This window comes from Gloeotrichia echinulata CP02, from assembly GCA_038087035.1.
GTDB lineage: Bacteria > Cyanobacteriota > Cyanobacteriia > Cyanobacteriales > Nostocaceae > Gloeotrichia > Gloeotrichia echinulata.
This window is the reverse complement of record CP051187.1, coordinates 2,636,113-2,693,783: the sequence shown is the minus strand read 5'-3', so window position 1 is coordinate 2,693,783 and position 57,671 is coordinate 2,636,113. Positions and strand designations below refer to the sequence as shown.

Sequence of the window (57,671 nt, the reverse complement as noted above, 5' to 3'; positions counted from 1 at the left end):
ACCCAGTGTCTAAAATTACTCTTGACTTTTGACTCCTATGTCTTCTTTGAGTTCTAGATCTAGTTCTAGTTGTTGTTCTTTATCGCTGGTAGATAATATTTGGGGGAGTTGCTCGATTTGAAAATACTGATGAAATTTTGGGGTGACTTGTAGGGAGTAGGAGCGAGAATCACTATCTCGGCGTTTGCGGACAAAACCGAGTTCTACCAGTTCGGGAACATGTTGATATACTCCTGAACCCCGTAGGTTAATCAAGTCACTTTGGAGTATGGGGTTATGGAGGGCGATCGCTGCTAAAGTCCGCAATGCACCTAACCCCAATTCTACGGGAATTATTGTCTGCACTAAGTCATGAAAGTCAGGCCGCAATTGCAAACTATAACCATTTGGGGTTTCTACTACTTCTAGGGCGCTATCTCGCCGCGCATAGTCGTCAATTAGCTCAATTATGCCTTCTTCCACAGTGGCGCGATCGCACGCTGCATATTCGGCGATTTCGCCGAGCGACAAGGGTTTACCCTTTAAATACAGAATCGCTTCTATCTTCGTCGTTGTGGCTGTAGTCATTAGTCATTAGTCATTGGTCATTAGTCATTGGTCATTAGTCATTGGTCATTAGTAACTGACAACTGACAACTGACGCCTGACGCCGGACAAGTTCCAAGTGTATGGTTTATATCATAAATGCCTACGCCTGTCAAGGATTATGGGCAATTGGTGCAGTGTGGCTTTGGTACCCACGAAAAAAGCTTGGGATTAAATCGTGAACTAACCTTATTTTAGACTTAATTTAGCCAGGTAATAAAAGATACTTAATAAATATAAGTAGTATGTTCTCTGTTGGAAAAGCAGCTTGGCGTTATCACTTTTCTCATGGAGATCATCTTGATAAGCAAGAATCAAGGAGTAATCCAGATGTCTAAGAGTTTCATTTGTAACTTGACTCGCTGTGCTGCTTTAGTATTGCCAGTATTTTTATTGTCTGCACAACCAATACTGGCTTTTGAAGGTGAAAGTGTCAATAGTCCAGTAAGAACAAAACAACAGTCAATATTTGAGAGTTCACTTGGCGTAACCGTATCCAAACCTAGCAAGGAGCAGGGTGCTAGACTCTGTGTACAGACAAAGAAAACCAACCCTCAATCCTCTCAAAGCGGGGTACAGGGTGAGCAAGCATGTCAAACGATACTCAAAACCAAACCTCAAGGCTCTCAACCCACGACCGAGAATAATAACCTTGTACAGCCACAATCAGGTAGACGAGGTTTTGTCTATTTTAATTTGATCAATCGTACTAGTGTCAGCTTGGTACGGTTGTTCGTTGAAGGTAGCGGTAGTGAACAACCGATTGAAGTTAACCTGCTTGGTGGATACCTCGTACCTGGTGAAATTCAAAGAATTACAGTGACAGGTTACAACACTTGTTACTATAACCTTGGCCTAATTTACGCTGATGAGGATAGCTACATTCGTACTAATGTAAATCTGTGTAGCATACAAAACTATATTTTATATGAGGAATAAAGATTTTTAATTCCACACTAGTACTATGGCAACTTAACTTTAGATCCCACATTCCGCACTTCAATTTGTATTACGGATACAAGTGTCATAAGTAGCAAAAATATTTTAAGTAAAAACACATACTTAAAGAAGTAAAAATATAGACAATATTATCAAAATATTTAACAAATAGAAATTCAAAAGGCATGGATAATAAATTCAGGAACCAAAATGAGAGAATGAATCTGAATTAGATAAAAATGCCTTCATAATATGAATTACCAAAAAGAAGAAATTGAGAGTAAAAACATAGATCACTTAGGAATAATAGCAGGAATAATAGATGAGATAGGAATAGCAGAAAAAATCAATGAGATATTTTCGATAGATAGTAGAGAGAAAGTAAACACAGGAGAAGTAGTCAAAGCAATCATTCTCAATGGACTAGGTTTTGTATCAAGACCATTATATTTATTCCCAGATTTTTTTAAAGATAAAGCCATAGAACATTTAATAGGAGATGGAATAAAAGCAGAAGATTTAAATGACGACAAACTAGGCAGAGTCATGGATAAGCTCTATAAATATGGATTAACAAAATTGTTCCTCATCATTGCCTTAGATGTAGTAAAGAAATATGGAATAGTCACGAAATATTCCCATTTAGACTCTACCTCATTACATTTACATGGAGAATATAAAAATAGCCCGAATAATCTAGACAAAGAACTAAGAATAAGCGGAGAAAATCCAATTATAATTACACAGGGATATTCTCGTGACCATAGACCGGACTTAAAACAATGTATATTAGATTTAATAGTAAGTAGTGATGGAGATATACCCTTATTCTTCAGAGGAGCATCAGGAAACGAATCAGATAAAGCAGTATTCGCTCACATCTTAGTAGAATATGACAAGCAAATAGATTTTGAAAGTATCATGGTGGCTGACAGTGCATTATATAGCGAAAGTAATTTAAAATTAATGTCAAATATTAGATGGATAAGTCGAGTACCTTTATCTATTAAAAGAGCCAAGAATCTGGTAAAAGCATTCATAACTAAAGAACTGAAATCAAGTGATATTAAAGGATATAGCTATCAAGAAGAAAAAGTATCTTACGCTGGAATAGAGCAAAGATGGTTATTAATTGAAAGCGCCGAAAGAAAAAAAGCAGATACCAAGAAATTAACCCAAAAAATATCAGAGGAGTTTCTGAAAATTAATAAACAATTAGTCAAGTTAGAAAAAGAAGAATTTGAACAAAAATCTTTGGCAGAATTAAAAATTAAAGAACTGGGAGCAAAATTAAAATATCATCAAATATCGGACAGAGAAATTAGCGAGAGATTAAAGAAAGGACAAATAGTAGTTGATCAAGTCAAAGGTAAATTAATAGAAAATCAGGAGTTAATCACAAAACATCAAAATTCTTGTGGTCGATTTATTTTAGCAACGAATATTTTAGATCCAACCAAATTAGAACCTACCGAAATATTGAAAATATATAAAGAACAGCAATCAACAGAGCGAGGATTTAGATTTATCAAAGACCCGTTATTTTTCGCCGATAGTCTTTTTGTGAAAAATCCAGAAAGAGTGGAGACAATGATGATGTTAATGGCATTGTGTCTTTTGGTTTATAATCTGGGGCAACGACAATTAAGAATGGCGTTAAAGACACAAAAGGCGACAGTTAAAAATCAACTGAATAAACCCACAGAATCTCCCACATTAAGGTGGATGTTTCAATGCTTTCAGGGCATTCATCTTCTTATTAGACAAGGAGTTCTTATGGTTCTTAACCTAACGGAGTCACATTGTAGAATACTGCAATTTCTACCTAATACTTGTCAAAAATATTATTTATTATGTTAGTTTTAAAATCTCTAATTTCCTATTACATTGTCTTGTGTTTTTATCACTAGGTTAAAAATTCTTTCTTGAATTATCTCACTAGCTTTTTATACACAATAAAAAAGCTAGAATTTTGGTGTGCATAATTTATTTTTGGATGGTTATTTGATTTTTGAAAACTCTAGTTTTGAATTGCTCGCCAATGTAGTTTATTTATGCTACTTGTTGAAGTGCGGAATGTGGGATACATTATCAACAGGGAGATAAATACAAAGCAATTGCTGATTACAATCGGGTGATGCGCTTTGAACCCAAAAATCCGATAATCTACTACAACCGAGGTCTTGTATATTTTTCTCTTAAAAATATGCAAAATGCCGAGAATGACTTCAAAAAAGCCGCAGAACTTTTTCAACAACAGGGTAATGACAGTTATTACCAAAATATTCTCAATGAAATTAGAACTATGCAACGTTAGTTCAGCAAGGGGATTGGGGGAGCAGGGGGAGATGAGTTCGTACTGAAAAATTATTATTCCCCCTCATCCCCTCATCTTCCTCATCTCCCAATCCCCTTGCTCCTTCACTCTCCTCGACTTGTGAGGATAAATTTGGCCAGGGCTAAATCTTGTGGAGTGGTGACTTTTAAGTTTGTCTCTTCTCCGGGGACGATTTGCACTGGGATACCGCACTTTTCAAACAAAGCCGCATCATCTGTGACTTCCCACCCTTGACGAACGCCTTCGGCATGGCATTGTTTCAATAACTTAACATCAAATCCTTGAGGGGTTTGTGCTGCCCACAATTGGCGTCGGTCGGGTGTACTTTGAATTATGCCATTGCTATCGACAACTTTAATCGTGTCTTTGACAGGGACTGCGGCGATTAATCCAGGACAATGACGAATCGCTTCGGCGCATGAGTTAAATAAATCGGGTGTAGCTAGACATCTAGCCCCATCGTGAATTAATACTTGCTCTGCCTCTGTGGGCAAGGCCTGCAAGCCATTGTAAACTGATTCTTGTCGGGTAGCGCCGCCAAGAATAAACTCTACTGGTTTAGTGAGGTTTAAATCAGCGATAATGAGCTTGAAGTCCTCCCAGTCGGTAGGTTGGGAAATAATCCCAATCCAACTGATGCTATTTGCCGCTGCTGCGGCTTTAAGAGTCCAAGCAATAATTGGTTGCGATCGCACGCTTAGTAAGAGTTTATTGCGATCACTGCCCATTCTCCGTCCTATCCCGGCCGCTGGAATTAGTAAATACACAGAATTCCTCAATCTTCAGGCTATATATTTTCCCCTAAAATAAGGAGCGAGTAAGCGTCAATAAATATTATGCGAGTAGTAGCTCTTGTACCTGGCGGAATTGGCGACCAAATTCTTTTGTTTCCGACTCTAGATGACCTGAAGCGCTATTACCCAAACGCTCAGATAGATGTCGTCGTCGCACCCCGATCAAAATCTGCTTATCGGGTGAGTAAGTCTGTTCATGATGTTTTGAGCTTTGATTTCGGTGATCGTAATAGTCTGGCAGATTGGGGTAATCTGGTGGGGATAATTCGCGATCGCGAGTATGATGTCGCCATTACTACTGACCAAAGTTGGTGGGTGGGTCTTTTGCTCTGGTTAACGGGAATTCCCACACGCATTGGCTACAAAGGTAAAGGATCTGTTTTTCTGACGAATCCTATCCCTTTGAACCCATCCCAGTATCGGGCGGCTTTGTACCACGACCTCCTGCAGCCATTAGATATTAACTCTCCTACCCCAGAGTTAACTGTAAATATACCAAAAACAGATATTGAGTGGGCACAAAAGCAACAAAAACGCCTAGAACTGCATGAAACAGGTTACATCTTGATTTCTGATGGTGCTAGCGATTTATCCCATGCTCAAGGTTGGGATACAATTTACCCTGTCGAAAATTGGCAGCAAATTATTCAAGATATCCAAGTCAAACAACCAGATTTACCTGTAGTCCTTCTCAAGCAAGGCGATAATGATGAGTTTGTGCGATCGCTTTTAGAGTCTGGTTTGGATATCAAGGTGATTTCACCAGATGATATCGGCAAATTGGCGGCGATTATTGGCGGGGCAAGTTTAATGTTGTCTACCGACAGTGCTACACTCCAGTTGAGCGTAGCAGTTCAAACCTACACCATTGCCCTATTTGGTCTGACAAATCCAGCGCAGTTGCTGCCAAAAAGTGATAAATTCTTGGCGATTAAATCCCCTAATGGCAAAATGGCAGACATTACACCTAAAGCCGTTTTAGAAAAAATCTGGGGTGGCTAAACCAGCAGTTTTCTGAAACGGGATCAATAATGAAAGTCTGTAACATACAACACCTATAATATTTTTCTATAGCTGTTTTTACTTGGATGAAAAAAATGCCACTTGTATGGACACAACATTGTTGTGTCCCTTGTCCTTTTTCCATCCAAAAGAGAACTGCTATATTTTTTTAACCCTAGAGTCGAAAGCAACAGGTTACTACCAGTTTTATTTTTCTTAATCAACAACCTGTTCAGTGCTAACATCCGCTGTCTATCAATGGATTTTGGCTTATTTGCCAATCAAAATTCCCAAAATTCCTATTGAGTAACGGTTTTCGGTCAAATAAAAAATTTTTTCCAAAACATGTTACTTTGAATAAACTTTTGGGAAACATATAGCCTGGACTACTCAGATGATGTCAGTAAATGGGTGGGAATAAACCAAACTATATTACAAAACGTAAATCAGCCTCAAATCCTTACCAATGACCAATGACCAATGACGACCCCAAGAGTGGCGTTTTTGCCAATTCCCCTTGCTCTTAGCGTCTTACCCAATTCTCAGTCTGGATATAATGAACAGCCGATCTAGCATTTTGCATCCTACAGCGAATTTTCTCCTCTTGTTACCAAATCAATTAACCACAATGAGAAATTTACGATAAAACAAAGATTAGCAACTTCAATCTTGTGAATTGAGGATACTGGGTTTTTTAGGTCACTAAGTGACAGAAAAATTTCTGGTAGTTTAGCTTACGGGTGGATCTAACGCGCCATGTTAGTGTTCCTTATTTTCCCTATTGCCGTTAGTCAGGTGCATCCCCCTCGACGTGTTGATACATCAAAAGGAAGAACAAATGGCGATTCGTTTACACAACTTTATTATTAGTCAAACTCGTTACATTCAGGTTGAAAGCCAACCCCACCATATTGCTGGCATTTTTCAAGCCATCACCCGTTCCCTCAGCCTACGCCACTGTGAATTTACTGAAATTCATAGTGCTTATTATGAATGCGAAGAAGATGGAACTATGACTTTCTACCAAGCTAAAAAAACTGATACTGGTAATCCAGGTATTTGGACTTATCTTGTGTATGAATGTCCTGAAGGTCAAGAAAAAGTATTTCGGGATGCGTTTATTGAGACAAGCTCTAGCCGGTTGCAAGAACTATTAACTGGAAAAAAACTGCCTCAAATAACTGGAGATATTCATGAATATCTTAAATGTAAAGATAATGAATCTGAATATCTTGATGTTCAACTTCCTGATGATTGGAATAGTCAAGAAGGAAGAGTGATCGCTCATCTTATTTTAGAAGAATTTAAGGCATTAAAATCCTCATCTGTTTTTGCCGAAACTGCGGGTAAACAATACATGCAGGCTGTTTTAGATAACTTTATTGCCGCAGCCCAAGAAATTTTAGAAACAAATGGCACAGCAGCAGAATTTGAAGCTCTTCAAGACGATATTTTGAAGAGAATTTCTACTCATGATATAGCCAACTTAATTATTGACCGCAATGATTATCGCATTTGGCAGGCAGCTTTACCAAGTAAATCAAAAGCAGTTGAATATGCTTTCAATGTCGCATTAGCCTTGATTTGCCGCATTAAGTGATATCAATTGTAAGTGGTTGAAGGTGGAAGGTTGACGGTTAGTAGTCAAACTTCAACCTTCAACCTTTAAGGAATGAGTAATGAGTAATGAGTAAGGAGTAATGAGTAATGAGTAATGAGTAAGGAGTAATGAGTGCCTTAACGCACCGTCACAGTAAGGAGTTTGGAGTTGGACAAATGACAAATGACAAATGACAAATGACAAATGACAAATGACAAATGACAAATGACCAATGACAAATGACAAATGACCAATGACAAATGTTAAATGTTAAAATAGCTCAAAGAAAGCATCCTCCAATTCATAACCTAGCATTTGTGCCATTGACTTGAGTCGTGATGCACTGGGAATGCTTTGTTGCTTCAACCAATCACTCAAAATAAAAATTTTGTGCATCAAATATATTTCTAAGGCTTCGGGATTATACTGAATACCCTCCTGAGAACTAAACTGATGCGGTACAAGCATTGCGGTATAACGGGCAAATTCCCCAGCTTTCCAATCGAGTAAAAATGGCAACCAGGGGTATTTAGCATCCAGACGGACAAACCACAGCCGCACTTCTGGAATTTCTGAGAGTTCGCGTGGATCGCCTGCTTCCAAATCATAGTTTATCTCAAAGTGCAATTGCTGTTCGTGGGATGCGGCTCCCGGTTGTAGCAATTGCTCAATCACTGTTGACGCAGGCGACAGTTCTAGATTGTTAATGGCATCAGTATTGATGGCGATCGTGATTGTCATTGACTGAGAACTTTATGTTCAACTGTAGGATCGAGAATCCACAGTAGCAGTTTTCAGCGTTTGATGCTAGATTTGCTTGCACTTTGCTGCCCTGAAATGCTTTATTGGCAAAATAAAGACGCGAAAAATATCGCGTCTTATTGCGTCTTTGTCTCTTTGCCGACATTTATAGGAACACCGTGTTTAGTTTTCAACTTACGGCCTTTTCTCTAATATATTATGTAAATTTACAGACTGTAACTTCATGCGTGAATATGCTTAAACTTTAAGCGATTCTTACAAACATTTCAGTGTTAATAACATGATCATTTTTAGTTGATGCACATAATAGCGTGATTATGAACTGCGTACACCAGAACGCATAAACGTAGTTGTGCTTTATAGCGCTGACAACCAATAGGGCTAAAGCCCAACTACAAACAAGCCATCAAACTTTGTGTGATACCGTTTCACTTTAAGTATGATACAAATACCTTGGTAGGGGCACGGCATTGCCGTGCCCCTACTGGCTTCTATATGTATCAGAGTTTTGGTGAAATGGTATGACAGTGTACTAGTCCGTTACATAAGACCTATTCATAACTACTCACAAATAGACAAATCTACTCATGTGTAGTTTGATGCTTACTTCCTGCTTTATTCTGGCAACGTCGGCGTTAACCAGTCCACAGGCTAACACGATCTAACTGATCGCTATATGTGTCGAAGTTACAGAATAACTTCTGTTTGAGGCGCTACTAACGACCCTCTGTCTAGGTCGCCTGCACTTCGCCTATGGCACGTTTATCAAACGCCAGTCTATGCTGGAAGGTTTATCCTCTGACGGCACGGTTGTTAACCGTTAATTATTATTGATTATCCTACCATCTTTTCGTGATACCTACTCAAAATTGACGAGCTTTGATGAGGCTTGAATAGCTTTTAGGTTACAGTTCTTAGCCCTTCCAGTGGACATTAGCACCTATTTTAAGTTAAAGTTGTAATGAGTTTGTTTTAGATTAGGGTGTGACAAGCCAACCGTCAAATAGTAAAAAAATCATAGCCCTGTGATTTGGGCAGCTATCAAAAACAATCACACAGGTATAGGATCAAGGGCGAGATGTAATATTTTCGCATATAAGAATATCCTATAACCCTGGAAATGGGAAAATTACCCCAACAGTTAACAAGCATAGAATATGCAAAAACCAGCGATATCTACACAACCAATTCGTTCTCTGGAAGATGCTCTGGAGCGGTGTCAAGTGCTGGGTATGCGCGTTAGTCGCCAACGGCGCTTTATTCTAGAACTACTTTGGCAAGCGAATGAACATCTATCTGCTAGAGAGATTTACGATCGCTTGAACCACCAAGGTAAAGAGATAGGTCACACCTCTGTCTATCAAAATTTAGAAGCATTATCTAGTCAGGGCATCATTGAATGTATTGAACACTGTGATGGTCGTTTATATGGTAACATTAGTGATTCCCACAGTCACGTAAATTGTATTGATACTAATCAAATCCTCGACGTTCATATAAAATTACCAGAAGATTTTATTCGCCAAGTTGAACAACAAACTGGAGTGCAGATTACTGACTACACTATTAATTTTTATGGCTACCGCAATTCGTCAGAAAAAGGGACTGAGGACTAGGGACACAACGACCGGCTCAGTGCATCGCTGGGGACTGGGGATTGTTGTAGGGGTTTAGCAATGCGCTTTACCACTACGACATCTCCGGTTTTTTGCAGTCCATATTTTGTGTTTTTTGTCAATGCGTAAGTCCTAGTAATGTCCGGTTTTGTCCAGATTTTATTTAGGAGCAAAGGATTCGATAAATCACGGTCTGCTGAGGTTTTGCAGCAAAGTAGCGCGGTAATGTTCTCGGTGCAAGTCAATTTTGCCACTTACCTTTAAACTAAATATCAAAGCTGTTTTCTGGCATAGAATAACAGACAATGAGCGATCGCCTTCTAAAATTATTGTTAATTGACCAAGACCCGATTTTCCGCCTAGGACTACGGGTAGCTTTGGAATCAATACCTCAAATACAAGTGGTATCAGATGTGGAAACAGATACCGCTGCTTTGCAGGTTTTAGCAGAACTCGCTAAACACGACCCTAACTTAGTAAATTTAGTGGTTTTGGAATTAGGTAATGGTCGTACCACCGCCAGTCAGCAGCAAGGCTTACAACTGTGTCAGCAATTGAAAACCCAATACCCAAAGTTACCAATATTGCTCCTCAGTTCTATCACAGAATCAGCAGTACTTTCGTCCGCCAGAGTGGCTGGTATAGATGGCTACTGCCCTAAAGGTACTCCCGTTGCTGAGTTAGTCGCTGTTATCAGGAAAGTGGGGATTGGCGATTGGGGACAAGGAGATAATCATAACTCCTCACTCGTCACTCGTCAGTCCTTACTCCCCTTTGCTAGGGTGCGGAATAATTGGCGCTTGTCAGGAATTGCTCAAATAGAAGCCACCCTAGCTGATGTAACTGCACAATTACAAGTACCGGGACTCCCACTAATAGACCGCGCAATTTTGACTGGACAGCGAAGAGAACTGCTGACGGCTCGTTGGCTCGTCAATCGCTTGTTGGCTTCACCAGGGAGCAGGCGAGAAAAACAGCAGCCCTCTGCTATTCCCTCCCTCAGTCATGCCATTACCATATTCGACTCACAACAAACGGAAAATTTGCCGTTGCTACTTAGTCCCAGAGCGATGCAATCTGCCTTATTCGCCGATTGTGTGACTAAACTTCAATTACCTTTACAAAATCTCACCGATATCCCTTTAGAAATCGATATCTTTCGTGAAGATAAAAAACGAGAATTACTTTATCTGATTCTCCAAAAACTAACTAAACAGTTAGATGAATTACGTAAATCCGAAATTAATTTAGATCAAATAGATGAGTTTAAGTCTACCATATTAGATGATTTATGGCAAGTAGTAGTTACAGATTTTTTTGGTAAATTTTCGCGGCTACAAGTAGGTGATCGCGATTTAGAAATGGTTAATTTTTTGTTGCAGAATTCTGGAGTTGTGCAAACTGAAATTCTCGCAAAAATTCCTTTAGTTATAGAACTATTTTCTTATCTGCTATTTCAAATCGATTTGCAAATAGATAATACCACTTATCCAGCAGATAGCGCAGAAGCTAAATTTCAAGCCTTAATGATTTTAGAGAACTTGTTAATTCAGGTAGCAAATGGAGTAGTGCAGCCCCTGCTAAATTCTTTAGCAGATTTAGAAATGATCAAGAAAAGTTTTTATGACCGCAAATTAATTTCCACACGAGAAATTGAAAAATTTAGAAACAACTTGTCTTGGAAATACCGATTACAAAATTATATCAATGAGCCAATAGCCATTTTTGAAAGCCGCTATGAACTATTTGTATTTTCACCTCGCGGTATAGCCAAAACTTCGATTTATGCTCCCAGGAGTCAGGAGTTAGTAAACCTTACTGGTATTCGCCTAGTAGTGACATTGATAGTAGAATTTCGGGATGCGATCGCACCTCGGTTACAATCACTAATAGCATTTTTAGGCAGTGGTATAGTCTTCATTCTCACCCAAGTAATTGGTCGAGGTCTGGGTTTAATTGGTCGTGGTATTCTCCAAGGTATTGGTAGTGTTTCGTTTTTAGACAAAAACCTCAGACGCAATAGTGAACGAACTAAATGAGGTTGAGCCGAGATCAAGGCTAGTGCGGAAATAAGGACTGAAAACCCTTGATTTTTCGTTGCCTACAACAGTGTTGCGTACAATAAAGTAGCAAATTACCAAACACAAGTGGTTGGTGCGTTAAGAGCCTCTATTTCCGAAATCGCAGCTATCTCGGCTCAACCTCAAAATGTGGCAATTCTCGCACACGCCATTACAAAGGAAGAAGCATCTGTACCTCCAATTGATATTGAACGGGCGATAGCACGAAAGCTTTTATTTGAAGAAGACCCTGAAGTTCACACCTACGTAGAGGAGCAAGAGGATGGCCAAGACTAGCGATGCGATAAAAATCATTGAGCAAATGACTAGCAGCGACCCTGAGCTTGAAGAAATGGTGGCAGAAGCTTCAATCAATGCAGAAGTGGCACAGTTGATTTATGAAGCTAGAACAAAAGCGGGGTTAACACAGAAACAATTGGCTGAACTGATTGGCACAAAACAGCCTGTGATTGCACGGCTAGAAGATGCTGAATACGAGGGACACTCTCTGTCAATGCTCCAAAAAATCGCTCAGGCTCTTAATCAGCGAGTAGTGATTCATTTGAGCAATCTTTAGTTTCAAACTACCCGTTCTCCCAGTAAGTGCCCAGGAGAGACGCAATTAATCGCCTTTGTACAAGATTCATTTTTTTCTCCTGACACATGACAACTAACAACTGACAAATGACAAACAACGATTTTATTGGACTCGTAGCTTCCTATATTTACGTCATCAGTCTACTTATTATTGCTGAGGGACTGCGGCGGTTGTTTGGTATTCAACCAGATTTAACTCGCAAAGTTATCCATGTTGGCGCAGGAATGTGGATTTTCGGCGTACTCCTACTTTTTCAGCGCTGGCAAATTGGAATTATACCCTTTGCCACATTTATCGGCGTCAATTATCTGTTGTATCGCTACCGAATTATTGCCTCAATGGATACCGCAGACAGTTCACCGGGTACTGTCTATTTTGCCATATCCGTAACTCTGTTATTTGGGTTGCTGTGGCGTCCAGATGGCCCAGTGGATAACGTCCCCATCGCTGCAGCGGGGATCATGGCCATGACTTGGGGGGATGCACTAGCAGCCTTAATTGGTAAGCGTTTTGGCCAACATAAATATCAAGTCGGTAATTCTGTGCGTAGCTGGGAAGGTTCAGCGGCGATGTTTGTGGCGAGTACCATAGCCATATTTTTGGTACTGCTGCTATTACCAGGTTCTTCCTTGAGTCCCTTAGCAGTGTCTTATGGTGTGGGTAGGTCACTTTTGGCGGCTATTCTCAGTGGTGCCTTGGCTACTCTAGCCGAGGGAGTTTCGCCTTATGGTACTGATAACCTGAGTGTACCATTGGTGGCGGCGGCGGTAGCATGGGTGGTGATGCTTATTACTTAGAAATGCCAATCGCGTCGGAAATGATAGAAACTTGCCAAAAATTCTTGCAAAACAAGATTCCTCTCTAACCTTTGCTGACACCAATCTTTAGCAACTCGTTGCAAAATTTCTGAGAAACTAGGATAAACAGGCGCTAAATTGGCTAAATGGTTAATTTTAATCTTTTGTGATATGGCCAAAGCAATAATATTAACTAACTCCCCAGCTTCTGCACCACATATTTCAGCCCCCAATATTTCCCCATTCTCTAACACCATTAATTTACAAATTCCCGTGGTTTGTCCGGCAATTTGGGCTACTGCTAATGTTTTAAAATATTGCCGTAGAACTAAAACTTGATTGCCACTATATCGCCGTTTGGCTTGCGCTTCTGTCAAACCTATTTGCGTCAACATCGGCTGAGTAAATATTGCTAAAGGAATGCACCGATAATTGACTTTATATCTGGGAAAAAATAGTGCATTTTTTAGGGCAATTTTTGCTTCATAATTAGCAATGTTACCAAAGTCATAACCACCAATGACATCACCACAAGCGTAAATTCTGGGGTTAGTGGTTTGCAGTTTATTATTGACAACCAAGCGCCGCCGATACCATTTTACACCTACCCCTGCCAAATTTAGCTCTTCAACATTTGGCTGCTGTGCAATTGCTACTAAAATTTCATCAGTTTCAATTGCCTTATTTCCGGCTTGAACCCACTTTTTATCATCAATTCGCATCACCTGAGTTACTGCTGTTTGCGTTATAACACGTACACCATCAACTTCTAACTGTGCTTGCAACAGTTGGGCGATCTCCGGGTCAAGGTTGGGCAAAAGATAGGGGTGTTTAACTACCAGCGTCACACTGCAACCCAGCCGCGCTAAAGTTTGAGCAACTTCAATGCTTTGAGGAACGCCGCCAATAATTAGCCAATCTTTAGGTGGTATCCGCCCTGGGTTTTCCCATCCATAGGGGGAAGAGTGCCAAATATTCGCCAGAGTCAGGTAGCCAGTGGCTTGTAATCCTTCAATTTCTGGGATTGCTGGACGTGAACCATTAGCTAACAAATAGGTGCGGGCGCGTAGCAAACGGTCATTAACCGCAAATGCGAGACGGGGGGAAGATTGAAATTGACCCCTACCAACAATGACATCGACACCATTAGCCATAAGCATGGCGAGAGAATGCTGTGCTTCGAGATTGGCAACAACCTCTTGAGCGTAGAGCATCGCTTCTGGCCATGTCACAGATATTTGCGATTTTCCTGGGGAACCAACCCCGTCAGGATGAATACTAACACCAACCACATCACCTAGCTGCTGCGATAGTTTGCTGATTTGGCTCATCGCATGGTGGTAAAAAAACCCATAGTTTACGTTGGCTTCCACCAAGGCAACCTTAGCACGTAATTGGGTAGCAGCCAAGGCAGCTTCGCGTCCTGCTAGGCTACCCCCAATAATCACAACATCGTAGTCATTAGTCATTTGTCATTTGGGAATGGGGATTGGGGATTGGGGATTGGGGAATGGGGATTGGGGAATGGGGATTGGGAAACTAGGGGACAATTTTTCTCCCCGACTCCCCGACTCCGCCACTCCCCCACTCTTTCCATCACCCCCTATCCCCATCACCCAGTCCCGGCGTCGCACTCAGCACTGAGGGCTGTGAGTAAACGCTGGTTATCAGACTCAGAAAGCACAGCAACCCGAAAAAAACGATCGCCTAGTTCTTTAAAACTAAGGCAATCACGAATTAAAATTTGGTACCCTTTGAGCAATTTTTGCTGCAACTGTGAACTAGACTGTTGTGACTCAACTAGTAAAAAGTTAGCAGCGCTAGTTGCTGGTTGTAATCCGGGAATGGCTGCTAAACCCTGAAAGAGTTGGTTTCGTGCAGGTGGTAGCCATTTCCAGGTTTGTTGTTGAAACTCATGATCTGCGAGTGAAGCAATTGCAGCCGCAGCCGCCAACGTGTTTACCGGCCAGGGGTCACGCCACAATTGCCATCTAGACAAGCGGTCAGGGTGAGCGATCGCATATCCCAGTCGTAATCCAGGAAGACTGTAGAATTTTGTGAGCGATCGCAATACTACTAAATTCTCATGTTCCTGTACCAGGGAAATCAGACTTTGTTCCTCTTCAGGAGACACAAAATCCATAAACGCTTCATCTACCACAACCATTGCAAATTGTTCTAGGTAGGGCAGAATCGATGAGCGCGAAAAGAGTTTTCCCGTTGGGTTATGGGGGTTATTCAGCAGTAAACCGCAGTTTTGGGAGCAGGGCCACAGGGCCAGAGGGATGGGCGGAGACATTTTCACCTTCTCCCCAGTCCCCAAATCAACGGGAAACTCCAAGACTTTAGCGTTGTACGCAGCCAGCGTGCGGTAGTAGTCACCAAAGGCTGGAGTAATTAACGTTGTTCCGGCTAATGCTGCTAATTCCCTACCCGCTAAAGTAAGTAATTCTGCAGAGCCGTTACCCGGCAGAATCCACTCAGGCGGCAGTTGATGAAAGTGACTGAGGGCTAGTCTCAAATCACTATAATTTGAATCTGGATAGTGCCTAAGATTACTAAAATCCGACACAATAGCCGCGATCGCACTATTGGGTGGACCCAATGGGCTGATACTGGCAGAAAAATCCAGAATAGCCTCACGGGGACAGCCAGCCAGTGCTGCTGCCCAGGCTAAATTTCCCCCGTGTGCCCTTTGCCGCATAAAATCAAAATTCCTGGGGATATAACCTAGGATTTTGGGGGTGCTACCCGCTCTCTAAACATCTTCCCAGCGGAGAATGCGGGAACCTTGGTAGCGGGAATTTCCATCTTTTCGTTGGTTTTGGGGTTACGACCTTCACGGGCTTTACGTTCCCGTGATTCAAAGGAGCCAAATCCTACCAGCGTTACTTTATCGCCAGAAGACACAGCTTCGATGATTGTCTCCAAAGCAGCAGTTAAAACCGCATCAGCTTGCTTTTTAGTCACACTAGCCTTTTCAGCTACAGCATCAACCAATTCACCTTTGTTCATGACAAACTCCTTAAGGTTTACTTGAGATTCTCTACAGATACACCCTGATGTATCTTTACTTAAATCTCTGTTGCGAGAAATACAAAAGTTGTCCTTTGGGAGTGTTACGACAGAAAATCGCTGTAAATCCCATCGGCTCGACTTTTCAAAGAATCATTCTAAGGTGTTCAAGCCTGATGTGGATAGATGAAACCATTAATTTATATAGATTTCCAGATTATTTGTGATTTTAGACTCATTGTTTCACACAAAACAATCATTTTATTGAGCATAAATACTCACTAGGGGAGATGGGGGAGTGGTGACACACCCTATAGCGGTTCTCGGTTGAATCTCTTACGACTGTATTGGACTCAACCGATAACCGCCATATTAATTTGCTTGTGCAGGTTGTTTAACGCTTTGAGACTGTAGCCAGCGCTCGTAGGCTTCTGTATCCCCGCCAAAGGAATCAGGGGAAATCTCGCGTTCTGGCATTGGTTTTAGGTCGGCTTTGATGGGACTATATTTACAATGGCAAATCACAATCATGTCAAACTCACCCATAGGAACATCAGGGGTGTAAGTTTCTACCCGTGATACCACCCAATCACTCTTGCGGTAATGCGTCTTTTCTCCTGGGAAATTAGCATTCGCCAATTGCTCTACGCGAATAAACTCCAATGGGCGGTATCCTGGTTCAGGGGTTGGGTTATCTGAAGAGTCAAAATGCTCTGCAAGGATCTTGGTGAGCGATTGCGTATGTTGAAACCGTCGCTCTTTCCAGCCTGGTTGATTCTTTTCGGCTCTAAACACAATCCACTTACGCATCGTCTTTTTCTTCCTTGTCAGCGTTGTAGTAAGACTTTGGAAACTCGGTGTTTCCCTCAAAAACGCAATCAACCTCGAAGATATCGCCTTCCAAAGGCTCGATGTCTAAGAGGTTCCAGCCATATTTCTGTTCCATTTCTTCACAGCAATCCGCGTTTGCTGCTGCATGACGAGAAACATTTTCGTCTTCGTCATATCGTGGTTTTGGCATTATTAATTTAGCTCCTTTGTTGCTAACACAACAGGGGAGAAGTCGTCTTGGTGTAGTGGTGGCTCACTGCATCAAGGCGCATCCATAGTACAAGAGTATTTTACCGAAAAACTGGGTTTAGAGCGGCTGTCCTATAAGGACGGCTTATGCAGGGGCTTTGAGTCAGCAGTTGTTGTATCCGGTGCGTGGGGAAGTGGAGAAAATTAGGCGGCAGATGAAAGATAAGAGGAGTAAGGATTTCGGGGTTTGAGTTGGATTTTTTGGGAAAAAATTTGCCCGTAACTCGAAAAATTCAGGAATCGCTTTTTTATTGAGACAGAGGCGATCGCTGACAATTTATGAACTACACTAGCGATAGGAAAAAAAAGAGCATAGTTACTAATATGAAATATCTCGACATACAGGAAAGTGATGTTTCACTTTCGTCCATCATAAATGAGATTACAGTCAATCAATCGGAAGTTGTAATTACTCGCAACAGCTTACCCATTGCCCGAATTGTCCCCTGGCAAACTACTCACACCACAAAGCATTACCCACTGAGGGGAACACCAATTATCATTGCTAGGGATTTTGATGAACCTATGCCTGAACTTTGGCAAGCATTAGCAGAATGATTTTACTTGATACGCATGTTTGGCTATGGTTGCTTCACGACCCCAATCAAATATCAGAACCTGCACAAGCTGCTATTGAGACAGAAGAAACCCAAAATGGTTTGTTAGTTTCAGCTATTTCTGTTTGGGAAATAGCTGTTAAATCCAGTCTAGGTAAATTAGTTCTGCCTTTGCCGATTGATGAATGGTATCAGTTAGCGCAGAGTCATTCCGGTGTGGTAATTGAACCGCTATCACCGATAGATGCGATCGCCAGTACCCAGTTACCAGAGGATTTTCACAAAGATCCAGCAGATAGAATTTTGGTAGCAATTGCACGACGCTATGAAATTCCAATTATTACTTGCGATGCCAAGATTTTAAATTACCCCCATATCAAAACGATCTGGTAAGTCGGTAGATGTAGTTTGTCCTATAGCGTTTCTCGCCCTAGTGAGGTACATCGGTAAGGGCACGGCAGTGCCGTGCCCCTACATCGCGTGATACAATTTTGTACCTCATCTGAATAGGAAGTGCTATAGACATCGCTTTCTTGTGGGCAGATGAGCGATCATCACTTGGGGAAATTTGTCCATAAAGGCACGGCATCACCGTGCCCCGACGATGGTCTGTAGTTCCCGTCCTCTAACTACCTACCAGGAAACTTCAAACCCCGACGCTCAAGCATTTGCCGCACCTCTGGGCTGGGTGTGTAATTATAGCCATAAGATGAGCGCTCAGAGTCATCCATCACTTGAGGCGTGAGCAACACAATTACTTCTCTGCGTTCATTGGTTCTGCTTGTCTTTCTAAACAGCGAACCGAGCAAGGGAATATCACCCAAAATGGGAATCTTGGAAACAGTAGCTCGGTCTTGGTCTTGAATAATACCTGAGAGAATTAATGTTTGTCCGTCTCTGAGCCGAATTAAACCGGATTTAAGACTTCTTGCTGCTAAGAGAGTAATAATACCATTAGGACTTGATGCTGTACCACCAGGTGCAGACACAGTAGGTGCAACAGACAAGGAAACAAAACCATTATCATCAATCCGCTCAACTTTGACAGACAGAGTTAGCCCTGCTTCCTTGATAATAGGTTCACGAGTAGAGCTTGATTGTGAGTTTTGGCCTGTCGATGAACCTTGTGATGTTTCTTTTATCCCTCCATATACTTCTGAGGTTAACTTGACTACGGCCTCCTGCCCTTCTTGTACTGTCAGAGTTGGGTCAGTCAAAATTTTGGCATTGCCATTTGTCACCTGAGCCTGCAAACTAGCAAGAAGTTTTTTGGGAAACTGGTATAGAGAAGGCAAAGATGTCGTAGCTGTACCAATAGCACCTTGTGATACAACTGGCTTGCCATCAGCATCATATGTCACAATATTATTAGTTGCTGGGGTGATATTACTGAAGCCAGGTTGTAAAGGGTTTCCATTTCCAGTAGGAGCTATAGGTGTATAGAAATTCCGCGATCCTGCACTTTGGGTTATTGTAGTGGTGCCATCTTTTACTACTGTTGTGCCTGGGATAGTTCCAGGAATAGATACAGAGCTATTTGGATCATAGAAAGGCGCTCCTGTAATTGGATTCTTAATAACAGGTGTACTAGTCACACTGTTTGCAACTTCCGAAGCACTAGCTGGTCTAGAACCACCAAAATTAAAAGTTGCTGCACCACCATCATTGCTAAAGTAGTTATTACCAAGTCCAAAGGAAAAGCTACTGTTATAGTCCTGGGTTCCCAAGAGGTTAACATCGATAATTTTGACATTAATTGCCACTTGCCGACGGCGGATATCAAGCTGAGTTAATTGAGCGATCGCAATATCAAGTAGCCGTTGAGGCCCAATTAAAGTGACAGAATTGGTACGTTCGTCTCCTAATGCCTGTAAACCTCTGAGTAAGGGGTTAGAATCTTTAAACTCAACTCGTTGAGTTTCAAGTTTGCTTTCTGTCGTTGTCTGAGTTTGAGTAACTGCGACATTGGCCGCACCACCTACAGGCACAGCATTGACGCTGGTAACAAGTCGTTCGCGGCTTATAGCACTTTCCGCCCCCAACCCCACCAAAAAGTTTAGAGCGACTCCCACCGTTACCTGATTAAGTCGCAGGTTACGCATAACTGTATCACGGGTGGAGTTGGGTAACTTTGGACCGACAAACAGCGTGCGACCACTGCGGTTGGCTTCTAAACCACTCAAACGCAAGACGTAGTTAAACACATCTTGCACAGGCTCGTTTTGTATATCTAGGGAGATAGTTTGAGAGGCGTTATTAGGAGTAGCACCTGGCTGACCTCCTGCAGATGGGTCACTATTGACATAAGCCAAATTTAAACCTGCAGCGCGGGCTAGCAGTGATAAAACATCCCTGACTGGTGCATCTCGCAATACTAAGCGGGGAACCCGTTCTTGAGTACCCAAGTCAATGGTGCTAGGTGAAGCGTCGGTATTAGAAACTGCAATATCTCCCACAGGTGGGGCGACAGCTCTAGGTAAGAACGGTGGCGCCTGGCTGATAGGTTGGCTCATACCAGCAGGGTCTGCAGGTTTACCGTCAATGGTGACTACTGGGTTAGGGACGAGAACATCGGGTTTTTTACCCGGTGGGGAGGGGGTAGCAGTAGGCGCTGTTGTCGGTCTTGACGGCGGTTGTGTTGGTTTTGATGCGATGCTTCCAGCGGTGGGCGTAAAGCTGAGGGTAATACCGTTTTGCTTTCGCACCACAGGTTCACTGGTAGGAGCATCATTGCTTCCAGTTACCACCACCCGAATGCTATTTGCATCAAGCTGAACTATCTCAACTAAAGCAATTCCTGGTGCGGGGTTTTCTTGGCGAAAACTATTACCTTGTGGTAAACGTAGTTGAGTATTAATCAGATCGGCAACTGAGGATTTACCTTTTTTTGTTGTGAAAACTTGCGGGCGTTCTCCCGAAGAAGTTGTCAAAGCTACACTCAATCCACCATCAAATTGATTTAGCTTGACTTCAGTAATTTGAGTAGTTGCTGCTAGCACTGGTTGAGATGCCAATAATACACAAGCCGCAACACTAGATATTAAAAGATTACCGTGAATCTGTTTCACAGTTGATTCCTCACTTTATAAAACCTTGTAAACGAACATTTTTGACTACAGATGAGGATTGTCCTTTGTCATTAGTCAAGGGTCAATGGTCAATGGTCAAGGGTCAAAAATATTTACCAAAGACAAATGACAAAGGACAAATGACAAATAACAAATGACAAAACTAACTATTTCTTCTTAGGTGCTGCAGCTTGTACCGCTGCTATTTCTTCAGGAGTAAGTGGCATTAATGCTTGTAACTGGAAGGATGTAGAAATTGCTGCAGAACCACGCCTAATCATCATCTTCTGTGATGGTGATATCGGCTCTGGTGGTGCCAATGTGGATTGATAGTCTTTAACTATCAATAAAGGCTGTAACCGCTCGATATTACGCATAATTGCCTGTGTCTGTTCATAAGTGCCGATAATTTCAATATTGGTACTGCTACGTTTCAACTTGCCGTTTACCTCTACCCCCAGACTGCCATCATTAATCACTTCTGCTTCGTTTGTATTGGGGACAAATTTCTTGAGTTTGGCTCTGACTCCATTGCCAAGAACTTGAGAATTGCCCGATTCAACTAAGCGATTTAGATCTAAAAGTAATGTATCTAAGGTTTTCTCGTTAGAAAATAAACCTAACACCTGAATCTTTTGCTGTTTTGCCTCTTCTAGGGCTGCTTTTACCTGAACAATTTTTTTGATACTGGCTTTTTTCTGATCAAGTTGTCCTTGTAGGTCGTTACTTTTTGTTTGCTGCTGTTGATAATTATCCCAAGCAGGCATGACCATATTTAACAACAGAAACAAGGCTCCGGTAATGCCTAAAACTCCGGCTATGATGCCGATAATTTTGGGTGTGAAGCTAATTCCAAAGAGAACAGGGTAGGCTGGTGTTTCTAAATTAAACTCCCCAGCTTGCTCGGCAAAATTTAAATCCTCACTGATCGTCATTTTTGCATGACTCCTGTTACTGGCATACTGCGAAGTCGAGTCACTAGTCCTACTGTGCCTTTTTGTTCTAACTCCCGAATTAACTCAGTCGCTGGAACATTACTCAGACTTGATTTAATGGTGTAGTTGACTACTTGCGGTGGTTTAATGACTACACCATTATTCGATGTCGGTGCATTGGGTGGTAATGGTGCATCTACTAGAGTTGCAGTCATAATTTTGCTGTCTGAAGACTTTAAAAACGGAGATTGTTGCAGGGTAAGCAAGAAATCGTTGACATCGTTAAAAGAACGCGCCAAGCCGGTAACTTCTATTCCTCCTGCGGGATTGGGTGCTGGCTTTCCTTGTACTGGGGCTGTAGGCTGAATTTGCTTGATGTTTTGAATTTGCACTGTCCCTGGGATGCGATCGCGCAAATCTTGTAAAATCGCTGACCAAGGGCGAATCTGGTCAAAAACCGTAATTAAAGACTGTGTTTCGCCTTTAATCTGGTTGGTCTCTTCCTGAATTTTCTTAATGTTGCCGATTTGTGTATCTAATTGCTGGCTTTCTTGTTCGAGTTGTGATATCTTTTGCTCTAATTCACCATTCTTGGCTTGTAAAAACCACCAACCACCGCCCACCAAGGCTGGAAAACACACCCCTAGGGCTACTCCCAAATAAACTGGTGTCATATCCCCAGTGGGGAATTTGATGCCTAAATTTTTTGTGGGTTTCGGCTGGTAAATTGGGCGGTCTTTGAGAAAGTTAACTTCGAGACTGTACATTGGATTAGACCTCTCGCATTCCTAGACCAAGGACTATTGCTAAACCAGTACGTTGTTGGACTGGGTATTTTTCCGCATCTACTTCTAAGGACAAAGACCCTATTGGATCAATTTGAGTAGTTGGTAAACTCAAGCGTTGGGTGAAAAACTCATCTAGCTGTTGTAGTCCACCCCCTGGACCTGCGAGAAAAATCTGTGCTATCTCCAAATTTTCACTTTGATTTAGGTAAAAATCGATAGAACGGCGCAGTTCATCCGTAAGTTCACTTAGAACTCTTAAAACAGATGCCATACCAGGATTAATTTCTGACATCCCTGTACTCCCTCCATCTAAGGCTGTTGTGGGAATCGTCAGACTGTGTAAAAGTTCGAGATCTCGCGATATCGGTAAACTCATCGCCTTTGAGAGGGCTGCTTGCATTTGATACATGCCAATTGGCACGGTGCGCGAAAATTGCGGCACTCCGTTGACAATGATGGCAATTTCTGAACTGTCAAACTCAATATCAACTAGCACAGCAGCTTCTTGGGGTCCAAATTGCCGTAGTTGGTCACGAATAGTCCGAATCAGGGCAAAACTGTTAATCTCTAAAACATGGATTTGTAGTCCTGCTTGCTGAAATGTACTGATATATGTATCTGTCACCTCCTTGCGGGTGGCTACTAGCAGTACTTGTACTTTCTCAATGCCATCCTCATCAATAAAATACCCAAGTTTCTGATAATCTACATCAGCTTCTTCACGAGGATAGGGTAAATATAAGCCGGCTTCATGGTTTAACACCATATCGCGCAGTTCTTGATCATCTAATTCTGCTGGAACTGGGATGAGACGCACAATTGAATCCCGCCCCGGTAAACCAGTAGCAACACGAGAAGCCTTGATTTTACTGTTGGACAGCGCCTGCTGTATTAATTGAGCCATTTCTGGGGGGTCAGCTATTTGACCATCAGTGATTAGCCCTTCTGGAACTTCTACCGATGTTAAAGCTTCTATTTTTAAGTTTTGGCGCTGTTTACGTATCTGAACTATGTTCACCCGTTCAGATGCAAGTTCGATACCGACCCCTTGATTAGATTTCCCAAACAAACTTTTTAAGTTTCTCACCACAGTTTCGGTAGACTGCTAAGTTTAAAATTTAAATGATACTAAAACCGATGCTGGTACTAAGTAATCGATTTAGCATATAATCTCAACAATTGTCCTTAAGCTTTTAACTGATAACAAGCGTAAAAACACTAGTAAAATGTTTAAATTTCATAAATTCCCAAGACTGACCCTTTTTGTACTGCTTGGCTTATTTACCACCTGGGTTGTAAGTTGTAGCACAGGTAACATTAACAGCAGCAAAAATCAGGCTACTACAGGTGCAGCAAAAATCGAGTTTTGGACAATGCAACTCCAGCCTCAATTTACTGACTACTTCAAAAGTCTAATCGCCAATTTTGAATCGCAAAATCAAGATATAAAGGTTAACTGGGTTGATATACCTTGGACAGCTATGCAGAACAAAATTTTAACAGCTGTATCCGCAAAAACTCCACCTGATGTTGTCAACCTCAACCCAGATTTTGCTTCCCAATTGGCTGGGAGAAATGCTTGGTTAGACTTGGATACGAAAGTCCCAAATGATGTACAGTCCTCCTATCTGGCGAATATCTGGAAAGCTAGCACGCTCAATGGCAAAAGTTTTGGTATTCCTTGGTACCTCACTACACGGTTAACTATTTATAACACCGATTTATTAAAAAAAGCAGGTATCACTAACCCTCCAACTACTTACACAGAATTAGCACAAGTAGCCCAACAAATAAAAGATAAAACTGGCAAGTATGCATTTTTTGTAACTTTTGTCCCACAAGATTCTGGTGAAGTTTTGGAATCTTTTGTGCAGATGGGAGTTACTTTGGTAGATGCAGAAGGTAAAGCAGCATTTAATACCGAAAAAGGCAAAGCAGCTTTTCAGTATTGGATAGATTTATACAAGAAAGGACTACTGCCAAAAGAAGCATTAACCCAAGGACATCGCCACGCGATAGATTTATACCAAGCTGGAGAAACAGCCTTTCTGGCCTCAGGACCAGAGTTTCTCAAAACAATATCCATTAATGCGCCAAAAATTGCTCAAGCTTCGGCGATCGCACCCCAACTCAGCGGGGACACAGGTAAGAAAAACGTCGCCGTTATGAATATAGTTATCCCCCGCGACACCAAAAACCCAGACGCAGCCGTTAAATTTGCCCTTTTTGTCACCAATGACGAAAACCAACTATCCTTTGCGAAAGCCGCCAACGTTTTACCTTCCACAAACAAAGCACTTGCTGATAGCTATTTTACACAAGTTCCAGCTTCGGCTTCAACACTAGAAAAGGCAAGAGTTATGACTGCTAAACAACTGCAACAAGCAGAAGTATTAATCCCCACATTGAAGGATATCAAGAAACTGCAAAAAGCAATTTATGAGAACTTGCAAGCAGGAATGTTAGGGCAAAAAACAGTAGATAAAGCTGTAGAAGATGCCGCACAACAATGGAATAATCGTTAGGTAGGGATTGGGGATTGGGGATTGAGGATTAGATTTACTTTGACCCTTGACCAAGCCAATTTTAGATTTTAGATTTTAGATTTTAGATTTTAGATTTTAGATTGTTTCGGTACCTTGCAGGCCCCGCAGAATTTTAGATTTTAGATTTAATCCAAAATCCAAAACTTGTACTGAGCGTAGCCTTCGGCGCCCGCTCTTAAGTCGTTGGCGTAGCCTCTGTCTACGACACGCTACGCGAACGTAGAGAAGTATCCAAAATCTAAAATTGTTTGCCCCTTATGGTCGGGGTCAATCCAAAATCCAAAATCCAAAATCTGTTGACTCTTTAATGTTTTTGGGAATTGGTATCAGCAGTGGCAAAAAAATGCCCCACTAAATAAAGTGAACCGCACAAAACAACTAAATTATCTGTATTAGCAAAAGCTGTTTCTAAAGCTGAAGATAAATCAGGATAAGATTGACAATAACTTAATTTTGGACAGACATTATGAGCTAGCTTGACTAATTCATCTGGAATTGCTGAATTAGAATCTGGTACTGGGACAACAAACAATTTTTCTGCAGGTCGCAGTAAAGCTTGGAAAATGTCCGCATGGTCTTTATTTGCCATCATCCCCATCACCCAAGTTACCGTAGGCGTATCTAAGGTATCGACATAATCGCGCAAAACTTGGGCGCCAGCAGGATTATGGGCACCATCTATTAATAATTTATGTTTTTTCCAAGTAATCCATTGTATTCGACCTGGCCACTTGGTTTTTGCTATACCGTTGATGATATCTGCTGGGGAAATTTGCCAACCCTTTTGTTGGAGAATTTCTAAAGCAGCTAAAGCCAAAGCTGAATTAGTTAACTGAATTTGTCCCTGTAATGGCAAAGCATATTTAATCGGATCACCATCTCCCCATTGTTCATATTCTGCCCATCCAGGGGAAATTTGCACAGCGGTTTGAGGTCTAAAAACCGGACATTCTAATTCTAAAATGCGCGATCGCACGACTTGTTCTGCATCTTTTGGCAATGGACCGACCACAGCAGGACATCCAAATTTGAGAATACCTGCTTTTTCTCTAGCAATGTCGCCCACAGTAGGGCCTAATTGTTGCCAGTGTTCGCGGCTAATAGAAGTAATTATTGTCACCAAAGGCTGTGAACATACATTAGTAGCATCCAATCGCCCTCCTAGTCCCACCTCCATCACAGCCACATCGACCTGCTGCTGGGCAAAATATAACCAAGCGGCTGCGGTAATGACTTCAAACTGAGTTGGACTATCTTCATGAGGATCAATAGCCCCTTGAACTTCTAGTAATAATTGGCACAATTGCTCAGATGAAATATGCTGCTCATTCAGAGATAACCGTTCAGTCCAATCGACTAAATGGGGAGAAGTATAGCGTCCTGTGCGATAACCAGCTTCCGTAAGTACGGATGAAATATAAGCACATACAGAACCTTTGCCATTAGTACCAGCAACGTGAATTACCGGAACTTGATCATGAGGATTACCGAGATTTGCCAACAATTTGACAATCCGCGACAGTCCCAGATTGATCCCAAAGTGTTGAAACGGTTCGAGTAAGGAGTCAATATCCACGGGATTGGGGTTGATGGGTTGGGTGTTTCCGGAGTTTCCGTAGGGTGTGTTAGCGACAGCGTAACACACCGAAACGTCCCATCAATACGGTGCGTTACACTCCGTTAACGCAGCCTACAAGAGCGGCGATGGCACCGCAAGCGCCGCAGGCATCGCACTATGCAAGAACCGCTATAATGGTCTAGAGGATTTGATAACAACCAAATGTCATGGAAACAAAAAATATTAAAGAAGAAGCTCGACGATTAATTGACAACTTGCCTGAAAATTCTACTTGGGATGATTTAATGTATGAAATATATGTCAGGCAGGCAATTGAGTCAGGATTAAGTGATAGTCAAGCAGGAAGAGTCATTTCTGTTGAAGACGTTAGGGCTAAGTTTGGATTACAAAAGTGAAAGTTTTTTGGACGGAAACAGCCGTTAATCATTTATCTTCGATTTATAGTTATATTTCTCATAACTCTCCCCAGTATGCACAAAGACTTGTTGAACGATTAACTCACCGGTCTGAACAGATAGCGCTGTTTCCTCTATCAGGTCGTATTGTTCCAGAATTTGAAACCAAGCAAATTCGAGAAGTCATTGAAGGCTCTTACCGCATTATTTATTATATTAAACCTGAACAAATTGATATTATCGCTGTCCTTCATGGTTCCCAGCAAATTAAATCTATAGAGGAAGAATAAAGGATTTTTTCGTGCGTGACGCGATCGCACTTTGCACCCTACAAGATATGCGATGGCACCGCAAGCGCCGCAGGCATCGCACTGTTTTGCCATTATGGTTCTAAATTCAATTTATACTTTAGAGTCGCTTCAATTTCCTCGTAATTTATATTGTTAGGATAGGGAAAAACTTCAACATCAGGATTTCTCCGGTTAACAAATAATTCTCGGATTGCTTCATCATCTGTCGGATGAGACAAAATATATTTTTTTAACTCCTTGCGAGTCATTTGGGTAAAATCAGGTTTCGTCATTTTGGTTAAACTCCCAAATACCATTCTCAAGAATAGTAATTTCTATACTTTCTTCTCTACCGGCAATCAAGAAAATGTGTTTATACACAGGATCGTATCTAAACAGCCAAATTGGCTGAAAAAGGTTGGAAAGGAGTTGACAGACAAAGATAGCAGTATCTTTTTGCTTCTCGGTCGGCAATGAATCATTCCTCGCTACGGTTCTATCATTATAAATGATCTCATTAACGCACCCTACCAAATCGGCGATGGCACCGCAAGCGCCGCAGGCATCGCACTACAAGATCAGGCGATCGCACTAATCGTTTTTCGGTAAAACAGTCCGATAAAGGTCAAGTTGTAGTTGATGCGCCAGCACTTCGGCGGCCATTGTTTTCCCTGTACCGCTCATACCCGCAAATAAGGCGCTTGTCCCTAAACCCCCGGCGCTTTTGCTGGCAAAACCCCAGGTACTGTCAATTCACTAGAAAACAGACTGCTTCTGCAAAGAGAAGCAGCCGATTGAGGAATGTTAATTTTTAGCCGAATTTAGGCTTCTCTGTTTAAAAAGGTTTGAATTTGTTGTAAAGCAGCCGCACCAATGTTAAAAACAGCCCAACCTGCAGCAACGGCAATTGGCGCTAAAACGATAGCTATACGGAAATCGATGTCCATATCTAGAACCCCTCTTTTTAAGTAGAAAATAAAGTTTTATCAACTTATGTGACATACTCCCACACCTCAGCAAGCTTTTGGTGTGGGCTTCTCACCAACTCCTGCTACTGCATAGGATACTCAATGAGCTTTATTAACGACACGGGATGCCCCTCCGCACCGGCTTTTATTAAATTTCTTTGTTGGGTAGGCTGCATTTACGCATTTAATTGGTTTACACCTACATTTTCCATTGTACCATAAACTTTGCCTCGTCTCCCATCTCACCGCCTCACTATGTGCAGGCGGGAGGCTTCCCGACGAGAAAGCTAATTTTTATTGTTAGCTGAAGTGGTCAATTTTGCTAGCCTCAAGTGTAAAGAATATTTAAATTATTAGTCAATTGTCAATTGTCATTCGGGTAACAGCCATTTTATCGGCTATGTGAGGAGGATTGTGGGTAGGGGACCTAGGCCTGGCGCCCCGGAAGCTCATCGAACAACGCCAAACAGCCTGATTTTCCCCTACTATCACGGGTTAAACCCACCATTCGCCAGTGATATTCTCACCGGGGTGGGCTAAAGCCAATATCAGTCCCCTTTCCCGCATGAACCAAGGCTAACTTTTGATAACGTTCAGCATGTTCGATGAGTTCTGCGGCTTCAGCTTCTGTAATTTGGCGCAGTACTTTGCCAGGAATGCCCACTACCAGGGAGAATGGGGGTATGTCCTTTGTCACCACTGCGCCAGCACCAATAATACTGCCACTGCCCACCCTAACTCCATTTAAAATGACTGCCCCAATGCCAATTAAACTACCCCGTTCAATGTAAGCAGAATGTACCACCGCACGGTGTCCGACAGTGACATGATCTTCTAAAATGGTGGGAAAGCCAGGGTCGCCGTGGAGAATAGCCCCATCTTGAATATTTGTGCATTCGCCAATTTCAATGCTTTCTACATCTGCCCTAATTACGGCTCCATACCAGATGCTAGCTCCTGCTGCTATGTTGACCGAACCAATAACAACTGCATTCGTGGCGACGAAAGCTGCTTGAGAAAAATCGGGAGATGGCCAGTAAGATGCGGTAGACACGATAGAATATGAATATGGTACCCAGGAACACTGGAAAAACTCCAACACTTGAGGCTGGTTGCACAACCAGAATATCACAGCGTTAACCATCTACATTGAGGAATACTCTTGTATTAAGTAACCCAAAGTGATGGAGCCGAAGTGTAAAATCTAATCCACTGGTGCTGGTGAAGACAAAACTACTATGTTATGTTTGTACGCACTTCATGATGAATCCAGGCTTGCAGTACCCAATATTTGGTCCGGAAATACAGTGTCCCCACTGTCGCCAAACAATTCCGGCGCTGACACTAACTGATACTTATTTGTGTCCCCGTCATGGGGCGTTTGAGGTGAATCCTAAAAATGGTGAACTGATCCATCTACAATCGGGGCGTCATTGGCGAAGATGGAATAATGAATGGTATAGGCAACATACTCATCCCGATGGGATTCGATTTGAAATTCACGAAGCTCTAGACAAGTTGTATACCCAAGGATATCGAGCAACACGAGTGATTATAGCTCGACGTTATCAGGAATTGATGAGTGGTTATTTAGAACGCAGTACGCCTTGGCGTTCTGGACAACCAGAAGGTGCAACTGCACGATTGTACGGTTTACCGGTAGAGTTTAGCCCCGATACTGGAGAAGAATCTTGCTGGGAAGTGATTAATTTTGATTTGGAAAAAGAGCCTGGTGTACCTGTACGCTATCCCTATTTCCGGTTATTTGAGTAGACTAAAAAGGGACTAGGGGCTAGAAGCTAGTGATTGGAAATAGGGAATGTCAAAGCCTTTCCCTAGTCCCTAGTCCCTAAACCCTAGCCCTTTTTTTTATGCACCACGCTTCTATTAGGACTGCGAATATTCATCGAGCGATCGCGTTTTATGAACAGTTGGGGTTTACGGTTTGTGAACGCTTCACTACAGGCTATACTCTGGCTTGCTGGATGGAAGGATTGGGTGGGAGAATTGAACTGATCCAAATTCCCGAACCAAAGCCAGCCCCAGATGCTTTTGGAGATGAACACTATGTGGGTTATTATCATCTCTCCTTTGATTTAACTGAAATTACCTCTGATTTGCCCACTTATTTACAAAATTTACAACAACGTTTGGCAGTCGCGGCTCAAAGCCAGCCAGAACAATTACAGCCACTAAAAATACTGTTAGAACCGATACAGCAGCAGATAGGCGATCGCATCTTGGAAGTAGCTTTCATTGCGGATGCTGATGGCTTACCCCTGGAATTCATCCGAGTTCTGGGAAAAATTGCTTAATTTCAACAATAGTATCTAGGGGACTTGCAGAAATTAAATTATCCACTATAGGACTTACGCATTGACAAAAAATACAAAATATGGTATAGGAGAGAAACAGTCCTAGAGTTTTAGCATTGCTAAACCCCTACAAGGCGGGGCTGTTTACCGTCAAAATAATCAAAGCAGACAACGAGATCAACTTTAGCTTCTCTCTGTATTACTTTTATTGGTAAAATAATCAATCTATGTATACTTCCTGAGATAAAAGATTTATGAGGAAGATTAAACTAGGGTCATAACCCCCGAAATATGTAATCTGCTTTACAAATAATCCCCAAAATACATGTCTGTATTTTCCGTCTGGTATCGATATCGTTTTACTTTATTGCTGTTAAGTTTATGGATGATAGCAGTTTTCCTACTTAGCGATCAACCAGCTAACAGCAAAAATCCAGTCGAATCTAGTTTAGCAAATTCTCAATCAACAGTAGTTGTAGATCATAAAATACCCCAAGCAGTGACAGAAAATGCCCAGAAGATAGTGCTAGAGAACGGTCTAACTGTTCTCACAAAAGAAGTGCATACGGCACCAGTAGTGACCGTCCAGGTATGGTACAAGGTCGGTTCGCGCAATGAAGAACCGGGAGTAAATGGTATTGCCCATCAGTTAGAGCATATGCTATTTAAAGGCACGAAAAGCCGTCCGATTCAATTTGGACGATTATTTAGTGCTTTGGGTAGCGACTCGAATGCTTTCACCAGCTATGACCAAACTGCATATTACGGTACTGTAGAACGGACGAAGATAAAAGCGCTGTTGGTGCTGGAAGCTGATAGAATGCAAAATGCGCTGATTGATACCGAGCAACTCACGAGTGAGAAACGGGTAGTCATTTCTGAGTTACAAGGTTACGAAAATAGTCCAGAATACCGCCTCAACCGCGCTGTAATGCGAGCAGTCTTTCCCAATCATGCTTATGGTTTACCTGTAGGTGGCACAAAAGCAGATGTTGAGCAGTTTGAGGTCGAACAGCTGCGGAAGTATTACCGCAACTTCTACAGTCCTGATAACGCCGTCTTAGTAATTGTCGGAGATTTCCAGACCCCAAAAACCCTGGAAACAGTCAAAGAAATATTTGGTAAAATTCCCAAGAGTCAAGAGTCAAGAGTCAAGAGTCAAGAGTCAAGGGTCAAGAGTGAAAAATCTACCCCTCTTTCCTCCTCCCCTATAGTACTGCGAGAACCGGGTGCAGGCGCACTGTTACAAGTCATATATCCGCTACCTGATATCAATCATGCAGATGTACCGGCGCTGGATGTGATGGATTATATTTTGACAGAGGGACGGAATTCTCGCCTGTATCAAGTATTGGTGGAATCAGGTTTAGCTAGTGAAATGACAGCTTCTGTGGCTAGTTTGCGGGAAGTTGGCTGGTATGAAATGTTGGTGACAGCTAATCCTCATCAAAGCTTAAAAAAAATTGATTCTGTGCTGAGTAGTGCGATCGCCAAGGTAGCTAAATCAGGGGTGACATCAGAGCAAGTAGATCGAGCTAAGACTCAGTTAGCAGCATCTGTCATTTTAAATAACCGTGATATCACCAGTCAGGCTATGCAATTGGGTAACGATGAGACAACGTCCGATGATTATCGCTATACAGAACGCTATTTGGCTGCTATCCGCCAGGTCAAGCCTGCAGATATTGTCGCTGTTGTCAACAAATATCTCAAACAAGAAGCGCGTAGAGTGGGCTTGTTTGAGCCTACTCAAAAGCAAAGCAAAGCAATTGGGAGCAAAACACACACAGCCCAAACTACAGAAAACTTCTCTCCTGGTTCACCCACAGGACCGAATGAGGTGTGGAAATATCTACCACCAGTGGAAGAAACAGCAGATACTGTGACGCGGGAACTACCACAGGAATTGACATTTGTTAATGGTCTGCGAGTATTGCTATTACCTGATCATAGCACTCCTACCGTCACTTTAAGTGGACATATCAAAGCTGGTACTGAATTTGACCCAAAGGATAAAGCTGGACTGGCCTCTTTTGTAGCAGATAACTTGATGAATGGAACAAAAACCAAGAATCTGCTGAGGATTGCTAAAGCTATAGAAGAACGGGGGGCTACTCTGGACTTTGAAGCCTACCGCGAAGGTGTACGCTTGAAAGGTGATAGTTTAGCGAATGACTTACCCGTTCTCCTCCAAACTTTGGCAGATGTCGTCAAAAATAGTACATTTCCCACCAAAGAGTTGGAATTGCATCGCCAACATGCTGTAATCGATCTACAGATGGAATTAGATGAACCATCAGAAGTAGCCAGAAGAACATTCGTTCAATCAGTTTATCCACAAGAACATCCTTTACACACCTTTCCCACAGAAGAAAGTTTGCAGCAAATTCGGCGTGAGGATGTAATTGCTTTCAAAAACCAACATTATCGACCAGATACGACGGTACTAGCGTTGGTGGGGGATTTTGATCCGGTCCAGGTGCGATCGCTAATTCAAGCAGAGTTTGGTGAGTGGAAAGTCAGTGGTCAACCACCAACATTAAAATATCCCACAGTCTCAATGCCAGATAGTGTGATCCGTGTCAACCCAATCCTCGCGGGTAAATCCCAAGCAATCACTTACATGGGTTACACGGGGATTAACCGTCAAGATCCTCGGTTTTATGCAGCCTTAGTATTGAATCAAATTTTGGGAGGCGATACTCTATCTAGTAGACTGGGCGCAGAAGTACGCGATCGCCAAGGTTTGACCTACGGAATTTATAGCACCTTCCAAGCAGCAAAGAGTTTTGGGGTATTTTGGATTGAGATGCAAACCAGTCCAGAAGATACCAGCAAAGCGATCGCCAGCACCCGTCAACTATTACAGCAAATCCATCAGCAAGGCGTCAGCGCTCCAGAAGTCGATACAGCTAAAAGCACTCTGATTAGCAACTACAATGTTTCCCTCGCTAACCCAGAGGAATTAACCGACAAAATTCTCATGAATCAAGTTTATGACCTAGATAAAATCGAATTGCGCTCTTTCACGCAAAAAATCCAAAAAGTTACCCTGGCTGAGGTAAATCAAGCAGCGCGTGAGTTACTTCACCCAGATCAAATTGTGGTGGTGACAGCAGGTCCATCGGTGTTAGCAGACCAAAGCGTTAAGTAGGGGTTGGGGATTGGGGATTGGGTTTATTTGCGCCGACCTACTTACTTTTATGGCTGCTTTTTAGCTGAAACCAAAATTCATCCCACATCTTACCCCGAAGGGGAAGTGTGGGATGAATTTTGGGGCAATGACGAAACCATCTCTGACCAATATCAACCGTTAGGTTGATGAGGGAGTGAGGTGGTTGAGGAATTGCCAATATTAGGGCTTGGTAGTTGGTCAATACACTCTTCAATTACCTGAGTCATAGTTTTATCAGACCAAGCAGCGTATAAGCGTACTTTATTTAACCTGCGTTCTGATATTCGGATTTTTAACTCTTTGTTTTTCATTTTTGTTCCCTCATTTGTCCCACGTTTATGTTAGCATAGGTGCAACAAGGAGGTGATTAAAGTGTTGAAAGCAGTTAAGGTTAGACTATACCCAACAAGTGAACAAGAAATAGCTCTAGCCAAGTCGTTCGGCTGTGCGCGTTGGTACTGGAATTATGCCCTCAACGCTTGCATTCAACACTATGAACAAACAGGAAAATCATTAAAATTAAGCGTCTATAAAGCTTATCTTCCACAGCTAAAGGTAGAGTATCCTTGGTTGAAAGAGGATTGTTATTCTGCTGTTTTGCAGTGTGTCGCGATTAATCTAAACAAGGCTTACTCTAACTTTTTTGAAGGTAGGGCTAAGTTTCCTAAGTTTAAATCAAAGCATCATAAGCAATCGCTCCAATATCCTCAAAACGTTAAAGTTGTGGGGGAGAGTTTGGAAATTCCTAAAATTGGTGCTGTTAAAGCAGTCTTGCATCGACCCATCGAAGGGAAAGTTAAGACTGTCACTATCAGCAAAACTCCAACAGATAAATACTTCGCTTCTATCCTTTATGAGGTAGAAGGTGAATCAAATCACCCAACAGGTGATAAAACGCTTGGGATTGACTTGGGATTAAAGGACTTTGCTATTGTTCATGATGGTGAAGAAGTTACCAAGCATTCAAACCCAAAACATCTTAAGCGTCATGAGAAAAATCTAGCTAGGAAGCAGAAAAAATTTGCCCGTAAAGTTAAAGGAAGTAATTCCAGAAACAAATACAGAAAACTAGTAGCCAAGGTTCATGAGCGAGTATCAAATTCCCGCCAAGACTTCCTACATAAATTAAGTAGAAAGCTGGTAGATGAAAGCCAAATCATCGTTGTTGAAAATTTAAACGTTTTGGGAATGGTACGGAACCGCAAGCTATCAAAATCAATATCCGACGTGGGTTGGGGGATGTTTGTCAATTTTCTTGACTACAAGTTGAAAGCCAAAGATGGACAACTTGTAGAAATAGGAAGATTCTTTAAGAGTTCCAAAACCTGCTCGTGCTGCGGTCATGTTCAGGACGAGTTAACGCTCGATATCCGTGAATGGGATTGTCCATCATGCCAAACTCATCATGACCGTGATGGTAACGCAGCACTGAACATCAGAAATGAAGGAGTTCGGATATTAAAAAATGGCGGAGGGAACCCCGTTATTGCCATGCCGAGGCGGAGTAAGACTAATAAGCCCAAAGGTGGAAAAGCATCTGTCAATGAAGCTGGAAGCCTACACTGTACCGTCAGGTCAGTGTAGGTAGTTCACAAAGCCTATCTTTGAGAATGCCATCTGGCAAACTCTTCAACATTTGATATAGTTAAAAAATCAATAGTCTGAAACTCTTTATCAATAGCTGGTAGGCTGCATATTTTAGCGCCGATACTCAAATAAGCCTGCATAATATTGGGAATATTAGGATGACATGAATCAGGACATTCATGGTTAATTGGCAGAAAATATTCGGGATTTGGATGCACCAAAATATTCGGATGCATTAAGTTATTTTGCTGAAAATAATGATAAGCACAAGCAGCTTGCCAAGGACTTTGTGTAAGTAGTGATGCACACCCAAAAAAATATTTACATTTACTCCAAATGAGATAATTAGCTAACCCCTCCCATAACAATAAAAGTGTTTGAATATTTCGGTATTCTTTAGCTATACATGCACGCCCAACTTCCACAGATGCTTGTAAAACAGAATCAGGAATACTATTGAGATTAAAGATATCAGCCGCATCAAAACCAATTTCTTGGGAAGCCATTGTATAGGTTTGCATCCGATAGGTGCCTATGGTTTTTCCAGTACATTTGCAAATCAGCATTAAATGATGACAAACCACATCAAACTTATCTTGATCCATTTGCGTCAGATTAGAACTAGAGAATCCCAAACCTAATTCCCGATTAAAAACTTCAAAGCGCAAGCGAAAAATCGATTCTAATTCTTCTGGGGTGGAAGCCAATTTGAGGATATACTTTTTAGTTTGCAGAAGAGGAACTTTTTTAAAAGAGGAAGCTGGATTTACTGGGTAATTGATATTGCGATTAAACATAAAATGCTTTCTAGCTAATTGAGAATTTTCTCAACTATTTTTGAGATTCCCAAAAACCTACCCTTAAATCAGTTATCAGTTATCAGTTATCAGTCCTGACGGCGTATGGTGTGGCGTAACAGCGCACCAACGCCTTCCACCAATTGGTGTGGTGTTTCGCCAGGGATTTAACTGATAACTGTTTACTGATAACTGTTCACTGTTGAAAGCAGCCCCTCCCCGCAGGCGGGAAGGGGAGACTTTGAGGTAAGTCAAAGGCGGGGAGGGGTTCTTTTTTTTTTGATTTATGCAAGAGGTCTAATGACCAATGACCAATCACAAATGACAAATGACAAATGACAAATGACCAATGACAAATGACCAATGACAAATGACCAATGACAATCAATTGCGGTGATTATTACTGTAGCGCACCCTAGTACCTGCCCAGAGCAACTTCTCTCGCAGGGTCTGATAATATGAATTGTTCTCCCGCAAAATAATAAATTTAGCCCGACAATCAGCCATCCGCACATCAACGCGGTGTCCTGGCCAAATCGAAGTAGCTAACACCCCATCAGTCCATAATTTGGTACTCAAATCGTAATCCCCCAAGGGCCAGATGCTAACCACAGAACCAGGGGGTAAAATCAGGGGGCGACTAGAAAGACTCATCGGACAAATGGGAGTGATGGTAATTGCCTCCATACCATCATGCATAATTGGCCCATTGGCAGAAACAGTGTAACCTGTAGAACCTGTAGGAGTAGAAATAATCAACCCGTCACCCACATATTGATCGACTATCTCACCGTCAATTTCCATTTCCAGAATTGAGGTAATCATGCGGTCAGCGGAAGCGGGTTTGACACACATTTCATTCAACGCCAGATAGCGTTCCGTTACAGGTTCCAAATTCGTGCGATTACCCTCAAAAACCGCCGCTTGTAACATCATCCGCCGCTGAATGGCATAGCGATCTTCAAATAACCGATCCCAAACTTTTTCTGTATCTTGAAATTCCTCAACTGACTCAGTTAAGAACCCCAGATGACCTCCCACATTCACACCCAGAATAGGGATACCAGCTGGAGCCAAGTGTCTGGCGCCAGTTAAAACCGTACCGTCACCGCCAAGAATCAAAGCCAGGTCGATTGGTTGACCAGCAGAAGCCAAAAAGACTGGATAAGGGTTGTCTTTTGGACCACTTGGCCCCATCAATACCTGGCATTGACGATTTTCTAGTTGCTTGGCGCAGATTTCAGCCCAGCGTTGACTCTGGGAATTTCGCGCCTTGTAGGCAATAATTACCTGCTTAAGTTGCACACACAATTACCACTTCAGGAGATTAAACTGCTCCATATCGACGGTATCACGGTTGCGATAAATGGCAAGCACAATCGCTAAACCCACCGCCGCCTCGGCTGCGGCCACAGTGATCACAAATACAGTGAAAACCTGACCCTTAATTAATGTTGAGTCCAGGAAGTTGGAAAATGCCATTAAATTCAGATTAACAGCATTGAGCAGCAACTCAATTGACATCAGCACCCGCACAGCGTTGCGGCTGGTAATTAAACCATAGATGCCGATGCAGAACAAAGCGGCTGCAAGTAATAAAAAGTACTGGAGTTGCATAAGTTTTCTCAGTTTTTCTTCAGGTGTCAGTTACCAAATTATTCGCGACGAGAACCCCCACGATAGGGAACATCATCACTTGATTGACCACCATCCTTACCTACCGATGCAAAGGTTCTGGGGCGTTCTTGCAGCGTTAAAAGGGTTTGTGGCAGTGCAGAAGTTGTGACTTGTTCTGGCAAATACTCGCGACGTGCCAAAATAATCGCTCCTACCATTGCCATTAGCAATAATACGGAAGCCAATTCAAAAGGTAATAAAAAGTCACTGAAGAAATGCTGACCAATCAAAAGTATCGAACTTTCACCAGCTACAGTGGTAGTTGAGTATGCCCAAGGAGTTGCCAACACCATCGTACTCAAAAGGGCAAACAATCCCAGACTGACCACAGCCGTTAGCACTTTTCTTACCCCAGCGCTGGAAACCGGCGCAAAATCCTGCCGCTTGTTCACCAACATAATGGCAAACAAAATTAGCACGTTCACAGCCCCAACATAAACCAGTATTTGTGCAGCGGCGACAAAATCAGCATTCAGTAACAGGTATAACCCCGCCATGCTGATGAATACGCCCCCCAGCAAAAAGGCTGAATAGACGATGCTGGAAGACAGCACTACACCTAGCGCCGCCCCAATCATCATCACAGCCAAGATGCCAAACGAAACAATCTGTACTCCTTCAGCTAAATTCACCTTTTTTGTCCTCAGTCAGTTGTCAACGGTCAAGAGTCAAGTGTCAAGAGTCAAAGGTCAACAGTCAAGAGTCAAGAGTCCAAATCTTGACTTTGGACTTTGGACTTTGGACTTTGGACTGACCACTTTTATTTTTCTGTTTGTTCTACCAGGTCTTCTGGACGCGCACCAGGGCGGGGTGCATCGGCAGGTAAGTCGTGGGGTTCCATGACGCCCTTGGGTAGGTAAACTAGTTCCCGTAGTGGTGTAACCATTGGGTCATTTGTGACTTTGTAAGGCAGACGACCCAAAGCCACGCTGTCATAGTTTAATTCGTGGCGATCATAGGTAGAAAGCTCATATTCTTCTGTCATTGATAGACAGTTAGTGGGGCAATATTCTACACAGTTACCACAGAAGATACAAACTCCAAAGTCGATGCTATAGTGTTTGAGATTTTTCTTTTTACTTACTTTGTCGTAATCCCAATCCACTACAGGCAGATTAATCGGACAAACGCGAACACAAACTTCACAGGCGATACATTTATCAAATTCAAAGTGAATTCTGCCACGAAAGCGTTCGCCAGGAATCAGTTTTTCATATGGATATTGTACGGTAATTGGACGCCGCCGCATGTGGTCAAAGGTAACAGATAGCCCCTGACCAATGTAACGGGCGGCTTGTACTGTTTCTTTGGCGTAATCACCAACTTGCTTAAGGAACTTGAGCATTTTGTGTTTCTCTCTCTTGTGTCAGTTGTCATTGGTCAGTTGTCATTGGTCAGTTGTCATTGGTCAGTTGTCATTGGTCAGATTAGTAAATGACTAATGACTAATGACTAATGACTAATGACTAACCACCAAAAGCGACGGGAAAGGCGAGTTTCAGGGCGGCGGTTAACAGAAGATTAACCAAACCAACTGGGAGCAAGAATTTCCAGCCTAAATCTAACAATTGGTCAATCCGCACCCGTGGGACTGTCCAGCGCAGCAGGATGGCGACAAACACTAGTAGATAGGCTTTGAGTACGGTCATGATGATACCCAAAGAGGCGGTTACTATTTGCAGTATGGGATTGACTTCACTGATTCCTAACCAACTGGCAATGATGTTGATGGGAATCGGAAAATCCCAACCGCCGAGATACAAAATTGCTACCAGTAGGGAAGAAAGTATCAAGTTAACGTAGGAACCGAGGTAAAACAGACCGAATTTCATGCCAGCGTATTCTGTCTGATAGCCTGCTACTAGTTCTTCTTCGGCTTCTGGTAAGTCAAAGGGTAAGCGTTCGCATTCAGCAAGGGCTGCTATCCAAAAAATGATGAAACCGGCTGGTTGGCGCCAAATGTTCCAACCCAAGATGCCATAGCCTGATTGTTGATTTACAATGTCAACGGTGCTGAGGCTATTGGACATGAGGGCGATCGCTAGCACGCTTAAAGCCAAAGGAATTTCATAACTAATTGACTGCGCTGCTGCTCGCAAGCCCCCCAGGAGGGAGTATTTGTTATTTGATGCGTAGCCAGCCATTAATAACCCAATCGGCTGAATGCTAGACAGAGCAATCCACAAGAAGACGCCCATCCCCACATTTGTAATCACAATATTCTGTCCAAAGGGCACAATCAGGAATGACAGAAATACCGGAATTACAACAATAATTGGTCCGAGAGTAAATAGCCAAGGGTCTGATTGGGCTGGCACGATATCTTCTTTAAATATCAGCTTCAAACCATCCGCTACTGGCACCAGCAACCCAAAAGGACCCATATATTCAGGACCAATCCGCTGCTGTGCTGCTGCCGAAATTTTCCGTTCCAGCCAAGTGGCAACTAGGACACCAACTGTTGCCCCAATGAGCATCAGTATCATCGGCAGAGGCATCCAAATCGCTTTGGCTGCCTCAAGTGATAATCCTAAATCCATGAGGGATTTAATAAAAGTTCCTTGGAGGTCAATTCCTGAATTCATGTTTGTGCTCTTTAAGTCATCGAGTCGTAGTGATTTACAACTATTAGTTTAATTAATATCTGTAAATTCACTGATTAATATCTCTGCCGAGATGATGCCTGATGGAAGATTGTTTGCCAATTACCATGCTTAGTATATCGTTGGATGGTTTTTACCCTCCAACGATATACTACAAGTTCTACTGATGCTTAGGATTGAGATTCACCGAGCAAAACCCCTGCTTGGAAGAGGAGGGGGGTGGAGAGGATCACAAATGACTTGAGTCAAGGGTCAAGGGTCAAGGGTCAAGGGTCAAGGGTCAAGGGTCAAGGGTCAAGGGTCAAGGGTCAAGGGTCAAGGGTCAAGGGTCAAGAGTAGTTACCACTGACAAATGACAAATGACAAATGACAAATGACAAATGACAAATGACAAATGACAATTGCGAATTCCCTTAACGCTGGTCGATGGGGATATAAGGAGCTTCGTGGCGACCGTTGTAAACCTGGGTAGGACGGAAAATCCGGTTTTCTTCCAGTTGTTCTTTCCAGTGTGCTAGCCAACCAGCAACACGGGCGATCGCAAATATTGGTGTAAACAAGTCTGTGGGAATTCCCATCTTTCTATACACCAAACCAGAATAAAAGTCAACATTAGGATAAATCCCTTTGTTACCCAGTTTTTCGCCTACCACTTGTTCCATTTCTTGGGCAATGTCAAAGTACTTATCATGCCCAAATTTCTCGAACAACTGTTCTGCTAAGGCTTGCAAAATAGTAGCTCTTGGGTCTTTGACTTTGTAGACACGATGGCCAAAACCCATAATTTTAGCTTTGCGTTCGAGAAGTCCGTCTACATAGGGACGGACGTTTTCCACAGAGCCGATTTCTTCCAACATCTGGATTACTTCTTCATTGGCTCCACCGTGTAGGGGTCCGCCTAATGTGCCCACAGCGCTAGCAACCACAGCGTAGGGGTCGGTTAGGGTAGAAGCCGTCACCCTAGCACTGAAGGTGGAGGCATTCATTGTATGCTCAACATGCAAAATTAAGCAGACGTCAAGAATCCGTGCCGCCAACGGATCGGGTTCTTTCTCGTTGAGCATGTACAGAAAGTTGGCGGAGTAGTCTAAGTCATCGCGGGGCTTAACGGGGTCATTGCCTTTTCGCATTAACTGGAACGCCGCTACCATTGTAGGAATGGTTGCCAATAAGCGCACCACCGCATCCCGGATGTAAACCGGGTTATGTAAGTCCCGACGTGAATAAAACAAGCCTAGCGCCGCTGCAGAGGCTTGCAGAGCATCCATTGGGTGGCCGCTTTCTGGGAAGCATTTCATCATATCGCGAATCCGGTACTTGATCCGCCTATGGCTCTTGACTTCATACTCAAACGCTTCCAATTCTTCCTTGTTTGGTAGTTCACCCCAAATTAGGAGATAAGCAGTTTCGAGAAATGTACTTTTTTCTGCTAATTCCTCAATCCGGATACCACGATACTCTAGTAATCCCTTTTGCCCGTCAACATAGCTGATACTGGATTGGGCAGCAGGAATGCCTTCCAAACCGGGCTTGTATTCGCACACCGACATGGCAACACCATCTGCTTTTGAAAGATTTGCTCAGGCTAACTTACCAGAAATTGTTGCTCCTATAACAGTAACAGTTGTAACCAAAGTTTTTTCGTAACCGTTGAAAAACCCTCACAATAAGTATTTGGGTTGTGTCAACCAAAACATTTGACTACGACCCAGAGGTGAGCCTATTTCTGGTAGTTTTATCCCGATCATACCTGCTTTTTTCAGGACTAAACCTGCTTTTGTTTCCCCCCATAGGAGAATTTCTGCCCAATTACTCAAATTAGGTTCATGTCCCACCAGCGCCAGTTGGGTTTTTGGGGAATAATTCCTTGGCTGTAACCACTTATTCACCCAATTATCAATCTGACCTTCAGGGGACAGGTGGGTTGATTCTTCTAGTTGAGAACTAAGTCTAGCAGCTACCAGGATTTCTGCTGTTTGTCTAGCCCGCACTAAGGGACTGGTGACAATCAAGTCAAAGTGCAAACCTAATTGGACTAGTCGCTGGGCTACTTTTTCTGTTTTTTGGCGTCCCTCTTTGGTGAGAACTCGCTCCTCATCCTTGAGGTTATCTGTTTTTTCTTCAGCTATGCCATGACGAATTAAATATAGTTCCATCATAAATTTTAGGCATTTTCAGCGTTATGGATACTCATTTTCTCGAACACTACGCACCCACGCAGTGCTATCAGCTAAATTTTCGCTATCGCGCCACATCCCAATAAAACTATCATTTCTCAACTCAAAATCAACTGAGGACGATGGAGGCTCAACTACTGCATATCTTTGTCGCAAAAAAGCAATAAAGTCTATGACTTGACGCTGTGCTTCATCAGGAAGGGATAAAAACTCATTCAACAACTCTTGCTGTGTCATTTTGATTGTTCTCAAACAGCATATCTAAAATGCTATAGCCAAACCTTGAAGTTGCTCTTCTGTCAGCAGACGATTAGATTCTAAAACCAATTCAATTGCTTCTTCCAAATTTGCTCTTGCTTCCTCAAGAGTCTCTGCTTGAGTATTTGCACCGGGTAGCTCTTCAACAAATCCTATATAACCTTCAGGAACTTTCTTAAATACTTTAGTTAGTTGCAGGCGCATATTTATCTTAAATGTATAACTTTCTGATAGTCTAGCATCAAACGTATACCAATTCCAAGAGTATCACATACAAAAATTTTCCGTATATTTACCCCATTGAGGACATTATACGGAAATTTAATGCATACCATTCCTAGTTACAACTTCCACAAAAGGTGCTAAAAAAATTTCAGGATGCAATTTTCAATTCGACTGGAGCTTAATTTAGGAGTTCTTCCCCTCTTTGTCGTTTCTTACCTACTCTGATTGAATCGGATTATCTTTGGGATTGACCAACCTCAATAATTTTTGCTTAATTTGAGCATCAAACACATCCCATTTCATTTTTGCATAAGCAGAATTTTCGTTGCTACCAGACAAGAAACCCATCGGTATTTCAAAGCCGCCTGCGCCTGTTCTTCCACCACCAAAAAATCGCCCTGTGCTATCTTGTCCAAAGGCTTCTTTGATGAATTCGTCAGGATCTAGAGTGAGTTTTGTGGTTCTCAAGGAGCCAATTACTACCTCCAATTCATCATCTTCATCGTGAACAATGCCATAAACCACAGCCGTATGCACGTTTTCTTCTGTCACGAGAAAATCTGCTGCTTGGGGGATAGCATCTCGGTCATCGTAGCGGATGTAACCAACACCAGCAATGGAAAAGTTATTTTGCACGATGCGGTTTTTAAGCGCTCGTTCTATCACATCCATTACCCGTTTGGAACGATTCGCCTGCAAAATTGCATTTAGCAGCTGGGCGTCATAAAATCGACTTAGATATGCAGCTGCCATGAAATCTTCTTCTTGCGCTTGCATCAGTCGATTAGTATCTGAACGCAAGCCATGCATCAAGGCTGTAGCACATTTGACATGTTGATTGATGCTGCTGTCTAACGTTAGTAGCCCCGCTTGTAAATATTGAGTAAATATTGTTGCTGTTGCTCGTACGTAAGGACGGACATCAACAAACTCTGACTTAAGTTCTGTCTGTAAACTGTGATGGTCAATGACTACAACCAGTGGAATTCCTGCGTGCTGCACTGCTGAAAGTAGCTGACTTGTAGTACCCTGGTTATCAATTAAGACAAAACCTTGATAAGAAGACAAATCTTTACTTTTGAGGTTTTGCAGTGTCCAACGTTGAGCAGGTAAATTAGTGAGCTTAACTAAGGCTATATTTTCTTGGTGACTCAATGCACCAGCATAAATAATTTCAGATTTGATATCATATTGCTGTGCAATTAATTGGTAAGCCCAAGCACAAGAAAGGGCATCAGGATCGGGAAAATCTTGTAAAATGATCAACTGACGCTCGTGCCTGTGTGCTAAAAGGGTCTTTTGTAGCTCTTCTGACTTTTGAGCAACCAGAGAATTGCCGCGTTGAACTAGATAAATACCTCCTTCACTTGTCGATGGCGGTAAGGCTGGCCTAACCAGTGGAATTTCAACTGGGTGTTTTTCTATTTCAGCATCCTCTGGGTTCGGCTCTCTGGTCAATGATAAACTCTCAAGCTGCGTAAACGAAGGATTCAATTGCATAAGTAAGTTATTTGTTAGATGTGAGGCTCCATTAATTTGTTAAGAAAGCTTATAACCAGCAGTATGCTGATTGAGCCACACACTATGATCTTCGCAAAAATCTAGAAACCTGGCACTAAATATCTCAGTCTATTTTGGGTCAATAAAACCAAAGACTGAGTGCTGAGTGAGGAGTTATAAGTAAGAACTCATAAGTAAAAAATACCACTATCTAGTTCCTAGTAGTCCGCCACACCAATTTTGATCGCTGAATTGCTTGTAAAGCTAGTACAGGATTGCACAAGTTCGTGACGAAATGAGAATAAACTCTATCGTTCGTAGTTGCGCTTTAGCGCTATTCGCGCAGCGTGGTGTTAGCCTTGAGCAACTACGAACCAAAACTTCATGAATTTATGAAAGGCTGTACTTAGTCATTTATTGAGGTAGATTAAGAAATATAAAGTATTGTTAAGAAAATTTGTACGAAATAATACAGAAATCGAGGTTATATCAGGTTATCTGGTTTGCTATAGAGCAAGGTGATCGTTTATAAAATATATATAGTGGATAAATTTTTCACAATTGGCATTTAATGTCAATTGATTTAACAAGCTAATTCTAAATTTTTCAAGGGGAGCATGGAATATGGATATGCAAGTCCTGAGAGAGCGTGCGGGTTTAAGCCGTGCAGAGGTAGCCTTCAGGCTTGCAATCAGCGAAACGAGTGTTCGCAATTGGGAAGCTGGGCGTACTGAACCCACGATGACACCCAAAAAATATGTGGATGCTTTGCGTCTATTCAAATGTACACCCGAAGAATTGGCCGCTGCAAGCGAAAAGTCAATTAATCAGCGACATAAACGCAAACCAGGAAGACCCAAGCGCTTTCCAGATAATCAGATAGCGCCACTACCTGATTCTCAAGTCTATAGCTGATTGTGTGTCAGTTATCAGTTTTTTTAGCATGAGTGTCTGACTATATTAAGTAGCTTGGCAAAAATCATGTAGGGGATCTAGGCCTTGCGCCCTTATTGGTCAAGGGTCAAGGGTCAAGGGTCAAGGGTCAAGGGTCAAGGGTCAAGGGTAAGGGCTGATGAGGAGGATCGCAATTGACAACTGATGACAACTTAATGAGTGCGATCGCTCACTATATTTACCATGACGGCGCGATAAGATTCTAAAACAGTAAATCGTACTAAAGGTCTAAATGGCAGAAACTCTATTCTTCAACGCCCTACGGGAAGCCATTGATGAAGAAATGGCGCGTGACTCTAGTGTATTCGTCCTCGGTGAAGACGTAGGACACTATGGCGGTTCCTACAAAGTGACCAAAGACCTGTACAAAAAGTACGGCGATTTGCGGATTGTAGATACACCCATTGCGGAAAACAGCTTTACTGGTATAGCAGTTGGCGCCGCGATGACTGGGTTAAGACCCATCATCGAAGGGATGAACATGGGCTTTTTGTTACTTGCTTTTAACCAAATATCCAATAACGCCGGGATGCTACGCTATACTTCCGGTGGTAATTTTAAAATTCCGATGGTGATTCGTGGACCTGGGGGTGTGGGACGCCAATTAGGTGCAGAACATTCCCAACGATTAGAAGCTTATTTCCAAGCGGTGCCTGGATTGAAGATTGTGGCTTGTTCCACACCAAAAAATGCCAAAGGACTACTAAAATCTGCTATCCGTGATGATAACCCAGTATTGTTCTTTGAACACGTCCTGCTTTACAACTTGAAAGAAGACTTACCCGAAGAAGAATATCTAGTACCTCTGGATAAAGCAGAAGTAGTGCGTAGCGGTAAAGATGTCACAATACTTACCTATTCACGGATGCGGCATCATGTGCTGCAAGCTGTAAAACCCTTGGAAAAAGAAGGTTATGACCCAGAAGTCATTGACCTGATATCACTCAAGCCACTGGATTTTGATACCATCGGTGCATCCATACGGAAAACCCATCGAGTGATTATCGTCGAAGAGTGTATGAAAACCGGCGGTATTGGCGCCGAATTAACAGCCTCAATTAATGACCGCTTATTTGATGAATTAGACGCACCAGTGCTGCGCCTATCTTCCCAAGATATCCCCACACCTTACAATGGTAATCTGGAACGATTGACAATTGTCCAACCAGAGCAAATCGTGGAAGCTGTGGAAAAAATGGTAGCTTTGCGAGTTTAGGACTGGGGACACTTCGACAAGCTCAGTGCATCGCTGGGGACTGGGGATGAGGGGGATGAGGAAGTAATATTACCATGCCCCATGCCCCATGCCCCATGCCCAATCCCTAATCCATACTCATAACCGATAAAAAGAACGCTATTATAGCCTTTGTCAGTTGTGAGTTATGGTATGCAAAGACAGCGATCGCTCTTAGCTTTAATTTTAGTTTTGGTTATCGCCGCTATTACGGTGATTGCCACAATTCCTATACCCCTGGGACTGGACTTGCGGGGAGGCTCACAGCTTACAATTCAGGTGAAAACAACAGCAGAAATTAAGCAAATCACCGAACGGGAATTGGAAGCTGTGAAGAAAGTCGTGGAAGGTCGAATTAACGGCCTTGGGGTTTCCGAACCAGTGATTCAAACTGTGGGTACAGATAAGATTCTAGTACAACTGCCGGGTGTGAACGATCCTGAGCAGGCAGAACGGGTACTAGGTGGTACAGCACAGTTAGAATTCCGCAAACAAAAGCCGGGTACAGAAACTCAACTGTTTGCTTTCCAAACATCTCGCGCCGAATTGAAAGGAAAGCAACAGGAATTGAGAACCAGCAAGGATAAAGCAGCTATTGTTAAGAATCAAGAAGAGTTGCTCAAAAATAATCAGGCGATCGCAGAATTGTTTGAAAGTACCGATCCACCACTGACGGGTAAATACTTGGAAAATGCCTATGGTGAACCCACTCAAAGCGATAATTGGAATGTGGCGATTCGCTTCAATCAAAAGGGTGGTGAACTTTTTGCCACATTAACCAAAAATTTGGCAGGAACTGGACGCAGTATTGGGATATTTCTAGATAATGAACTAATTAGCGCTCCTAATGTCGGACCAGAATTTGCTAGCACAGGGATTACTGGTGGCGCCGCTGTGATTACAGGACGCTTTAAAGCACAAGAAGCCAACGATTTGGGCGTACAGTTACGCGGTGGGTCTTTACCTGTACCCGTAGAAATCGCCGAAAGACGCACAGTAGGCGCAACTCTGGGTAAAGATAGTATTCAAAGCAGCATATATGCTGGTATTGGTGGTCTAGTTTTAGTATTAATATTTATGGTGGTTTACTATAGACTACCAGGATTGATGGCAGATTTGGCACTAATCATCTACTCCCTGTTGACTTGGGCTAGCTTTGCTTTATTAGGCATTACCTTAACTTTGCCAGGAATTGCTGGGTTTATCCTCAGTATTGGGATGGCGGTTGATGCAAATGTGTTAATTTTTGAACGCACACGGGAAGAATTGCAGGCGGGTAAATCTTTGTATCGTTCAGTAGAATCTGGTTTTTACCGCGCATTCTCTAGTATTTTAGATAGTAACGTTACCACATGGATTGCCTGCGCTGCCTTGTTCTGGCTGGGTTCTGGTTTAGTCAAAGGCTTTGCCCTTACCTTAGCTTTAGGGGTAGCGGTGAGTATGTTTAGCGCCATTACCTGTAGTCGCACATTGATGTTTTTAGCAATTTCCATACCCTCATTACGGAAGGTAGAACTATACTCTCCGAATGTGCCAGCATCAAATAAGGCAGAGGTGGCGAAATGAAACTCAGTATTAACAAATCGCGATCGCTTTGGTGGAGTATTTCCGCCGCCGTCATTCTTGCTGGTATCATCTCAATGGTGATTTCTTGGCAACAACCAACAATTGGCTTACCTCTACGCCCCGGTTTGGATTTTATCGGTGGTACACGCTTACAGTTGGAACGCGATTGTACAAAACCAGGTAATTGCGACAAACCAATTGATATTGTCGCTGTCCGCGAAGCAGCCAAAGCACAAGGTCTGGGCGATAGCAGCATCCAACTTGTCGGTGATAATGGCGTATTAATTCGGACAAAAAACTTAGATGTCGATCAGCGTAGCAAATTGCAAACCGTCTTAACTGAAAAAATCGGCACTTTTGACCCACAAAAAAATCAAATTGACTCCGTAGGTCCGACTTTAGGACAAGAGTTGTTTAGATCTGGGATACTAGCTCTGATAGTTTCCTTCATTGGTATCACGATTTATCTGACCTTCCGCTTTCAGTTAGACTATGCCGTGTTTGCCATTGTCGCCCTGTTGCATGATGTCTTGATCACCGTCGGCATTTTTTCCATTTTGGGTTTGGTACTAGGAATTGAAGTAGATAGCCTATTTATCGTCGCCTTGCTGACAATTACAGGTTTCTCAGTCAACGATACCGTGGTAATTTACGATCGCATTCGCGAAACACTACAAACCAATCCCAATCGTCCCATCGCTGATATTGTCGATGATGCAGTCAATCAAACCCTGGGAAGGTCAATCAACACGACCTTAACAACTATGCTGACATTATTCGCTATCTTTCTATTTGGCGGAGAAACACTGAGATATTTTTCCCTAGCTTTGATAGTTGGTTTCATAATGGGCGCTTATTCCAGTATCTTTATCGCCAGCACTCTCCTAGCTTTGTGGCGAGAACGCACTCAATCCCTAGCAGTCGCTAGCACCGAGGCGATGGATACGTTTACTGATACTTAGTCCATAATTAAGGGAAGTTAGGAGTTAGGAGTTAGGAGTTAGGAGTTATTTCCCCCATCTCGCTACCTTCCCCATCTGACTAATTCCCCATTCCCTCACCTCCCCATCTCCCTACCTCCCATCTTCTATGGATCAACCGGAACAACCACCAATCATTGGTAACAATACCGAAAACTCTGACCCATCTTTTGCTGAACAAGTACAAAAGCTACACCATCTGACAGTGTACGGTAGGTGGTTGTTTGTTGGTTTTTTATGGCTCACTATTTCGCCTGTTTGCTTGTGGAATCTGCGCGAAGAAATTGCTTTGTGGCGACAAAATTTTACCTGGGTATCCCTGCGATATGGACTTTTGTACCATCCACTGTCTACCTTGGGTTTAGCTTTTTGTATCGGGATGACCGCTGGTGTTTTAATTTGGCAAAGTCGTAATATTTTATTAGGAATACCAGAAGGCGAAAAGCAGCGTTTAGAAAAACAAGTCTGTCGCATCCGTCAGCAGGGACAAACCCATCCTCTGTGGAAGTGGGTTTGTAATTAGATCAAATATATGTGGATGAATGTACTATGACCAAAACTCTACCCAAGCTGATAACTTCTGCAGAATTTATTGAGTGGTTTCCTAATAACGGGAAGTGCTACGAGCTATATAATGGAGTAATAGTTGAAATGGCGCCACCAACCGGAGATCATGAAAAAGTTGTCGGGTTTTTAGCAGCAGAAATTACCTTGGAGTACAGACGGTTAAAATTACCATTCACTATTCCTAAAACCTCATTTATTAAAACTCCCAGCGCTGAATCAGTTTATTCACCTGACGTATTGTTACTAAATCTTGATAATCTTCCTAACGAACCTCTTTTTCAAAAGGAGTCCACGGTTACTCAGGCTGCTTCTATTCCTTTGGTAGTTGAAGTAGTTAGTACAAATTGGCGTGATGATTACCATAAGAAGTTTGCGGACTATGTTGGGCGAAGCCCTTCCCGAAGGGTAGAGATGGGTATTCCTGAATTCTGGATTGCTGATTATAAAGCTCTAGGGGGTAAAAAATTCATTGGAGACCCAAAACAGCCTACTTTCTCGGTTTGTCAGTTTGTTGGAGATGAATATCAAGTTACTAAGTTTACTGGCAATGATTTAATTATTTCTCACATTTTCCCCCAATTAAATCTTACCGCACAGGAGGTTTTTAATGCTGCTTTGTAAATTTAAATATACAGCAATTTTCATTTCTTTGAACCACAGATCCTTGTAGGGGCGCAAGGCCTTGCGCCCCAAAAGCGTGGTCTATTTACCTGAAAATTATTGTAATATCTGTACCTCATTTACCTGCAATCTGCTGTAAGTCAATCAACAATGGTTAAGAGAAATTTTAATCTATATTACGATAAGCAGCTAATGCATCTTGCTTAACTTGTTCGCTAACTATGGGAAATGTGCTGAGGATATATTCAAATTCTACTGCAGTTAAGCCGTAGAGATGCGCTATCATGCCATCAAGTTCGGCGCGGAGTTTGGCGCGTTCTGTTTCGTCGGTGACGCCGTTTGTGTGGGAACCTAGTCCGACTTCTTGCGCGAGTTCGTCAAATTCTGGGGTGGTGCATATGAGTTTGGCTGTCCGTTGTACAATGTCAGAAAAATAGCGATCGCTTGGTTTCAAAAACGGTACTTGTGTGCTGTATACAAAAAAGAAGTTGATATTCGCAGATACTTTTAACCTCAGCAATGAATCATAGGTAAAGCTGTTGAAAACAGCACATAAATATAGAATTTCATCATATGAAACTTCTTGATTTCCATCTTCATCCAGCATTTTTACTGTTTGGATATTTTCTAGGCATAAAGATGGAGGTATAATAGTCGCAATCATTGTCCTCTCATTTGTACTACTAGCTATTTTACGGAATCCAAGTCTATAATCCTGATAGTCAAGTTTTTGTCCTTTATCTTCAACTTTTCCCAGAATTATAGTTCTAGCATCTGCTTCTTTTATCCAATACTTCGCCGTTGTTATATGTTTGTGGGTAAATTGGTGCATCATTTTCCCCTCAAAAAGAGGAGCTAAATCCTTTCCTGGAGAAGTTCGGAAAAATTTAGATTTAGAATCTGGAGCTAATTCACGAGTAAATTTGATATGTTCAAATCCAGATTTAGTTTCGCTTAAAGGCAGATGATTTATTATTTTTGTTGCTATACTATAGTCAAGATTATTTTTAACCTCCATCACCGAAAGCGAATCAGGCGATAGTCGCCGTACCATATTAACATTAATTTCTAAACTCTCTTTACTAGGAAATCTTTCTAATTCCTGCACATCAAGCCGCATAAAAGCTGAGGGAAATTCAGTTGTTATACCACCTTTTACAAAAGTAAGGACAACAAATTTAAAACGGCTATGAACTTCTTCAAAAATTGTTTTACGATTCTCCAAACAAAATAACCCAGTCACCTTTGTTTGACTAAACAACATTTCTCGCAATTGCTTAGTTCCTAAATCAGTGTAGATTCCGCTAGGAATTACAATTCCACACTCACCCGCATCACGCAGTAAATGAAAACAGCGTTCGACAAATAATTTATAGAGATTAATATCTGTCCCAGCTTTTTTACCGTTAACTATAGAAATCTGATTTTTATAATTTTCTGAAGAACGATAATAAGCACTGACGTAGGGATATTGACTCTGATACTCTAACCAAGCTTCTGCAATTTCTGGATTTTGTAACAGCTTTTTCTGTTCTTTTTCAAAAGCCTTGATATCCATTTTGTTCTTCGTCACCAATTCATTATGCTGGGCGAAAAACTCTTTAGCTTGTGGTTTAAAAATTTCCCACGGTGGATTAGTGATAATCGCATCAAACCCACCCCGCGCTAAAACCTTATCAAAATGATAACCCCAGTGAAAAGGCTTTAAAGCAGTAATATCATCAACATTTAAAACCCGCTTCTGTGATTTACCACTTAACTGCACTTCCTCATACTTAATACCCAACTGCTTACTAAACTCATCCAACAACAAACCATTTAACTTAGCTTGCGATTCCTGATTAAGCTTTTCAATATGTCGCCGCAAATTTAACAACCTGCTATTTTGCTCAGTTCCCTCATCACCACCAGCTAACTGTTCCTCTCCAGGAATAAAAGCGTGTTTTTTGTAAAGTTCTATTGACTTATTTTTATCTGCTAAAATCGCCTTGTAATTAGCTGCAGCCAGCGCCTGTAATAAATTACCTTGTTTCGCATTTCCTACCGTATCAAAAGCCGTTTCATCTACTTTGATTAAACCAATCAGTGAATTACCCGCCATAATATTAAAATCAATATTCGGTAGCGGTTTCAATTCATCCACATCATGAGCCGCAGAAACCAAAGCTAAAAACAAACGCAATTTAGCAATTTCTGTAGCTTCCTCCATAATGTCAACACCATAGAGGTTATCAGTTACAATCTTCTTTTTAATATAATAAGATAGAGACTTATGTAACTTTCTTGTATCTTCCATTTCCTGCTTTAAACTTGCATCTCCCATCAAGTCAATCGTGCCAATCACCGCACTATAAACTTGAATTAAGGTTTTCATAGCCGCAATGAGAAATGCACCAGAACCGCAAGCCGGGTCAAGAATTGATAAATTTGGCAGAATATCTTTAATTAATAGACGACAAACATTAGTATCTAGCTTGAGCAACAATTCGTTAATATCTTCAAAAGGTGTATATTTATCTGATATTGCAGCATTAATCTGGTCTACGATTAATTTGTGAATCGTTCTGTCACAAAGATATTCAGTTATTTGTGGTCTAGTATAGTAAGCACCAAAAGCCTTTTGATTGATGTATTTTTCAAATATGTACCCTAAAACATCGGGGTTTATTTCATCGTCCTTACCCTCTGGCGTATCATCCAAATTCCAAGAATAACCAGCAAATAAATTGAGAACTTGGGTAAAGGCTTCATCCGCTATTGTAATATTATATTCTTGCTCAATCCGGTGCTTTAAAAATAAACCACCATTGAGATATTTAACATTTCCTACCAACCCTTGAACAGATGGGTCACGGTCAGTCTCTGGTTTAGCAAAACTTTCAAAAAATAAAGCTTGGAGAAATTCCTGATAAAAAAGATTTTCGCCTCTTTGCTTACTAGCTGCGAGTTGATTTTCTAAATAATTTAAATCACCATCATTAATAAATCTTTTGCGTTGCAGAAAATAAACAAACATCATTCTGTTGAGCAGCACCGAAGTATACCAACGGCGGTCATTTTCGTTATTAATTCCTTTAACGTAGCCCAAAAATTGCTGATGCTGTTCTTGAAAAGCCTTATAAAACTGTTTAGTGACTCGCTCAACATCAAAAGCCTTTTGCAATCTGTGAGCAATTTCTATAACCGAAAGTCCATCATCTTCCAGTTCCGTAATATCAATAACCAGAGAACCAAGCTTACTTAAAAATAAATCTCCCGGTTGACCTTTTACATACAAATGGTCACGAATCAAACTTTTATTTCCTTCTCGCTTCACCCAATACCAAAGACTGCGAGTGCGTGGATTATCAATAAAAATTAAGAGATTTTCAGCCTTTAACTTAGTAATTTCTTGGTAAATAGCAGCGTGATTTTTCCGCTCTGGAATTGCGCCATTTGCTGCGCTAACTTCAAAGACAGCTACTCCCGACAATTCAGCAATGCATTTGTACTCATAAGCCTGTTCCTCAATTTCCAACGGGACAGGTTTTCTACGTGTTGCTTGTGACCAACCCAACTCCTCTATAAACAAATCCTCGAACTGAAAGTTATAGAGTAAATCCCGTGTGCGTTTAAAATCAAGTGCCATAATATACTATTCATAGACAGCACTAGCCAGAAAAAAGCATGGCAAATAAGCCCCACAGATATTGAATCTGCGGCTAAGAAAAGCAAGCCTGCTCAATGCAGACTCTATCATTCCTAGGGTTGCTTACAAATGCTTTTTTATACCTAATGGATTATTTATAAATTCTTTGTTAAGAGAATAGCTGAGTATTTTCGCGTAAATTTTATTAAAGAAGTAAAATAAATTACCGTGTTACTGGATTAAGATCTGGGAAATAAATTCCTACGCTTTGTAGCGGGTTGTCTTGCGTCTGGTTCGCAGTCTCTGACTGAGAATGGATATCCGTACCTCAAAGCAGAAGAACCGCCTTTACAGTAATTTTCACCCAATAACCACAGATACTCGTAGGGAGCGCAAGGCCTTGTGCCCCTACCCCATCGTTTATTTAGCTGAAAATGGCTGTAATACCAATTCAAAAAATCTTTGCAACACATCGATAATCTGTAGGGGCGCAAGGCCTTGCGCCCCTACCTGGGGTTCCTGTACCTTACTTGACAGAGAAATGCTATATCAATTATTAAAGCTCAAATAATCCCAGGGAACAAATAATTTGAGGTTCTCGTTTCTCCATTTCTTCACTGACAATACACAACCTATCATCCAGCCGCAAGGCTACAATTAATTCTGCTAACTGCTGATTACTAATACCGCTTTTTAATTGTCGATTTAAAGTATCAATTGCTGACTGTCGTAACGGGTAACGGTAAATTTCATCAATCGCTTTCACAAGTTCTTCTGTTACAAATAGCGTTCCCTTCATTTCTTGAACATAACTTTTCAATCGTTCATAAGTGCGGAACCTTGCACCTGATGGTCTTCCCAACTGACCACCTGCATTTTTTTCTTCCTCAGCCAAGAGTTGGGCACCTTTTTTAACTAACTCATGATGCTGTTTATCTCTAGGAATAGCCGGAGTATTTTCTGCACAAGTAGCCATTTTTAAAACTCCTAATTGGGACTGAGAAACACTATTTCCTTCACGGTCAACATAAATTAAAGAATCATTACCCTCAGTAGTTTTCATATATAGTAATACTCCCTCTGGTTGTACAGGTTGGGGAGCATGGGCGCGGGTAGAATAAACTACATTTGACATTTCTTCAATTGTCTTTTTCAAAGCGGGATTTCCATCAGTGGCTTTTTTCCAAATTTGAAAAGCTTCTGAAGTCAGGTCTACTTCTGTATCTTCTTCTCCATCCAAAATTCCAGACTTTTCATTGTAGAGGTCGAGAATTACCTGAGTAGAATCATCTTCAAAAAAAGCCTCATCAGTTCCTACCACTTCAGCATTTTCTTGTAATCGCTGGCGGAGTCTTGCGCGTAAATTAATAATACGTTCTACCCCCTCCGCCGGTAGAAAAGAATAACAGAGAATATTGTCGGCATTTTGTCCAATTCTGTCTACCCGTCCCGCCCTTTGGATTAGCCTAATAATCGCCCAAGGTAAATCCCAGTTAACAATAATTGCACAATCTTGCAGGTTATGACCTTCACTTAAAACATCAGTGGCTATTAAGATACGTAATTCATGAGATTTTGGTACTTTATCAGTTTTACCATTACTAATAGGGCTAAACCTTCCCGTGAATTCTGTAGGATTTTGAGATTGACCTGTTACTCCTGCTATCTTGCTAATATTTCTTGCTTGTAAATTATCTGTGAGGTAACGGACTGAATCCGCAAATTGAGTGAAAATCAGTACCTTTTCTTGAGGATGACTTTTTGTTAATAATTCAACCAAAGCATTAAATTTTTCATCTTGCTTTTGGTTCCATTGACCACAGTCCTGCAACAAATTAATCAGTGCTTTCGCATCAGCCAGTAAATCTGTTTTCAACTTTTTAATGTCAAATAATGTAGAACGCAACCACTTAAAACGCCGTTGATATCGGTTTGCATAGAGAGTGTAAATTGACTCGGCTTTTTGACGAAAACTTTTTTCTGTTAAACTTCGAGCTTCTCCCTCTTCTGGGAAAGAAGAATCATCTACATCATCTTCTGTTTCCGTATCAAACAAAGCTGCTGCTACAGAATCAGCATCTTCATCATTATTGCTTGTATCTAACAACTCAGCATCCTGAGTCCCAATAGGAATATCTAACCCTTGTTCCAGAGCATATAAATAGATAAAATTTCGGAGAATGTGGCGTTCAAGTGATAGAATAAAAGCAAAACCACTACTTTCTAACCGTTTAAATAAATTCGTGCGAGAAAAACCCATTAACCTACGTCCACCACGAAATAAAGCATTAAGCTGGCGTTGTTCTGGTTCTGTTGGCGCTTGTTTAGATTTAGCCGCTACATAATTACCTAAACCATAACGCGGTAGATTTAATTGATTAATTACTTCTACTACAGCCTGAGAATACAAGCGAGAATAGGGGTCATTATTTGCAGATTCTAAAGTAAATTTAATAGTTCGAGGAATGCGGTCTGGAAAATAAGAACGTCTCCCATCAGCAAACTCTAAATATTTACGCACTCCCTGCTGATTAATGGAAGATTGAGGAGAGTCTGATTTAGCATAATTTTCTTTAATAAATGAGCGAGTGCGCCGCACCATATAGCGTTTCATTAACTCTCGCCAGTCATCAGGATGCTCGCTTTTTTCAAAAGCAGCTAAAGAACGTACAGAACATTGATGTTTTCTAATAAACTCCAACTCTCCCAAGGAACCGCCGCCCAATTGATTAATTAAAGCTTCTGGTCTTAATCCCAAATCTTCGTCTTCTGGCACAAATAGCCGCAATTGCGCTGAAAGATCAAGATAACTTTTATTGTAAGGTGTGGCAGAAAGTAAAATACATTTACTTTCATTGGCAGTAATATATTCAGCAATAGCTCGATATCTTTTACCTTCTCGGTTACGTAAGTTGTGACTTTCATCAATTAACACCAGCCGATAGCGGCGTAACTCTGGTAACTGATTCTGCACTTTACTAATCGGTAAAACCTTCGCATATAGCCGATAGTTATCAACATATTCTTGCCACATTTGCACCAAATTTTTGGGACAAATAATCAGCGTTTCTAAAAAACAATCTTCTTGTAATATCTTCGCCAAAGCAGTTCCGACTAAAGTCTTACCCAAACCCACTACATCCCCTACCAAAACACCACCCCGTCTGGTGACATGACGCGCTGCTAATTGTACCGCTGCTTTTTGGAAATCAAATAGATTATTAAATTCACGGGGAATGCGAAATTCAGATAAACCTGCTATTGCTTCATGAGACAAATGATAAGCAATTTTCAGATAAATATGGTAAGGGGGAATTAATTCTGACCTCGCCCAACTCTCATCAATAATTTCTGCTAGTTCTTGAGAAATATCTACACAGCCATAATCTTTCCAGCGGTCATCAAACCATTTTTGCAGTTTCTGGCAGGCATCATGGTCTAAAATATCAACATTCAATTCCCCTTGTTTAGCTAGTCCTGGAAGAGTCAAATTAC

59 protein-coding genes and 1 pseudogene (1 of these 60 running past the window's edge) are annotated in these 57,671 nt (G+C 41.8%); 26 read left to right on the top strand and 34 right to left on the bottom strand.

Going from position 1 to position 57,671, the window contains the following annotated elements:
- Positions 1–15: 15 nt before the first annotated feature.
- Positions 16–567 carry an SMC-Scp complex subunit ScpB gene (gene scpB / locus HEQ19_11875; protein ID WYM00115.1) on the bottom strand — a complete coding sequence of 184 codons (552 nt, stop codon included), beginning with the start codon at positions 565–567 and terminating at the stop codon, positions 16–18.
- 348 nt (positions 568–915) lie between these two features.
- On the opposite strand from scpB, the gene HEQ19_11870 reads away from it, so the two are divergent.
- The 3 genes from HEQ19_11870 (at position 916) to HEQ19_11860 (ending at position 3,841) form a co-directional block, all read left to right on the top strand.
- Positions 916–1,524, top strand: coding sequence for a hypothetical protein (locus tag HEQ19_11870; protein ID WYM00114.1), 609 nt, complete (start codon positions 916–918; stop codon positions 1,522–1,524).
- A gap of 252 nt (positions 1,525–1,776) precedes the next feature.
- Positions 1,777–3,384, top strand: coding sequence for an IS1634 family transposase (locus HEQ19_11865; GenBank protein ID WYM00113.1), 1,608 nt, complete (start codon positions 1,777–1,779; stop codon positions 3,382–3,384).
- Between the two features lie 274 nt (positions 3,385–3,658).
- Positions 3,659–3,841 (top strand): tetratricopeptide repeat protein, encoded by a 183-nt coding sequence (locus HEQ19_11860; protein ID WYM03364.2) that lies wholly within the window; start codon positions 3,659–3,661, stop codon positions 3,839–3,841.
- 104 nt (positions 3,842–3,945) lie between these two features.
- Here the strand turns inward: HEQ19_11860 and ispD are convergent, their stop codons facing one another.
- A complete protein-coding gene (gene ispD / locus HEQ19_11855) occupies positions 3,946–4,629 on the bottom strand; it encodes a 2-C-methyl-D-erythritol 4-phosphate cytidylyltransferase (GenBank protein ID WYM00112.1) in 684 nt (227 codons plus the stop codon).
- 69 nt (positions 4,630–4,698) lie between these two features.
- Between ispD and HEQ19_11850 the strand changes: the two genes are divergently transcribed.
- Both HEQ19_11850 and HEQ19_11845 read left to right on the top strand, forming a co-directional pair.
- A complete protein-coding gene (locus HEQ19_11850) occupies positions 4,699–5,658 on the top strand; it encodes a glycosyltransferase family 9 protein (protein WYM00111.1) in 960 nt (319 codons plus the stop codon).
- Between the two features lie 838 nt (positions 5,659–6,496).
- Complete coding sequence (locus HEQ19_11845; protein ID WYM00110.1) at positions 6,497–7,258, top strand: hypothetical protein; 762 nt, start codon at positions 6,497–6,499, stop codon at positions 7,256–7,258.
- 51 nt (positions 7,259–7,309) lie between these two features.
- Here HEQ19_11845 and HEQ19_11840 read toward each other — a convergent pair whose 3' ends face one another.
- A complete protein-coding gene (locus HEQ19_11840; GenBank protein ID WYL98110.1) occupies positions 7,310–7,504 on the bottom strand; it encodes a hypothetical protein in 195 nt (64 codons plus the stop codon).
- 24 nt (positions 7,505–7,528) lie between these two features.
- Positions 7,529–7,999 carry a CRR6 family NdhI maturation factor gene (locus tag HEQ19_11835; protein ID WYM00109.1) on the bottom strand — a complete coding sequence of 157 codons (471 nt, stop codon included), beginning with the start codon at positions 7,997–7,999 and terminating at the stop codon, positions 7,529–7,531.
- A gap of 1,178 nt (positions 8,000–9,177) precedes the next feature.
- On the opposite strand from HEQ19_11835, the gene HEQ19_11830 reads away from it, so the two are divergent.
- From HEQ19_11830 to HEQ19_11810, 5 genes are all read left to right on the top strand, one after another.
- Positions 9,178–9,636, top strand: coding sequence for a Fur family transcriptional regulator (locus HEQ19_11830; GenBank protein ID WYM00108.1), 459 nt, complete (start codon positions 9,178–9,180; stop codon positions 9,634–9,636).
- A gap of 305 nt (positions 9,637–9,941) precedes the next feature.
- On the top strand, positions 9,942–11,675 hold the full coding sequence (locus HEQ19_11825) for a DUF3685 domain-containing protein (protein ID WYM00107.1): 1,734 nt from the start codon (positions 9,942–9,944) through the stop codon (positions 11,673–11,675).
- Between the two features lie 108 nt (positions 11,676–11,783).
- Positions 11,784–11,993: a hypothetical protein gene (locus HEQ19_11820; GenBank protein WZI67190.1), complete on the top strand. Its 210-nt coding sequence runs from the start codon at positions 11,784–11,786 to the stop codon at positions 11,991–11,993.
- A complete protein-coding gene (locus HEQ19_11815) occupies positions 11,980–12,273 on the top strand; it encodes a helix-turn-helix transcriptional regulator (protein WYM00106.1) in 294 nt (97 codons plus the stop codon). The genes HEQ19_11820 and HEQ19_11815 overlap by 14 nt, the downstream gene beginning before the upstream one ends.
- A 107-nt stretch (positions 12,274–12,380) precedes the next feature.
- Positions 12,381–13,091 carry a phosphatidate cytidylyltransferase gene (locus HEQ19_11810; GenBank protein ID WYM00105.1) on the top strand — a complete coding sequence of 237 codons (711 nt, stop codon included), beginning with the start codon at positions 12,381–12,383 and terminating at the stop codon, positions 13,089–13,091.
- Here HEQ19_11810 and HEQ19_11805 read toward each other — a convergent pair.
- The 5 genes from HEQ19_11805 to HEQ19_11785 all read right to left on the bottom strand — a co-directional run bounded on the left by HEQ19_11805 (position 13,088) and on the right by HEQ19_11785 (position 17,127).
- The gene (locus tag HEQ19_11805; protein WYM00104.1) at positions 13,088–14,560 is read right to left on the bottom strand and encodes an NAD(P)/FAD-dependent oxidoreductase; all 1,473 of its coding nucleotides are present in this window, start codon (positions 14,558–14,560) and stop codon (positions 13,088–13,090) included. The genes HEQ19_11810 and HEQ19_11805 overlap by 4 nt on opposite strands.
- 143 nt (positions 14,561–14,703) lie before the next feature.
- Positions 14,704–15,795 (bottom strand): threonine-phosphate decarboxylase CobD, encoded by a 1,092-nt coding sequence (gene cobD / locus HEQ19_11800; GenBank protein ID WYM00103.1) that lies wholly within the window; start codon positions 15,793–15,795, stop codon positions 14,704–14,706.
- 26 nt (positions 15,796–15,821) lie between these two features.
- Positions 15,822–16,106 carry an HU family DNA-binding protein gene (locus HEQ19_11795; protein ID WYM00102.1) on the bottom strand — a complete coding sequence of 95 codons (285 nt, stop codon included), beginning with the start codon at positions 16,104–16,106 and terminating at the stop codon, positions 15,822–15,824.
- 372 nt (positions 16,107–16,478) lie between these two features.
- On the bottom strand, positions 16,479–16,916 hold the full coding sequence (locus HEQ19_11790) for a hypothetical protein (GenBank protein WYM00101.1): 438 nt from the start codon (positions 16,914–16,916) through the stop codon (positions 16,479–16,481).
- Complete coding sequence (locus HEQ19_11785) at positions 16,909–17,127, bottom strand: hypothetical protein (protein WYM00100.1); 219 nt, start codon at positions 17,125–17,127, stop codon at positions 16,909–16,911. Before HEQ19_11785 ends, HEQ19_11790 begins: the two co-directional genes overlap by 8 nt.
- A gap of 338 nt (positions 17,128–17,465) precedes the next feature.
- On the opposite strand from HEQ19_11785, the gene HEQ19_11780 reads away from it, so the two are divergent.
- Positions 17,466–17,744, top strand: coding sequence for a type II toxin-antitoxin system Phd/YefM family antitoxin (locus HEQ19_11780; protein WYM03363.2), 279 nt, complete (start codon positions 17,466–17,468; stop codon positions 17,742–17,744).
- Positions 17,741–18,136: a type II toxin-antitoxin system VapC family toxin gene (locus tag HEQ19_11775; protein ID WYM00099.1), complete on the top strand. Its 396-nt coding sequence runs from the start codon at positions 17,741–17,743 to the stop codon at positions 18,134–18,136. The genes HEQ19_11780 and HEQ19_11775 overlap by 4 nt, the downstream gene beginning before the upstream one ends.
- 236 nt (positions 18,137–18,372) lie before the next feature.
- On the opposite strand, the gene HEQ19_11770 is transcribed toward HEQ19_11775, so the two are convergent.
- From HEQ19_11770 to HEQ19_11755, 4 genes are all read right to left on the bottom strand, one after another.
- Positions 18,373–20,811, bottom strand: coding sequence for an AMIN domain-containing protein (locus HEQ19_11770; protein ID WYM00098.1), 2,439 nt, complete (start codon positions 20,809–20,811; stop codon positions 18,373–18,375).
- Between the two features lie 167 nt (positions 20,812–20,978).
- Entirely contained in the window at positions 20,979–21,746 is a 768-nt protein-coding gene (locus HEQ19_11765; protein WYM00097.1) for a pilus assembly protein PilO, read from the bottom strand.
- On the bottom strand, positions 21,743–22,513 hold the full coding sequence (locus HEQ19_11760) for a PilN domain-containing protein (GenBank protein ID WYM00096.1): 771 nt from the start codon (positions 22,511–22,513) through the stop codon (positions 21,743–21,745). The genes HEQ19_11765 and HEQ19_11760 overlap by 4 nt, the downstream gene beginning before the upstream one ends.
- A 4-nt stretch (positions 22,514–22,517) precedes the next feature.
- Positions 22,518–23,624, bottom strand: coding sequence for a type IV pilus biogenesis protein PilM (locus HEQ19_11755; protein WYM00095.1), 1,107 nt, complete (start codon positions 23,622–23,624; stop codon positions 22,518–22,520).
- 136 nt (positions 23,625–23,760) lie between these two features.
- Between HEQ19_11755 and HEQ19_11750 the strand changes: the two genes are divergently transcribed.
- Entirely contained in the window at positions 23,761–25,059 is a 1,299-nt protein-coding gene (locus HEQ19_11750; GenBank protein WYM00094.1) for a sugar ABC transporter substrate-binding protein, read from the top strand.
- Positions 25,060–25,384: 325 nt separating this feature from the next.
- On the opposite strand, the gene HEQ19_11745 is transcribed toward HEQ19_11750, so the two are convergent.
- The gene (locus HEQ19_11745) at positions 25,385–26,656 is read right to left on the bottom strand and encodes a folylpolyglutamate synthase/dihydrofolate synthase family protein (GenBank protein ID WYM03362.1); all 1,272 of its coding nucleotides are present in this window, start codon (positions 26,654–26,656) and stop codon (positions 25,385–25,387) included.
- 209 nt (positions 26,657–26,865) lie between these two features.
- Between HEQ19_11745 and HEQ19_11740 the strand changes: the two genes are divergently transcribed.
- Positions 26,866–27,054, top strand: coding sequence for a hypothetical protein (locus HEQ19_11740; GenBank protein WYM00093.1), 189 nt, complete (start codon positions 26,866–26,868; stop codon positions 27,052–27,054).
- Positions 27,051–27,344 (top strand): type II toxin-antitoxin system RelE/ParE family toxin, encoded by a 294-nt coding sequence (locus HEQ19_11735; protein ID WYM00092.1) that lies wholly within the window; start codon positions 27,051–27,053, stop codon positions 27,342–27,344. Before HEQ19_11740 ends, HEQ19_11735 begins: the two co-directional genes overlap by 4 nt.
- 92 nt (positions 27,345–27,436) lie before the next feature.
- Here HEQ19_11735 and HEQ19_11730 read toward each other — a convergent pair whose 3' ends face one another.
- The 5 genes and pseudogenes from HEQ19_11730 to HEQ19_11715 all read right to left on the bottom strand — a co-directional run bounded on the left by HEQ19_11730 (position 27,437) and on the right by HEQ19_11715 (position 29,366).
- On the bottom strand, positions 27,437–27,637 hold the full coding sequence (locus HEQ19_11730) for a hypothetical protein (GenBank protein WYM00091.1): 201 nt from the start codon (positions 27,635–27,637) through the stop codon (positions 27,437–27,439).
- Positions 27,624–27,818, bottom strand: coding sequence for a hypothetical protein (locus HEQ19_11725; GenBank protein WYM00090.1), 195 nt, complete (start codon positions 27,816–27,818; stop codon positions 27,624–27,626). The genes HEQ19_11730 and HEQ19_11725 overlap by 14 nt, the downstream gene beginning before the upstream one ends.
- Positions 27,819–27,959: 141 nt before the next feature.
- A pseudogene (locus tag HEQ19_30915) lies at positions 27,960–28,085 on the bottom strand (AAA family ATPase).
- 80 nt (positions 28,086–28,165) lie between these two features.
- On the bottom strand, positions 28,166–28,291 hold the full coding sequence (locus HEQ19_11720) for a photosystem II protein Y (GenBank protein ID WYM00089.1): 126 nt from the start codon (positions 28,289–28,291) through the stop codon (positions 28,166–28,168).
- 544 nt (positions 28,292–28,835) lie between these two features.
- Positions 28,836–29,366, bottom strand: coding sequence for a gamma carbonic anhydrase family protein (locus HEQ19_11715; protein WYM00088.1), 531 nt, complete (start codon positions 29,364–29,366; stop codon positions 28,836–28,838).
- Positions 29,367–29,572: 206 nt separating this feature from the next.
- On the opposite strand from HEQ19_11715, the gene HEQ19_11710 reads away from it, so the two are divergent.
- The 4 genes from HEQ19_11710 (at position 29,573) to HEQ19_11695 (ending at position 33,949) form a co-directional block, all read left to right on the top strand.
- Positions 29,573–30,085 (top strand): TIGR02652 family protein, encoded by a 513-nt coding sequence (locus HEQ19_11710; protein ID WYM00087.1) that lies wholly within the window; start codon positions 29,573–29,575, stop codon positions 30,083–30,085.
- Positions 30,086–30,183: 98 nt separating this feature from the next.
- On the top strand, positions 30,184–30,627 hold the full coding sequence (locus HEQ19_11705) for a VOC family protein (GenBank protein ID WYM00086.1): 444 nt from the start codon (positions 30,184–30,186) through the stop codon (positions 30,625–30,627).
- A 325-nt stretch (positions 30,628–30,952) separates the two neighbouring features.
- Positions 30,953–33,781, top strand: coding sequence for a pitrilysin family protein (locus tag HEQ19_11700; protein WYM00085.1), 2,829 nt, complete (start codon positions 30,953–30,955; stop codon positions 33,779–33,781).
- A 3-nt stretch (positions 33,782–33,784) separates the two neighbouring features.
- Complete coding sequence (locus tag HEQ19_11695) at positions 33,785–33,949, top strand: hypothetical protein (protein ID WYM00084.1); 165 nt, start codon at positions 33,785–33,787, stop codon at positions 33,947–33,949.
- On the opposite strand, the gene HEQ19_11690 is transcribed toward HEQ19_11695, so the two are convergent.
- Positions 33,934–34,113: a hypothetical protein gene (locus HEQ19_11690; protein WYM00083.1), complete on the bottom strand. Its 180-nt coding sequence runs from the start codon at positions 34,111–34,113 to the stop codon at positions 33,934–33,936. The genes HEQ19_11695 and HEQ19_11690 overlap by 16 nt on opposite strands.
- Before the next feature lie 61 nt (positions 34,114–34,174).
- Here HEQ19_11690 and HEQ19_11685 point away from each other — a divergent pair, with 61 nt between their 5' ends.
- Complete coding sequence (locus tag HEQ19_11685) at positions 34,175–35,386, top strand: RNA-guided endonuclease TnpB family protein (GenBank protein WYM00082.1); 1,212 nt, start codon at positions 34,175–34,177, stop codon at positions 35,384–35,386.
- A 14-nt stretch (positions 35,387–35,400) separates the two neighbouring features.
- Here HEQ19_11685 and HEQ19_11680 read toward each other — a convergent pair whose 3' ends face one another.
- The 12 genes from HEQ19_11680 to HEQ19_11625 form a co-directional block, all read right to left on the bottom strand.
- Entirely contained in the window at positions 35,401–36,186 is a 786-nt protein-coding gene (locus HEQ19_11680) for a GNAT family N-acyltransferase (GenBank protein ID WYM00081.1), read from the bottom strand.
- 196 nt (positions 36,187–36,382) lie between these two features.
- Complete coding sequence (locus HEQ19_11675; protein ID WYL98109.1) at positions 36,383–36,574, bottom strand: hypothetical protein; 192 nt, start codon at positions 36,572–36,574, stop codon at positions 36,383–36,385.
- Complete coding sequence (locus tag HEQ19_11670) at positions 36,571–37,491, bottom strand: NAD(+) kinase (GenBank protein ID WYM00080.1); 921 nt, start codon at positions 37,489–37,491, stop codon at positions 36,571–36,573. The genes HEQ19_11675 and HEQ19_11670 overlap by 4 nt, the downstream gene beginning before the upstream one ends.
- Before the next feature lie 6 nt (positions 37,492–37,497).
- A complete protein-coding gene (gene nuoK / locus HEQ19_11665) occupies positions 37,498–37,803 on the bottom strand; it encodes an NADH-quinone oxidoreductase subunit NuoK (GenBank protein WYM00079.1) in 306 nt (101 codons plus the stop codon).
- A gap of 38 nt (positions 37,804–37,841) precedes the next feature.
- Entirely contained in the window at positions 37,842–38,495 is a 654-nt protein-coding gene (locus HEQ19_11660) for an NADH-quinone oxidoreductase subunit J (protein WYM00078.1), read from the bottom strand.
- A 128-nt stretch (positions 38,496–38,623) separates the two neighbouring features.
- Positions 38,624–39,208, bottom strand: a complete 585-nt coding sequence (gene ndhI, locus HEQ19_11655; GenBank protein WYM00077.1) for an NAD(P)H-quinone oxidoreductase subunit I — start codon at positions 39,206–39,208, stop codon at positions 38,624–38,626.
- A 121-nt stretch (positions 39,209–39,329) separates the two neighbouring features.
- A complete protein-coding gene (gene nuoH / locus HEQ19_11650) occupies positions 39,330–40,448 on the bottom strand; it encodes an NADH-quinone oxidoreductase subunit NuoH (protein ID WYM00076.1) in 1,119 nt (372 codons plus the stop codon).
- A 431-nt stretch (positions 40,449–40,879) separates the two neighbouring features.
- Positions 40,880–42,016, bottom strand: coding sequence for a citrate synthase (locus HEQ19_11645; GenBank protein WYM00075.1), 1,137 nt, complete (start codon positions 42,014–42,016; stop codon positions 40,880–40,882).
- Between the two features lie 111 nt (positions 42,017–42,127).
- The gene (sixA, locus tag HEQ19_11640; GenBank protein ID WYM03361.1) at positions 42,128–42,622 is read right to left on the bottom strand and encodes a phosphohistidine phosphatase SixA; all 495 of its coding nucleotides are present in this window, start codon (positions 42,620–42,622) and stop codon (positions 42,128–42,130) included.
- Between the two features lie 24 nt (positions 42,623–42,646).
- On the bottom strand, positions 42,647–42,880 hold the full coding sequence (locus HEQ19_11635) for a hypothetical protein (protein ID WYM00074.1): 234 nt from the start codon (positions 42,878–42,880) through the stop codon (positions 42,647–42,649).
- Positions 42,881–42,904: 24 nt separating this feature from the next.
- Positions 42,905–43,105 carry a type II toxin-antitoxin system HicB family antitoxin gene (locus tag HEQ19_11630; GenBank protein WYM00073.1) on the bottom strand — a complete coding sequence of 67 codons (201 nt, stop codon included), beginning with the start codon at positions 43,103–43,105 and terminating at the stop codon, positions 42,905–42,907.
- 237 nt (positions 43,106–43,342) lie between these two features.
- The gene (locus tag HEQ19_11625; GenBank protein WYM00072.1) at positions 43,343–44,626 is read right to left on the bottom strand and encodes a bifunctional oligoribonuclease/PAP phosphatase NrnA; all 1,284 of its coding nucleotides are present in this window, start codon (positions 44,624–44,626) and stop codon (positions 43,343–43,345) included.
- A gap of 624 nt (positions 44,627–45,250) precedes the next feature.
- Here HEQ19_11625 and HEQ19_11620 point away from each other — a divergent pair.
- The 6 genes from HEQ19_11620 (at position 45,251) to HEQ19_11595 (ending at position 50,548) form a co-directional block, all read left to right on the top strand.
- Complete coding sequence (locus HEQ19_11620) at positions 45,251–45,541, top strand: helix-turn-helix transcriptional regulator (protein ID WYM00071.1); 291 nt, start codon at positions 45,251–45,253, stop codon at positions 45,539–45,541.
- Between the two features lie 271 nt (positions 45,542–45,812).
- Positions 45,813–46,796: an alpha-ketoacid dehydrogenase subunit beta gene (locus HEQ19_11615; GenBank protein ID WYM00070.1), complete on the top strand. Its 984-nt coding sequence runs from the start codon at positions 45,813–45,815 to the stop codon at positions 46,794–46,796.
- A 171-nt stretch (positions 46,797–46,967) separates the two neighbouring features.
- Positions 46,968–48,380, top strand: a complete 1,413-nt coding sequence (gene secD / locus HEQ19_11610; protein WYM03360.1) for a protein translocase subunit SecD — start codon at positions 46,968–46,970, stop codon at positions 48,378–48,380.
- A complete protein-coding gene (gene secF, locus HEQ19_11605) occupies positions 48,377–49,342 on the top strand; it encodes a protein translocase subunit SecF (protein WYM00069.1) in 966 nt (321 codons plus the stop codon). The genes secD and secF overlap by 4 nt, the downstream gene beginning before the upstream one ends.
- 127 nt (positions 49,343–49,469) lie before the next feature.
- Positions 49,470–49,883, top strand: a complete 414-nt coding sequence (locus HEQ19_11600) for a hypothetical protein (GenBank protein ID WYM00068.1) — start codon at positions 49,470–49,472, stop codon at positions 49,881–49,883.
- Between the two features lie 26 nt (positions 49,884–49,909).
- A complete protein-coding gene (locus HEQ19_11595; GenBank protein WYM00067.1) occupies positions 49,910–50,548 on the top strand; it encodes a Uma2 family endonuclease in 639 nt (212 codons plus the stop codon).
- A 166-nt stretch (positions 50,549–50,714) separates the two neighbouring features.
- Here the strand turns inward: HEQ19_11595 and HEQ19_11590 are convergent, their stop codons facing one another.
- Positions 50,715–54,176 (bottom strand): DNA methyltransferase, encoded by a 3,462-nt coding sequence (locus HEQ19_11590; GenBank protein ID WYM00066.1) that lies wholly within the window; start codon positions 54,174–54,176, stop codon positions 50,715–50,717.
- A 556-nt stretch (positions 54,177–54,732) separates the two neighbouring features.
- Positions 54,733–57,671, bottom strand: partial view of a helicase-related protein gene (locus HEQ19_11585; protein ID WYM00065.1) — the 3' portion only. It continues 481 nt past the right edge of the window; 2,939 of the gene's 3,420 nt are visible here — the last part of the coding sequence; the start codon falls outside the window, past its right edge — the gene reads right to left on this strand; it ends in the stop codon at positions 54,733–54,735.

Coding starts and splice junctions, on each gene's coding strand:
- HEQ19_11740 (WYM00093.1), top strand. CDS start 26,866: ATGGAAACAAAAAATATTAAAGAAGAAGCTCGACGATTAATTGACAAC.
- nuoH (WYM00076.1), bottom strand. CDS start 40,448: ATGAATTCAGGAATTGACCTCCAAGGAACTTTTATTAAATCCCTCATG.
- HEQ19_11690 (WYM00083.1), bottom strand. CDS start 34,113: ATGAAAAACAAAGAGTTAAAAATCCGAATATCAGAACGCAGGTTAAAT.
- HEQ19_11630 (WYM00073.1), bottom strand. CDS start 43,105: ATGCGCCTGCAACTAACTAAAGTATTTAAGAAAGTTCCTGAAGGTTAT.
- HEQ19_11825 (WYM00107.1), top strand. CDS start 9,942: ATGAGCGATCGCCTTCTAAAATTATTGTTAATTGACCAAGACCCGATT.
- HEQ19_11795 (WYM00102.1), bottom strand. CDS start 16,106: ATGAACAAAGGTGAATTGGTTGATGCTGTAGCTGAAAAGGCTAGTGTG.
- HEQ19_11750 (WYM00094.1), top strand. CDS start 23,761: ATGTTTAAATTTCATAAATTCCCAAGACTGACCCTTTTTGTACTGCTT.
- cobD (WYM00103.1), bottom strand. CDS start 15,795: ATGCGGCAAAGGGCACACGGGGGAAATTTAGCCTGGGCAGCAGCACTG.
- HEQ19_11590 (WYM00066.1), bottom strand. CDS start 54,176: ATGGCACTTGATTTTAAACGCACACGGGATTTACTCTATAACTTTCAG.
- HEQ19_11730 (WYM00091.1), bottom strand. CDS start 27,637: ATGACGAAACCTGATTTTACCCAAATGACTCGCAAGGAGTTAAAAAAA.
- HEQ19_11815 (WYM00106.1), top strand. CDS start 11,980: ATGGCCAAGACTAGCGATGCGATAAAAATCATTGAGCAAATGACTAGC.
- HEQ19_11595 (WYM00067.1), top strand. CDS start 49,910: ATGACCAAAACTCTACCCAAGCTGATAACTTCTGCAGAATTTATTGAG.
- HEQ19_11680 (WYM00081.1), bottom strand. CDS start 36,186: ATGTTTAATCGCAATATCAATTACCCAGTAAATCCAGCTTCCTCTTTT.
- HEQ19_11865 (WYM00113.1), top strand. CDS start 1,777: ATGAATTACCAAAAAGAAGAAATTGAGAGTAAAAACATAGATCACTTA.
- HEQ19_11765 (WYM00097.1), bottom strand. CDS start 21,746: ATGACGATCAGTGAGGATTTAAATTTTGCCGAGCAAGCTGGGGAGTTT.
- HEQ19_11720 (WYM00089.1), bottom strand. CDS start 28,291: ATGGACATCGATTTCCGTATAGCTATCGTTTTAGCGCCAATTGCCGTT.
- ndhI (WYM00077.1), bottom strand. CDS start 39,208: ATGCTCAAGTTCCTTAAGCAAGTTGGTGATTACGCCAAAGAAACAGTA.
- HEQ19_11835 (WYM00109.1), bottom strand. CDS start 7,999: ATGACAATCACGATCGCCATCAATACTGATGCCATTAACAATCTAGAA.
- HEQ19_11805 (WYM00104.1), bottom strand. CDS start 14,560: ATGACTAATGACTACGATGTTGTGATTATTGGGGGTAGCCTAGCAGGA.
- HEQ19_11625 (WYM00072.1), bottom strand. CDS start 44,626: ATGCAATTGAATCCTTCGTTTACGCAGCTTGAGAGTTTATCATTGACC.
- nuoK (WYM00079.1), bottom strand. CDS start 37,803: ATGCAACTCCAGTACTTTTTATTACTTGCAGCCGCTTTGTTCTGCATC.
- HEQ19_11830 (WYM00108.1), top strand. CDS start 9,178: ATGCAAAAACCAGCGATATCTACACAACCAATTCGTTCTCTGGAAGAT.
- HEQ19_11760 (WYM00096.1), bottom strand. CDS start 22,513: ATGTACAGTCTCGAAGTTAACTTTCTCAAAGACCGCCCAATTTACCAG.
- HEQ19_11775 (WYM00099.1), top strand. CDS start 17,741: ATGATTTTACTTGATACGCATGTTTGGCTATGGTTGCTTCACGACCCC.
- HEQ19_11810 (WYM00105.1), top strand. CDS start 12,381: ATGACAAACAACGATTTTATTGGACTCGTAGCTTCCTATATTTACGTC.
- HEQ19_11705 (WYM00086.1), top strand. CDS start 30,184: ATGCACCACGCTTCTATTAGGACTGCGAATATTCATCGAGCGATCGCG.
- scpB (WYM00115.1), bottom strand. CDS start 567: ATGACTACAGCCACAACGACGAAGATAGAAGCGATTCTGTATTTAAAG.
- sixA (WYM03361.1), bottom strand. CDS start 42,622: ATGGAACTATATTTAATTCGTCATGGCATAGCTGAAGAAAAAACAGAT.
- HEQ19_11785 (WYM00100.1), bottom strand. CDS start 17,127: ATGCCAAAACCACGATATGACGAAGACGAAAATGTTTCTCGTCATGCA.
- HEQ19_11870 (WYM00114.1), top strand. CDS start 916: ATGTCTAAGAGTTTCATTTGTAACTTGACTCGCTGTGCTGCTTTAGTA.
- HEQ19_11710 (WYM00087.1), top strand. CDS start 29,573: ATGATGAATCCAGGCTTGCAGTACCCAATATTTGGTCCGGAAATACAG.
- secD (WYM03360.1), top strand. CDS start 46,968: ATGCAAAGACAGCGATCGCTCTTAGCTTTAATTTTAGTTTTGGTTATC.
- secF (WYM00069.1), top strand. CDS start 48,377: ATGAAACTCAGTATTAACAAATCGCGATCGCTTTGGTGGAGTATTTCC.
- HEQ19_11645 (WYM00075.1), bottom strand. CDS start 42,016: ATGTCGGTGTGCGAATACAAGCCCGGTTTGGAAGGCATTCCTGCTGCC.
- HEQ19_11790 (WYM00101.1), bottom strand. CDS start 16,916: ATGCGTAAGTGGATTGTGTTTAGAGCCGAAAAGAATCAACCAGGCTGG.
- HEQ19_11620 (WYM00071.1), top strand. CDS start 45,251: ATGGATATGCAAGTCCTGAGAGAGCGTGCGGGTTTAAGCCGTGCAGAG.
- HEQ19_11780 (WYM03363.2), top strand. CDS start 17,466: ATGAACTACACTAGCGATAGGAAAAAAAAGAGCATAGTTACTAATATG.
- HEQ19_11635 (WYM00074.1), bottom strand. CDS start 42,880: ATGACACAGCAAGAGTTGTTGAATGAGTTTTTATCCCTTCCTGATGAA.
- HEQ19_11600 (WYM00068.1), top strand. CDS start 49,470: ATGGATCAACCGGAACAACCACCAATCATTGGTAACAATACCGAAAAC.
- HEQ19_11700 (WYM00085.1), top strand. CDS start 30,953: ATGTCTGTATTTTCCGTCTGGTATCGATATCGTTTTACTTTATTGCTG.
- HEQ19_11615 (WYM00070.1), top strand. CDS start 45,813: ATGGCAGAAACTCTATTCTTCAACGCCCTACGGGAAGCCATTGATGAA.
- HEQ19_11850 (WYM00111.1), top strand. CDS start 4,699: ATGCGAGTAGTAGCTCTTGTACCTGGCGGAATTGGCGACCAAATTCTT.
- HEQ19_11845 (WYM00110.1), top strand. CDS start 6,497: ATGGCGATTCGTTTACACAACTTTATTATTAGTCAAACTCGTTACATT.